Raw genomic sequence first — 55,823 nt, forward strand, 5'->3', positions numbered from 1 at the left:
GTGAAAAAACAAAACAGAGGATAATAAAAGAACGAAAATGCCAGGATAAAGAACATTCTAACCCCGAACACCTTTTCGTGAGCGTTTAATGTTTTTCAGCTCAACGCCTTTTTTCTCTTTTTCTTTTTTGGGATCTGAAACCTTTGACCCTTTCACCTTAAGCAACGAATGCAATTGCTGCGCATGAATCTCAGCACGGTTTTGCGGCTGCATGCTAAATTTTGAACGCTGTGATTCCAGCTCATTTAACTTTTGATTTCCAAGCCCAGCCATGTTGCCTGTTTCAATCATAGTGTCAAAAATGAGTTCAAGTCTTCTCATAGGAGAGGGGAAGAGTTCGAGCATGTTTCCAATTTCATCTTTTCCAGCTTCATCCATGCGAATGAGATTATTTTTGTCTTTATACTTAAGGCAAAATTCTGTCAGAAACGTTTCAAGATCTGCAGCACTCAAACTGCAAGAGGGCTTGATGCTGCCATCAAACAGTTCGGACAAACCTTCGTGGGTATAGAGGCCTTCGTTGATGAGGCTTGCCTCGAAGGGTGCATAAATTTCACCTTTGTAGCGAAACTGATCTATTTCAGAAAACTGTTTTTCACTCAGCAAATAATTGCCATCATCTTGCAAAAACTGCTGCATAAAATTCATCCATTGCGGAAGCGATGTTTTTTCAGTGTCGATGAAACCCAAGTGCCACAGGCCTTCAGCGTCATCATGAGAGAAAAGGGCATGAGTGCCATCTTCATTTTTTTCGATGGTGTCCCACAAATACTGCATCACGCTGTTGTCATTGAAGATCAAACTCATAGTTTTTTCCTTTAGTATTTTGTCATTGCGAAGAAGCGCAGCGACTGTGGCAATCTCCTCTGACAATTCAAAAATCGAGATCACCACGTCGCTTTGCTCCTCGTGATGACAAGAAAAAGTATAGCATGCTTCCAAAAAGGCACAAAACTTTTCTCTTTTCACCTTTTTCATCAAAACAAAAGGCCACAAAAGTGGCCTTGAGTGCTTTATGAAAGTGAGATCTCTTTATCCAATGGAAAGCGTTGGAGTGCCATAGTCATAAGCTCTTCGTGGATCTTGTGTTACCGCTTCAACAGTGGCTTCTGTTTTTTTCAACTCTGTGGTTTTAACCGCAATAAGTTCTTTAGCTTGCTGTGCATTCTGCAAACGAAGTTCAGCTTCAATTTCTGCATTTTTAGCTTCTGGTATAGAAGCGATAGCTAATTGCTTCTCTGTTTCAGCGTTTGTTTTGATGTCTTTTTCAATCCCGGCGAGACCTTCTTGAAATGCAAATTGGCTTTCTTGCATGCGCGTTTGAATGGCCATGCCGTAAACTTGGCCAACAACAGACACAATTGAAGCACCTGCGCCAAGCCCATTCGCAACAGTTTGATCCTTCATCGCTTCGATTTGAGACGTGAAGTACTGATCCATAGTTGTTGGATCAATGACAGTGCCTTGACTTGTAATGGGATTATTAATGTCTATAGCCATAGAAAACCTCTCTTATTAAACGTTAGCGGCAAACGGATTTCCGTAGCCATAATTTTCTCTGCCTGAACCATAAGCCTGCATGAGTTCCAAGCGTTCCGTTTTTGCACCTTCAACCACTTGCGCCAAACGAAGTTGATGCGCTTGCGCAGTTTCTCCAGCGGTAATTGCACCTTTAATTTGGGCAAGCTGCACTTCTTTCTGGGCTTCGATTGCCTTCACCGTTGTTGCCTCTTTTTCAAGGAGTACGTCTTTATTAAAGCTAGCAATCTTTACCTCTGATTTAAACTTTTCTGCGACCACTTCTGAATTCCAACGATTGGTAAGAATACTTCCAATCACGTTTCCAACAGCGATGCCTGTTTTTTCAATACCATTCCAAAAAGCACCAGATGCTTGCGCGTCGATTAATTGTTTAACAGTATCGTTGTTAAGTTTTTCAGTGCTTGCATTAATCCTCAAATTAATTCCGGGCCCACTTACATTCCCAAGGTCGCTACCTACATTTGACCAAGAATTGAGTTCAGTTGTCCCTGCATTTGGTGCACCTGCTGCTATTGTGTTTTCTGCCATATTTCCTCCTTTAGCCCAATGAACCTGCTGGGGTTCCGTGTGAGCGGGTTGGTCTGTTTACTGCCACTTTAGTGTCGTGAGCTGCTTCAAGTTTTGCGAGCTCTCTGGCACTCTTTGCATTTTTGGTTTCAAGACGTTCTGCCAGCATGGTTGCTGTCATAGCGCCTGCGCCAGCAGCGCGCTGTGCTTTGACGCGATTGATTTTATCACGAGCAGCCGCCATGCGTTTTTGCTTTGTAGCTTCATTCGTTATCTTCTTCTGGTAGCTCTTTTGGGTGGCTTCATTTTTCTTTTGATAATGAATTTGCACACCAGTTGTGAGAAGAGCTGCACCAATCATCACGATTCCAAGAAACATAAAATTCTCCTTCTTACGCTAACATTATCGGGATGGGCTGAGGCTAAAGTTGCCTTTTCCACTGATTTTTTTAAGTTTTTTTTGCCTTTTTTCTGGAAGCCAGGAAAATCTTGCTATCTGCTTGAAATCACCGTAGGAATCCGACATGCAAAACCTGCTCAAAGACGCCAAAATGGGGAATATAAAGGCTTTAGCCAGGCTCATCAGCACGCTTATAGAAGGGGGAAAAACCGATCTTTCTTTGCTTTCCCAGCTCGCGGATGCCAGGAAACAAGCCCATGTAGTGGGCATTACTGGCCCTCCCGGAGCTGGAAAATCAACCCTCACCAACCTGCTTATTTCGCGCTATCGCAAGCGTGGGTTCAAAGTGGGCGTTTTGGCCATCGACCCCAGTTCTCCTTTTACGGGCGGCGCTCTTTTGGGCGATCGCATTCGCATGCTGGGCCATGCCGAAGATAAAGACGTGTTCATCCGTTCGCTTGGCAGCCGCGGCATGACGGGCGGGCTCGCCAGACACACCGAAGAAGTGCTGTGTGCCTATGCTGCGTGCGGCTTCCATCATATTATAGTTGAAACGGTTGGCGTGGGCCAAACTGAGCTTGGCATTATGGAGCTTGCCGATACCAGCGTGGTGGTTCTTGTTCCAGAATCTGGCGACACCATTCAAACCATGAAGTCCGGCTTGCTTGAAGCCGCCGACATTTTTGTGGTGAACAAGGCCGATAGAGAAGGGGCTTCGCAGTTTTCAACAGCGCTTCGGGTGCAAAAGGAAATCAACAGCAAGGCTTCAAAGTGGGATGTCCCCATTGTGCTTACGCAAGCCATAAATGACGAAGGCATCGATGACCTCTTTAGCCTCTTGCAAGATCACGAACACTTTGTGCACACGCATCCCGAGATGACCGAAAAGAAAATGACACTGGTTCTGCAATCGTTTTTAGATTTACTCCGCGACGAAAGTTTTTCTCGTCTTCTGCGATCTTTAGAACAAGATGCATCCTTTAAACGTATTCTTGAAGACGTAAAAGCGGGAAGCCTCAATCCCTATCAAGCGCTTGAAAAAGTGATGGCGCTTACATCTTTTTCTGATGGAGTGCACCGCTAATGCAGATAGAAGCCAAAGCCCTTACTCCCATGATGAAGCAATACCTTGAGATCAAACAAGAATGTACGGATGCATTGTTGCTGTATCGACTGGGCGATTTTTACGAGCTCTTTTTTGACGACGCCGTAACCGCCGCAAAAATTTTAGACATCACCCTTACCTGCCGAAACAAAAACAGCGACGATCCCGTTCCGTTGTGCGGTGTGCCGTATCATTCCGTGGAACCCTACATTACCAAATTGTTGGAAGCCGGAAAAAAAGTGGCCATCTGCGACCAGATTGAAAATCCTGCCGAAAGCAAAGGGGTGGTGAAACGCGCTATCACGCAGATTCTCACGCCTGGTGCTATCGCCAGCAGTGAACACTTGAGTGCAAAGAAAAATAATTACATCGCCTGTGTCTACGAAAAGAAAGGGCAGTTTGCCTTTTCTCTGGCCGATCTCTCCACTGGATTTTTTTCACTCGCCGTTACAAGCCTTGCCGAAGAGCTTCTTGATGTTTTGTCTCATTACGAGCCTCAAGAATTTTTACTTTCAGATCAAGCAAGTGAGCGTTTGCTTTCATTGTTGAAACCAGTTTTTAGCAAGGCGCTCTTTAGCACTACCGCTTCCAGAAACTTTAATTCTGCAGGGGTGAAGCCATTTATTTCGGATGAACTTGAAGCAGAGCTTGAAGAAATAGCCTTCGATACAGCAGGTGCCTTGCATCGCTATTTAACTGAACTTCAGAAGGCACCCTTAAAGCACATTGAAGCTTTTCAATCACTTTCGCTGCAAGATCATATGCTTTTAGATCTTGCCACCAAACAAAACTTGGAACTCACCACAACGCTTCGAGAAGGAAAGCACGAAGGTTCGCTGTTGTGGCTTTTGGACAAAACTTCAAGCGCTATGGGTGCTAGGCTTTTGCGTTCGTGGATTGTTCAGCCACTTCTTTCGCGGAAAAAAATTGAAGAGCGACTCGACATTGTGGAAGCCTTTATGAGTTCTGGCGAATTTCTTCGAAAAGTAAAAAATGTTTTTGAACAGGTATACGATCTTGAACGTATTACTACAAAAGTTTTACTCGAAAGTGCGCATGCCCGCGATTTACTTGCCTTAGCCGATACACTTGCCCTTGTTCCAGAGCTCAAAAAACTTTTTTCAGAAGAAGGCGGCGCGCTCAAAAAACTTGCAGAAGAAATGTCTTCTTTTCCCGAGCTTGTTGAAAAAGTGAAAGAGAGTTTGCTTGATGAACCCTCACTTTCTTTGCGTGATGGATTTATTATGCGCGATGGCATCAGCCCGGAACTTGATGAACTCCGCTCTCTTGCGAGAGATGGCAAAAAAATGATTGCCGCAATAGAAGCAGAAGAACGTGCAAAAACAGGAATTCACTCACTCAAAATTAAATACAATAAAGTGTTTGGATATTTTTTAGAAGTGACTCATGCGCATACAGAAAAAATTCCTGCACACTACATTAGAAAACAAACTTTGGTGAATGCAGAGCGCTACATCACCGAAGAGTTAAAAATATTAGAAGAAAAAGTCTTGGGCGCCGAAGACAAAATGAAGGCGCTTGAATACCAACTCTTTGTACAGCTTCGCACATGGGCTGCACAATATGGTGTCCACGTCTTTTCTTTGGCTCGTCTGTTGGCAAAAGCAGATGTTTTGCTTTCGTTTGCACTTGTCTCTCTTGAAAAAGCGTACACGCGCCCGGTTTTTTCTCAAGCAACTGACTTACACTTTGAACAGTCACGACATCCAGTTGTAGAAAGCATTTGCGAGGAGCGCTTTGTTCCAAATGATGTGCATCTTTCAGAAAAAGATGGAAACTGTTTGCTGATTACAGGTCCAAACATGGCAGGAAAATCAACGCTGATGCGCCAAGTAGCACTTATGGCGTTGATGGCTCAGATTGGGTGCTTTGTTCCTGCACGACATGCGAAGCTTGGCATTGTTGACCGTATTTTTACACGCATTGGAGCTTCAGATGCCTTATGGAAAGGGCACTCTACGTTCATGGTGGAAATGTCAGAAATGGCGCACATCTTAAAAAAGGCAACGGAAAAAAGTTTGATTATTGTAGATGAAATTGGCCGCGGTACTTCAACGTTTGATGGCCTCTCGCTTGCGTGGGCCTTGGCAGAAGATCTGCACGATCGCATTAAAGCCCGAACTCTTTTTGCTACACACTATCACGAGCTGATTGAGTTGGCAGAAAGCAAAGCGCACATGAGAAATTTTCACATTGCAGTAAAAGAATCGGAAGGGGGAGTTGTTTTTCTTCGCACACTTCTTCCCGGTGGAGCTTCCCACAGCTATGGTATTGAAGTAGCTTCACTTGCCGGTATTCCATTGCACATTACGCAAAAGGCAAAAAAAGTAATGAAGCAACTTGAAGCAAGAACAGCGGCAGCCAATGATCAAAAGCATACACCACCACAGCTTTCTTTTTTCGAACCAGATTTGCGGCACAAAGATATTGTGGAAGAACTTGCCCAGCTTAATCCAAATCAACTCACTCCACTTGAAGCCTTGCAATTTCTTTCTCAGATGAAGGGGAAAATATCAGAGAAGGCTTGAACCTTTTTAAGCTTTATGTACAATGCCCAACATGCGCAAAGTCCTTGTTTTTCTTTCTCAATTTTTTCTTGTGCTTCTTTTTTGCAGCACGCTTTTTGCGGAAACGTTTTATTCTCCCGATGTGAAACTCTACGAAGAAGCAAAAGAGTGTTATCAAAAGCAGAAGCAAGCAAAATTGGCTCAACTTTCACTTTGCGCAAACCAGTTTGGAAAAGTGCAGGAAGAATATCCCAGATCTCACATTGCCGACGACGCACTTTTCAGCAAGGCAAGACTTCTCAAAGAATCGTACGTTTCCTTCAAGAAAAAAGAAGACCTTCAAGCTTCATTGGTGAGTTTTAATAAGCTTCTTGAAGAATATCCTCACTCCAATTTTGCTGATGATGCTTTGTATCAGTTGGGATTGCTGCGGCTTAAGAACCAAAAAGACAGCGAAAGAGCAAAGCGCGCCTTCAAGGCTGTGATATCACAATATCCAAATGGAGACATGAAAGAAAAAGCTGCGAGTCAACTTGTGGCTTTAGAAGCTGCATCAGAGAAGGCTTTGCAGACAACAGTTTCTACGCCTGTAATTGCTGCAAGTGCTGCAAAAAAAACTCAGACGAAAAAAAGGAACAATCCTTTTGCTGAACCAGCAACAAGCCGAACTTCAAAAAAAGCACAGTTGCTCAACATTCAATCTCAAGAAAAAGACGGAGCGCTTGAAGTACAGTTTGATTTTGACCGCGAGGTTCTTTTCACTACAGAAGAGGTTGCCTTTGGAAAAAGAACTAAATCACTTCCAAGACTTCTTCTTCATTTTCAACATACAACTTCACCAAGCAAAAAAGTTGCTGAAAGTAAAATTGCAAAAAGTTATGTGTCTGATTTTTCTTTAAAGAAGCCACTCTTTTCTGCAATTCTTTTGGCCAATTTTGAAATAGCCCGCGGAACACAATTTGACACTCGTCGCTTAGATAATAGTGTGATCGTCTCTTTTTTTAAGGGGCAGAAAAAAGAAACACTTACAAAACCTGCTTCTGTACAAACAGAAAAGCTACAGCCACAAAAAGTGGAAAACCTTGTCATTGTTGTGGATCCTGGTCATGGAGGTGATGATGGAGGAGCCTCAGGAAAGCAGGGGACACGCGAAAAGGATGTGGTGCTGTCTATTTCAAAAAAACTTGCAAAACAATTGAGCACTCAGCTTGGAGCAAAAGTTTACCTCACCCGTACTCGGGATAAAACACTCACTTTGGAAGATCGAGATCACTTTGCAAATGGAAAAAAGGCAGACCTCTTTCTCTCCATTCATGCAAATGCATCAACTGATAGAAGCGTTTCAGGAATTCAAACGTACTATTTGAATAATGCTTCCGATGAAGCTTCGCGAAGACTTGCTTCCAGAGAAAACAAATCAGCAAAAAAGAAACTTCCTACCGAAGAACATATTCTCTCTTCGATGCAGCAAAATTATTTTACAGATGAATCAAGAATTCTAGCTGAAAATATTCAAACACATTTAGTTTCAGAAATGAATCATACCTATAAAGGGGTAAATGATAAAAAGGTGAGATCGGCATTATTTTACGTTTTAGTAGGAGCAAAGTGTCCAAGCGTTTTAATTGAAACTTCTTTCATTTCAAACCCAACAGAAGAAAAAAGACTTCGAAGTGAATCGTACCAAAATAAACTTGTGCAATCCATTTCAAAAGGTGTTTCAAGTTATTTTCAAGACAAAAGAAGAAGTAAAATTAACCTCTAGCCATTTATGAATTCTTTCTTATTTTATCATCATGATGTGAATGATCCCAGTGGATCTCTGAAAAAATTTCTTCATGATGTGTCAGCCCTCTATCAAGAAAAAGTTGCATCACCAGATTATGATCCGCTTGAGCTCTGTCGTTTTGTTTCGCATTCGTTTGATCAGATTGTGTTGGCTTTCCTTTCTGCGCATCAGATTTCATCATCAGAGTGTTGTGTTCTAGCACTTGGAGGATATGGAAGAGCCGAGATGAGTGTCTCCACCGATTTGGATGTGCTCTTTTTATGCACAGAAAAGGGATTGAAAAAAATTGAAGCGCTCCTCAACGATTTTCTCTATCCTCTTTGGAATAATAGTGTGCGCATAGGTGGTGCCACCAGAACGCTTAAAGATTGTGAGCATGTGTTTATGAAGGGCGATGTCCGTTCCATTACGGCCATGCTGGAGCACCGTTTTTTATGGGGAAGCGATGAACTTTTTTCTTCTTTTAATGTACTGCTCAAAAAATCATTCAAGAAAAAAAAGATCTATCGACAATTTCTTTCCTCGAAGAAGGCAGAGCAATCAAAGCGAAAAAAAAGATATGAACAATCACTTTATTTGTTGGAGCCAAATATAAAAGAAAGCCCCGGTGCTTTGAGGTGGATTCATTTTATTCAGTGGATTATCACCGCGAGAGCATATTATTTTCCTGACAAAGCTCTTCCAGAAGGGTTTCGGCTTAAGCTGATTGAGCTAGATTTAATTCACCGTTTCTACTGGAGAGTTCGACATTCTTTGCATGCTCTTGCTCACAAAAATCAAGATCGCTTATATGCTGGTGTGCAAGAAGATGTGGCGAAATGGCTTTATTTTCAAGATACAAAACTTTTGCTGGCTTCCGAGCAACTGATGAAACAATATTACCAGTCTGCTCATTTTTCACATTTTTTATCGCAGCAAATAGTAGAATGGTTCCAACTGGAATTGGAAGAAAAAAGTTTTTTGCCATTCTTCAAAAAACGGAAAAAAGAAAAACTTTTTTCCGAGAAAAAAAACTTTTCAGCAGAAGAAATGTTAAGCTATTTTTTAGAGGCAAAGAGAAAGCATAAGACAATTTCATCATCACTGATGTATCAACTTTCAAATAATTCTCATATTATTACTGAAAAAAGTTGGACGTCCGAGACAAAAGAAATGTGGAGAACATTTTTTTCTTCATCCACGCCCATTTATCCACTGCTTTCTCAACTTTACGAATGTGGACATTTGGAAAGATGGTTTCCAGAGCTCACTCCAATTTTGCACCTTTTGCAGCATAACGGATATCACTATTACACTGTTGATGCTCATTCACTTCGAGCCGTCATGGAGTTGGAAAACTTACTTCAAAAGAAAAAAGGAAGCTCCTTTTTGTTTGCTCAATCGGAAGCAACTGATCTTGCTGTGCTTCGGCTTGCGGCTTTATTTCATGATATTGGAAAAGGAAGAGGAGGAGATCATTCCTCTCTTGGATCAGAAATAGCATCTCAACTTGCAGCTAAAATAGGATTGGATTCTGAAAGAACAAAAAATCTTTCCTGGCTTGTAAAATCGCATTTGCTCATGCCTAAGCTTGCGTTTAGAAGAGATGTTTCTGACTTGGAAATGATAAAGCGATTTGTGCAATCACTTCCAACGCCATCACTGCTTTCTTCCCTTTACCTTCTTACTATTGCAGATTTGAAAGCTGTTGGTCCAGGTGTTTGGACAGACTGGAAAGCAAAATTGTTGCGAGAATTTTATCACCTTTGCTATGAAGTGTGTTCGCATCAGGGCGAATTAAATCAAGAGTTTGAAAAAAGGAAAAAGCATTTGTTGCAAGAGGTGGAAGATCTTTCGAAGAAGAGAAGTGTGCCTCAAACATGTATCGACTCATTTTTTTCACAGTTGCCCAGCAAATATTTTTTTTCGGCTTCACCACACATTATAGCCGAACATCTTTTTTTATTTTTTTCGTTCAAAGAAAAAGGAGGACTTCAAGTAGAATGTTATGCTGATGAAAAATCAAACCTCACCTATCTTTTGCTCTTGGATAAAGATAGACACGGACTTTTTTCGGATGCTTGCGGTATTTTAAGTTATTATGGCGCAAATATTGTGGAAGCAAAAATTTTTACTTCACAAAATGGATGTGCTGTCGATTCGTTTGCGCTTACAGCAAAAGACGGTTCACGCTTCGACCTTAAAAAATATATTAACCTTATACAATCAGATTTTCTTCATGCACAACGTGATGAACACTTTCTTTCTGGGCGTTTAGAAAAAGCATTTCCACATGAAAAAAGAAAAAAGTTTTTTGATCCGCGAGAAATAAAAATTGAAATCGACAACGATGTTTCCGAAAGCGATACGGTGGTAGAAATTCATACCTACGATGAAGAAGGGTTGCTCTATAATTTATCCAGGGCTTTAGTTGATTCAAAGTCCAGCCTTCATTTGGCCTACATTGTGACTCAAGTTGAAAGAGTCATCGATGTTTTTTACATTCGAAATGACGAAGGAAAAAAAATTACAGACAAAAAACAGTTGAAAGCGTTAAGAGAAAACATCGAAAGAAGAATCTTGTGAGGACAGGATGAAATTATTTTTCTTCAGTTTACTTGTGCTTTTCACGTTCATTGGATTTTTCTTTTATCAAGATACAAAATACAGAAAGAAAAAACTCAGCGATGTTTTGGGCGAGGAGATAAAAGAAGAGCTAAACGAAGAAATGTCACAACTACAAAACAGAAAACAAAAATTTGAACAGGCTTTAGAACAAGCTAAAAAAGGAAAACATAAAAGCTAAAACGTTTTTTCAATTTTCATTTTCTGCAAAAGGCTATCTACTTCTTCGTCGTAACCTGGTTCATCAAAAAAGCTTTGGTCTTTGTCTTCTTCACTGCCAAACTTACGTGCTACCGTTTCTTCAAATTTGTCTGATCTGATATCTTTTTTGATGGCATCCACATATTTTCCTGGATTGCCTTTCATCATATACTCAACGTATTGATTCAGCTTTTTGGCAGCGGACTTCTTCTTTTTCTCTTTCAGTTTTCTCCAGAGGACCAAGTAGTGAAGCCGGCAATAGCCCTCTGTGGTTGCTGCATCCAAGCAATCTTTGAACTTACAAATCTTAATTTTGGCCATGATCTTACCTTAAGCTCTTGAGATGGTTCATCTTTTTTCTTTAGCCTTCATTTATGAAGCAAAGGGCTGGCTATTTCCCCAAAGAGTTTGGTGTTCGTAACCAATTCCTTCTGCAAAGTCAAATGTTCAAGTGTTTAAAAACGCTTGCCTTTTTGAGATGGAGTGTTATCACCGTCCGACTTAAACTGGACACCAAACCGAGGAGAAAATGCATGGAAAAAAAAGTCTTTGTGCCATTTGTTCCAGCAGAAAAGAGCCTTCCAGAGTTTACCTTTAGAGCAGTTTTGCTGGGAATTGTGCTTTCGGTTGTCATGGGAGCTGCCAATGCCTATCTTGGCCTGTATGCGGGAATGACGGTTGCTGCTTCCATCCCAGCCGCAGTTGTTTCTATGGCCATTCTTCGAGGCGTTTTTAGAAACGGAAATATTCTCGAGAACAACATTGTTCAAACCATTGCCAGTGCTGGCGAAAGCTTAGCTGCTGGAATTATTTTTACGGTTCCCGCTTTAGTTTTGGTGGGCGCATGGAAAAATTTTGAATTTTGGCCTACAACCCTCATTGCTATTTCCGGTGGATTATTTGGAGTTGGATTTATGGTTCCCCTCCGTCGTGCGCTGATCATAGAAGAGGAAGAACTCGTCTTCCCTGAAGGCGTTGCGTGCGCAGAGGTGCTCATTGCAGGGGAGAGTGGCGGCGCCAGCATTAAACCTATTCTTACGGGGCTTTCCATTGGCGCCGTGTTTAAATTTTGCATTTCAGGCATCACCTATATCAAAGGTTCTGTTGAGTGGGCTGCCAGAGCTGGCAATTCCATTTTCTTTGTGGGAAGTGATTTGTCACCTGCGTTATTTGCGGTGGGCTACATCATCAATCTCGAAATTGCAGCGCTTGTTTTTCTAGGTGGGGTGATTGGATGGGTGATTGGGATTCCTTTTTTGGGAAGTGGTGGGCTTGACGCTGCAATGGATCCTCTTGATGCGGCCTGGACGCTGTGGAGCCAGCAAATTCGTTACATCGGCGTTGGCGCCATGCTTGTGGGTGGTATTTGGTCTATCATTGGCGTGCGACACGGCATTTCAAAAAGCATCAAAAGGCTCATGGCTGCTCGTTATCCGGTGCAAGAAGATAAGCCGGTGATTGAAAGAACAGATAAAGACATTCCTTTTATGCAGTTGTTTTTCATTTTGTTGATTGCGGCAGTTGGGATGTTTTTTATGTATTACCATTTCATCGGCACTCTTGGAATCACGCTCTTTTCTTTAAGTATTATGATGATTTGCGCGTTCTTCTTTGTTGCTGTTTCAAGTTACATTGTGGGATTGGTGGGAACTTCCAATAACCCCGTTTCAGGTATGACCATTTGTACTTTGTTGGGAACAGCTGGTTTGTTTTTGCTCTTGGGTTTCGAAGGCATTCAGGCAAGTCTTGTTACGCTTGGAGTTGCAAGCGTAGTGTGTTGTGCTGCTGCTACGGCAGGTGACGTGTCTCAAGATTTGAAATCGGGTTCTCTTGTTGGGGCATCGCCCTTCAAAATGCAGTGGGCTCAGATAATAGGAGTTGTTGCCGCAGCATTTGTTTTAGCGCCCGTGCTAACCCTTCTTCACAAAGCTTATGGCATTGGAACAGGGTTGAAAGCGCCTCAAGCAACGCTGTTTGCAAGTATCGTCAATGCAATGTTTGGAAGCGGCAAAATGCCTTGGGGTATGGTTCAGATTGGAATGCTTGTTGGAGTAGCATTGATTGTTGCAAATGAATGGCTGAAAAAAACAGGTTCACGTTTTAGAACGCATGTGATGCCAGTTGCTATTGGAATTTACTTGCCGTTTACGCTTTCGGTTCCCATTTTTCTCGGTGGCCTCTTGCGTACGATCATTGAAAAGCAGTTTGGCAAAAAGCTTTCAGAAACAGACAGCATGCATGATTACGGTGTCTTGTTTAGTTCGGGACTTATAGCCGGTGAGTCTCTTATTGGAATTGTGATTGCTATTTTAATAGGAGGAAATTTTGGTTTTCCTCTTTCTCGCGAAAATGGAAACCTAAGCTCATCACTTCTTTTCGCGGCGGTGATTGTAGTGTTTTACCTTCTCAAACGAAATTATGTTAGAAAACATTAAAAAGAAAAAAAAGCATCACGAGACAAATTGGTCAGAGGTGGTAGCAAAGCCAAAAGTAAAAGCGGAACCGAGGAACGAAAAGGAGGATACTCTCTTAGTTCCTCGCTTTCGTTCTGGGCTGCTCAAAAAAGTACTGCAGCCACGGCTTTCTTCTCCTTATATCAAGGTGAAGTTAGATGAATATGGCACATTCATTTGGCGGCAAATTGAGGCAGAGAAAAGCTTTGCAGACATGATTGCTGAAATAAAAAAACAGTATGGTTCAGATTTTGTTTCACCTGAAGAAAGAACACAGCAGTTTTTAAAAGCGTTATTAAAAAGAGATCTTATTGCGTTATACACATCAAGAGAAGGTGAGTAAAAAATGGATTCACAAAAGAAAGTTTATCTCAAAACATTTGGTTGCCAAATGAACGAACACGATAGCCAAGCCATGCTCAATATGTTGAAAAGGCAAGGGTATCAAACTGTTTCCAAGGCGGAAGATGCAGATCTCATTTTGTACAATACCTGCACTATCCGAGAAAAAGCTTACCACAAGGCGATGAGTGATTTGGGAAGAGCTAAGGAACACAAAAAACTTCGTGACGATGTGCAAATTGGAATTACAGGATGCGCCGCTCAGCAAGGAAAAGAAGATATTGCTCGCAGATTTAAGCATGTCGATTTTATTTTGGGGCCAGATCAATTGCTTCAGCTTCCAAGTCTTGCGGGCAGAGAAAAAAGTCAAAAAGCTTATGTTGCAACCGAGCTGATCAACGATTCAAAAAACTACGAGTTTTTAGATGTTGTTCCAGATCATGATGTAGAAGGTTCAACCGCTTTTGTTTCCATTATGAAAGGCTGCAACTGTAAATGTAGCTACTGCATTGTTCCAGCCGTTCGTGGGCGAGAAGTTTACCGTACAGGAAAAGAAGTGGTTGATGATATCAAAAGGTTGGTGGACCGTGGAGTAAAAGAGGTAATGTTGCTTGGTCAAAACGTAGCATCTTATCGTGATCCTCTTTACGGTGATGCTGCCATTGCACCCATTGCTGGCACTGGAAACCAACCCAGAAGTTTAGCAGCACTTATTCGGCTCATTGCGGACAACACCAATATTGAACGCATTCGTTTTACCTCTCCACATCCACGTGACATTGAAGATACTCTCATCGAGGCTTACCGCGATGTTGAAAAACTATGTGGCCAAATTCATTTACCTGCGCAATCAGGAAGTAACGCAATGTTGAAGCGCATGCGAAGAGGTTACACGCGAGAGCATTATTTAAACATTGTTGAAAAAGTGAGAGCAGCTAGACCTGGCATTGCCATCAGCACAGATCTTATTGTAGGTTTTTGTGGCGAAACCGATGAAGAATTTCAAGACAGTTTGAGTTTGCTTCGCGAAGTGCAATACGATGCTTTGTTTGCTTTTTCTTATTCCGAGCGCCCGGGAACCTATGCTACAAGCTCATTGCAGGATGACGTTCCAGAAAAAGTAAAAAAAGCCAGGCTAAAAGAATTGCTTCAACTTGATCAAGTTATTTCGTTTGAAAAAAATAAGCAGCTTGTGGGAAAAGTGGTTTCAACTTTAGTGACTGGTTTCGATAAGCATGGACATGGAAAGCTTCAAGGAAGAGCTGATGACAATCGCCTCATTCATTTCCAAGGTGATCGTTCGCTCATTGGAAGTATTGTTCCGGTGATGCTTACAGAAGCAAGAGGCAATTCACTTGAGGGCGAGCTTCTTTTTAATGATCATTCTCGTGAATATCATCATATTCGCGTTAACAGTTGCAACTAGGGGGAACGATGGAATTTATTCCAAAAAAATCGCAAGAGTGTGAGTTGGTTCAAATGAAAGTGACTGGGCTCACTATAGATCCTTTCACCAATATGCCTATTATTATTTTAAAGGACATCGAAGGGAAAAAATCACTTCCCATTTGGATAGGACTCATTGAAGCTTCAGCCATTGCGACAGAGCTAGAGCAAATTGAACTGAGTCGTCCGATGACACATGATCTTTTGAAAAATATTCTCGATGCCGCAAACGTGGTGATAAAAAATGTAGCTGTTGTCGATCTCTCAGACAACACGTTTTATGCAGAGATTTCTTGTATGCACGATGCGGCCGAGTGGACATTGGATGCAAGACCAAGTGACGCTATAGCGCTTGCCTTACGCACAAATGCCCCCATCTACGTGGCTCAGCACGTCATAGAAAAATCACGTCAAATTGATATTCATTATGATGAGGCTGATTTGGAACAAAACAGAAAACAAAAATGGACCGAAATTTTAGAAAATCTTTCACCTGAAGATTTTGGAAAGTATAAAATGTAGTTTTATGAAAATAGATTTTCATCACCATAGTCCTCAGATTGAGCAAGACGTTTTTGTTGCTCCCACAGCGACCCTTATTGGCCAAGTTACGTTGGCAAGTGGTTCGAGTGTTTTGTTTGGAGCAGTGTTGCGGGGAGATTCAAACACCATCAGCATTGGCCAGCATTCAAATGTTCAAGATCTTTGTGTGTTGCACGTTGATGGAAAGCATAAGTTATCTGTTGGTGAATATGTTTCGCTTGGGCACAAAGCATTATTGCATGGATGCACCATTGGAAACAGAGTTCTGGTAGGTATGGGCGCCATCATCATGAACGGAGTAGAAATAGGTGATGACTGCATTATTGCAGCTGGTGCTCTTATTCCAGAGGGAAAAAAAATCCCATCCGGTTCACTTGTTATAGGCATGCCAGGAAAAGTAGCCAGAGAAATTACTGCAGAAGAAAAAGTATCTATTGTAGATAATGCAAAACATTATGTACAACTTTCAAAGACGTATTCCACGCTGTTGAAGGCATAAAATTCACATGTTATATCCACGTTTCAAGCATTTTATTGAACAAAAAAAAATGTTCTCACTTGGGGAAACGCTTGTAGTTGGTGCGTCCGCGGGTGTTGACTCGATGGTGCTTTTTGATTTGCTCTTGAAATTATCTCACGTTTGGAAGCTTAAGCTTGTTCTTGTTCATGTAAATTACAAACTTCGCGGGGAACATTCCGATCTCGATGAAATGCTGGTTCAGGAAAAAGCAAATGCAGCTTCTGTTCCTTTTTTTAGGTTCACTCATACTGAAAAAAGTGAAGGAAACTTTCAGGAAAAGGCCAGAACATTTCGAAGAAGCAAAATGGAAGAAGTGCTCGATCAGCAAAACGCAGCCTGTATTGCACTTGCGCATCATCAAAATGATCAGGCCGAAACCTTTCTTCTTCGTCTTTTGCGCGGAACTGGGCTTAAAGGCTTGGGAGGAATGAAAGGAAGTTCTCTTTCAAAAAGTGGAAAAAAATACATCCGGCCACTACTGCCATTTACTCGTGAGGAAATTGAAGCCTATGCAGAAGAACATAAAATTGCATATCGTCACGATGCTTCAAATGATGATGTTTCCTACAAAAGAAATTGGATTCGACATGAAGTTTTGCAGCAATTAAAACAAGCCAATCCAAAAATTGTGAATCACTTGTCTCATCTTTCCTCACAACTACGTGAAGATGAAGAGGCGCTAGAATACTATGTTGAAGCGGCTTTGCAGAAGGTGAGTATTTCGGAAGACTTTGGAAAGTGTAGCCTAAAAAGGGAGATTTACAATTCCCTCCCAAAGGCGATTCGTCTACGGTTGTCGGCAGCGGTTTTTCAAAAGCTTTTTTTAGAATCTGCCATACTCAGCGCTGATCATCGCGAAAAAATTGACCATATTGCACTGCGTAAAGAAGGTGGAAAAGCTCAATACTTTCTTCCTCTTAATGTTCTTTTTACTCGCGATCATGAAAAAATATACTTCCAAAAAGAGAACGTATCTGAGTAAACTGAGCCCGATTATGATTGATTCTTCTTTTCAGTAGGTTATGAAGCTTCAACACAACAGAGGATATTATGAAAAAAAATGATAAAAAAAATGGTAAAAACAACCGCCCCTTTTCTGGAGGGAAAAAAACCATAGCTTTTTGGCTGGTGATTTTCCTGCTGATGCTTTCTGTTTTTCACTTTATGAATGAACCGCTTGTTTCTGCTCACAAGCTTGGATTTTCAGAGTTCATGTCGGCGGTTAAAAATGGTGAAGTTGAACAAGTGACCATTCAAGAAGATGTGTACTCTGGAAAATACAAATCTGGTGCGCAATTTGAAACCGTTGGTCCAATCAACAGTGAAAAAGCCCTTGCTACGTTTGAAGAAAATAACGTTGCGGTCAATTATGTAAAAATGGCCGAAGTTTCCATTTGGCAACATCTCCTTTCCTGGCTTCCTTTAATTTTACTCTTTGGATTTTTCTTTTTCTCGATGCGGCAAATTCAAGTGGGTGGCGGAAAAGCGATGGGCTTTGGCAGAAGCAAGGCTAAGCTTTTAAACGAAAGCCAAAAACGAGTTACGTTCAATGATGTTGCAGGAGTTGAAGAAGCTAAAGAAGAACTTGAAGAAATAGTAGCCTTTTTGAAAGATCCCAAAAAATTTACGCGTCTCGGAGGAAGGATTCCAAAAGGTGTTCTGCTGATGGGCAGTCCAGGAACAGGAAAAACGCTCTTGGCCAAAGCTATTGCCGGCGAAGCGCGTGTTCCATTTTTTTCCATTTCGGGTTCAGATTTTGTAGAAATGTTTGTAGGTGTGGGTGCATCTCGAGTTCGAGATTTATTTGAGCAAGGAAAGAAAAATGCGCCGTGCATTATTTTCATCGACGAAATTGATGCCGTGGGAAGACACCGTGGCGCAGGCATTGGCGGTGGTCATGATGAACGTGAACAAACCTTGAATCAACTTCTCGTTGAAATGGACGGCTTCGAATCAAATGAAGGTGTTATCATTATGGCTGCTACAAACAGACCAGATGTGCTCGATCCTGCTTTGCTGCGCGCAGGCCGTTTTGATAGACGTATTACCGTTTCCCGCCCAGATCTAAAGGGAAGATTTGAAATCTTAAAAGTGCACACCAGAAATAAGCCACTTGATATCAACGCAGACCTCGAAGTGCTGGCACGCGGTACACCAGGTTTTTCTGGAGCTGATTTGGAAAACGTGGTGAACGAAGCTGCACTCATTGCTGCTCGCTACAACAAAAATGCTATCACCATTGAAGATTTAGAACTTGCCAAAGATAAAGTGCTTATGGGCAGCGAACGTAAAAGCATGATTGTCTCAGAAGATGAGAAGAAAAATACTGCATATCATGAAGCTGGCCATGCTCTGGTAGCCAAAATGATCCCAGGAACAGATCCTCTGCACAAAGTTACCATCATCCCGCGCGGAATGGCTCTGGGTCTTACTCAGCAGCTTCCGGTTGATGAACGATATACGCAAAACAAAACCTATTGTTATAATACCATTGCTATCCTTATGGGAGGAAGAGCAGCTGAACAATTAATTTTCTCCGAACCCACAACTGGTGCTGGAAATGACATCGAGCGTGCGACCGATCTTGCACACAAAATGGTATGCGAATGGGGAATGAGTGAAAAGTTGGGGCCACTTGCTTTTGGAAAAAAAGAAGAGCAGGTTTTTTTGGGCAAAGAAATGGGACATCAAAAAAATTACAGCGATACAACAGCACAAGTCATAGATGAGGAAGTGCATTCTATCGTTCGAGATGGATATGATAAAGCGTTTAAAATTTTAACGGACAATAAAAAACAACTTGAAGATTTGGCAATAGCTCTTCTTGAGCATGAGTCACTTGATGCAGATCAAATTGATAGAGTTGTAAAGGGTGAGAAACTCGCGGCAGATCAAAAGCCTGTTCAGCGAGAAAGTAATCCTGAAAAAAAAATGAATAAGCCAAGTAAAATTAGAAATCTTATTCCGGATCCTGGTAAAGCTTAATGCGCATAGGTACACTGAATACAGAAACCAAAAAGTATATTTTATTAGGGGTCCTTAATGTGACCCCTGATTCTTTTTCGGATGGAGGTTCTTTTCTCAAGCCTGAGAAAGCCCTTGATCACGCAAAAAAACTGCTTGAAGCAGGAGTTGATATTATCGATATCGGTGCAGAATCATCCAGACCAGGAAGTGATTCTGTTTCATGCGATGAAGAGCAAAGACGCTTGCTGCCTATAGTTGAGGGGATTCGATCTTTTTCCTCAATTCCACTTTCGATCGATACCACCAAAAGTAAAGTGGCCAAAAAAGCTCTAGAGTGTGGTGCCAATATGATCAACGACATTAGCGCCGGCCTTCATGACCAGCAAATGTTCGAAGTGGTAAGGCAGTATGAAGTTCCCATTTGTTTAATGCATATGCGAGGAACTCCAAAAACGATGCAAGAAAATCTGAACTACGAAGATGTGGTGAGAGAGGTGTTTGCTTTTTTGCAATCAAGAATGCAGCTTGCGATGGAAGCTGGAATAAAAAAAGAAAATATCATGCTTGATCCTGGAATTGGTTTTGGGAAATCAGCTGAAGATGATGTGAGACTACTACAAAATATTGAAAGTTTTTTAGAACTTTCTCAAAATATTTTGATTGGAACTTCAAAAAAGAAATTTATGGGAAAACTCTTACATCTCGCTCTTGAACAACGTGAAGAATCAACATTGGCTACACTTTCTTTTGCTTGGAAAAAGGGAGCAAAATTTTTAAGAGTGCATGATGTTGAAAAAGCAAAGCGCTACTTAGACATGTATTGTCTACTTGAAGGAGAAGGATAATGCCACTTCTTGGAGTAAATATTGATCACGCTGCAACTCTTCGTGAAGCAAGAAAAACAACGTATCCAAATGTGCTCGATCTTGCCAAACTTGCTATCACTTCAGGAGCAGATCAAATTACAATTCATCTCAGAGAAGACAGGCGGCATATTCAAGATGCAGATGTGTGGTTATTGAAGCAAGAAATTTCGGTTCCGCTTAATTTGGAAATGTCACTTGCGCCAGATATTATCGACATTGCCTGTCAGCTCAAACCTGCACGCGTCACCATTGTGCCGGAGCGACGTGAAGAACTCACGACCGAAGGTGGGCTCAACCTCACAACAAATTCCGAGCGTTTAGCGCATGCAATTGAACGTCTCCAAAAAAATAAAATTGAAATAAGTCTTTTTATTGATCCCGAACAAGAACAGATTGCCCTCGCCAAAACATTTTCAGTTCCCTGGGTAGAGCTTCACACCGGAGCCTATGCGGAACGTTCGGTGGAAGTGCCTTGCCAGGAAATGCTCTCTCAGCTAAAAGAGGCCGCACAATTTGCTTTGGCTTGTGGTTTTCAGCTTGCAGCCGGACATGGTTTGAATTACCACAATGTGCGCCACTTGGTTGAAGCTGTGCCAGAGATTCAAGAATATAATATTGGACATGCCGTTATGGCGAAGTCACTTTTTGTTGGAATTGAAGCTGCGGTAAAAAAAATGAAAGAGCTTGTACAATAGAAATGTAGCCGAGTTTTTAAGAATGCTCGGAAAAGGGAGAAGCTTATGATCTTCGGAATTGGGGTAGATCTTGTGGAAGTAAGAAGAATTGAAGCAATTATTTTTCGTTGGGAAGATCGTTTTTTAAAAAAAATATTTACTGATGCCGAAATAAAATACTGCAACAACAAAAAAAATCCGTCACAACGTTTTGCAACTCGTTTTGCAGCGAAACAAGCTTTTATCAAAGCGCTGTATCCAAAAGGAAGTGAAGGCGTCGAATACAGAGCCATCGAGATTGCACAAGAAGACAGACCAACGGTGATTTTGTCCGGCGAAGTAAAAAGAAAATCAGACGAAGCAGGTATCAATAAAGTTCACCTTATGGTTTCCCATGATGGCAACTACGCGATCGCAAATGTTGTTCTAGAGAAAAAGGGATAAACATGAAAATCGTCTCATCTGATGCTATGAAAGCCTTAGATAAAGCGGTCATTGAATTGGACCACATACCTTCACTTGAACTCATGGAGCATGCAGGTGCCGCAGTTGCAGATGCTGCATGCGAACTATTTCCAAAAGAAAAGGGTTGTATTGGAGTGTTGTTGGGCCGTGGAAACAACGCTGGAGACGGGCTTGCCGCAGGACGACTTCTTTTAGACAAAGGATATGAAGTTTGTTTTTTTCACACATTTGCACTTGATCACTTTTCTGAAGATGCAAAAGCAAATTATAATCGCTTGCAAGAAAAAGCTCCTCGCTTCGTTTCAGCTACATCAATAGAAGAATGCGAAAAGGAAAAACAAACACTTCAATCATGCCAAGGTTTTATAGATGCTCTTTTTGGTACCGGCCTTAAAACCGCGGTCAGTGGACACTTCACCCGTCTTATCGAATACATCAACGAACTTTCTTATCCTGTTATTTCCATCGATGTTCCATCGGGGCTTAGTGCAGATACTGGTGAAGCCCTAGGAAGCACCATTTATGCTGCTCGCACGGTAACGCTTGGACTTCCCAAAGTTGGACTTTTCTGTGGCGATGGCCCTGCATGCGTGGGGAAGTTAACTGTTGCCGATATTGGAATTCCAAAAGCACGTGAGGCTTCAGTTTCAGGTGAATACGAGCTTATTACGCCAGAGTCGTTTCAAGAACTTTTACGTCCACGAAAATCTGATGCACACAAAGGCAACTTTGGACATTTTCTTGTTATCGCTGGTCATAAAGGCATGCTTGGTGCCGGCTATCTTACCAGCAGAGCAGCTTTGCACATTGGTGCTGGGCTTGTAAGTTTTGCCCTTCCCAAAAAAGCATATGAAAAATTTGATGCACGATATCCAGAGCTCATCTGTCATCCGGTTCCCGATGGCGATACAGGCTGCTTTCATCCTGTTGGTCTCAAAGGTGTGCTTGATTTCATGAGCGGAAAAAATTCTATCGCCGTTGGGCCAGGTATTGGAGTGGCAGCAACAACCAAAGATTTTGTACGAGAAGCGTTGCCCATTATCGATCTTCCCCTCGTGCTTGATGCCGACGGATTAAATTGTCTGGGAAACAATCACCTCGAAATTTTGAAACAGCGAAAAGCGCCAACTATTATTACGCCTCATCCAGGTGAAATGGCGCGCCTTACAGGAAAAAGTATTCAAGATATTCAAGAGCACCGCATTGAAATTACAAAGAACTTTTCAATGACGTACAATGTGTACGTTGTCCTTAAAGGAGCTTCAACCGTTATTGCAACTCCACAAGGAAAAATTTATATCAATCCAACCGGAAATCCAGGTATGGCAACAGCTGGCACGGGCGACGTGCTTACGGGTGTTATCGCAGGTTTGCTTGCACAAGGCTACAAACCAGAGCTAGCCTGCATTGCCGGAGTTTACTTACATGGTTTAGCTGGTGATATTGCTGCCAAAGATGAGGGCGAAATTTCAATGGTGGCCTCAGATGTGATAAACCGGCTTTCAGATGCAATTCGGCAAGCTTCTCACGGAATTTCTGCATGATTTTACATTCGCTTCAAGAAACCCAAAAAATGGCGAAAGAACTTGCATCACACCTCAAAAAAGGAGATGTGCTTGCTTTGTCTGGAGAGTTAGGAGCCGGGAAAACCACGTTTATCGCGGCTTTGGCAAGAGCGCTTGGAGTTTCCGAAACAACATATGTTTCTTCTCCAACCTTTACCATCATGAATGTCTATGAAGGTAGGGTGCCTTTGTACCATTTTGATTTTTACCGTTTAGAACATGAAGATGAAGTAAAAGAATTGGGCATGGAAGAATATCTTTACGGAAATGGCATTTGTTTTATTGAGTGGGCAGAAAAATTTCCAAGTGTTTTGCCGAAAAATATTTATCGATTACACTTCAAAGTTCTTTCAGAAAGTGAAAGAGATCTCAACATTGAGACTCCTTTGGTTAACGCATGACTTTTATTGTTCAAAAATTTGGTGGAACTTCAGTAGGTGATATCAAGCGCATTCAAGCTGTTGCGGACAAAATTATTGAAGAGAGAAAACGGGGAAACGCTGTTCTTGCCGTAGTTTCCGCTATGGCTGGCGAAACAAATCGATTGCTCAAACTTGCAAGCGAAATGAGTGAAGCTCCGCAACCTTTGCATCAAGATGTTTTGGTTTCAACTGGTGAGCAAGTGACCGTTGCCCTTTTGTGCATGGCACTTGAAAACAAAGGCTACACGGCTGAACCTTTTCTTGGCCATCAGGCGGGCATTGTCACTGACGAACATCACGGCAAAGCACGCATTCGCAGAATTGACACCGATCGCATTCGGCACATTCTAAAAAAAGAGGGCATTCCAGTAGTGGCGGGATTTCAAGGAGTAACCGAAGCGGGCGCCATTACCACCATCGGTCGTGGTGGTTCAGATACTACAGCCGTGGCACTTGCAGCGGCACTCAATGCAGACCGATGCGATATTTACACCGATGTAAAAGGTGTCTACACGGCAGATCCCCGTATATGTGCAAATGCGCGCTTACTTAAAACAGTAAGTTATGAAGAAATGCTAGAACTTGCCGATGCTGGAGCAAAAGTATTGCACAGTCGTTCGGTAGAAATTGCTGCAAAACATAAAGTGAAGCTCAGAGTTCTCTCCAGTTTTGAAGATGGCGCGGGAACGGAAATTGTAACGGAGGATCAGCTGATGGAAGACATACTGGTTTCAGGTGTGACGCTTAATATAGATGAAGCAAAAATTGCCATTCGGCAAGTTCCGGACAAACCTGGCATCACCGCACAAATTTTCAAGCCTCTTTCCGATGCAGGCATAAACGTAGACATGATTGTCCAAAACGTTTCGAAAGAAGGCCTCACCGATCTTACCTTCACCGTTCCAAAACAAGACTTGAAGCAATCGATGCTCATCGCAGAAGCAGTGGCAGCCGATACTGGAGCGGGTAAGGTTGAAATGGCCAGTGACATTGCAAAAATTTCTGTAGTGGGTGTGGGGATGAGAACACATGCTGGTGTTGCGTACAAAATGTTTCGCACACTTGCTGATGAAGGAATTAGTGTTCATATGATCTCAACTTCAGAAATTAAAGTGTCTATTGTGATCGATGCAAAATGTGCCGAACTTGTAGTGCGCGCACTTCATTCAGCCTTCGAACTTGATCAGAAAAAGTAATTTTTCTCAGCATCGGTAAAAATAAGTTTTTATTCTTCTTAGCTCTTGCAAAAAGCATGTCTTTTCATTATCTTCCGCGCGTGGGGAGAAAAAACGTCAAAATTTTGATGGGATAGTACTTTTTGAGAAGGTGCTGTCCCATTTTTTAATGTCATGGCAAAAAAAATCTATAAAAATTAAAGACATAGATAGCAACCTTTCCTGTATCGGTGGCATTTAACTTGCAAACTTATTGATTGAGTGGGGCTGGAGAACATATGAGAAAAAAAACGTACTTTCATTTCCTACCGCTGTTTCTAGCAGTGTTCGCTTACATTTTTTTAGCTGCACCATTATTACATGCTCAGGAAGACCAAAGACCACCACAAGAGAATCCTCCCTTGCCTGGGAACGGCATAGGCCAAGATCCTGCAGCTGCAGGACGAATGTACACAGACCCCATTCCAGTGCTTGCAGAACCTGGTCAGCGAGATCCACACAAAGATAAACTAAGAACTGATGCAACGCACCTGCGGTTTTTTGATCATCCACTTCCTCCAGCAGGAAGTGATTTTTTCCGTACACACTCAGTACACATTGATGGTGAAGAACTCTTTGTGCAGGACCTCTTTGCTACACCAGGGCTTCCTGGCGGTCTTGCTTTAGATCATTTGAATATGCTTGCTGTTGTTGGAGATAGAGTGCTTGAACCGTTACATGGATTTTGCCAGTCAGAAACGAAATTGGGAGCTGATGTCTTTAGTATTTATTGCCAGGCAACACAAGAAAACCAAGCAAAGCGAGCAATTCAAATAGCAGATATTTATGACACGGAAGACAATAGAGTGTTTGAAAACTTGTCAGGGCAAAGTCCGCTTATTGCAAACATTATTGCCAGTTCTGATTATACGCTTTCTCCTTACAATAAATCACTCTATCCAAGAGCTATTGGTCTCCCTGCTGCTGAATGGCCGCTCTTGAAAGAAATTCAACGCATTGAGCCTGAGGCCGTTAATGATTTCCTCCCCATTCGCTATGGAGACGCCATTACCTATGGCATTGCTGACATTGGTTATGGAAGGGGCTTAGTTACAGCTGCGTATGATCCCATTGCAGTTAGGCTTAAAGCTGCTCAGAGCATAGAACATGGAAATCAAGATGCTGAAGAAGAAATACTTGATAACATAAGCGCAGGCTTTTTTTCACCGCTTGTTTTTTATCGTAGCAATGTTGATGCGCTGATTGGCAGACTTCAGCTTGCAGGATACAAAGCACTAGATCTTGTTGGAGCAGGTTTCTTTAATGAGAATGGACCAGGAAACGTTCTTAATCTTCTAACAGATTTTAGCTTTAATCCTATTAGTGTCGAGCGCATGATTTACTATCAAGCAGATAGCCTTGCTCAAATTGAAAGACAGCCGTGGAATAAAAACTTTGGTCACTTTGATGGTTTTGCTGTGGTGAATCAAGCTCCGGTTTTTGATTTAGATGAAATCTTTACCGACAAAGTTGGAAATCCAGTTGTGAATGGAAGGAATCATACTTCTGTCTTTGAATATATTGGTCTACGCTCGCAACAAGGTGACTTCGCAAAACTTACTCAAGCAATTTTTCCAAATCGTCTTGTATCGTATGTAAATTTTTGGGGCCGCTTTGGTGAACCTTGGGCACTTTCTCCCACCATTCAAGATAATAATCCAAATTCTGTTTTCACTCCTTTTGCATCAGTCATCATACCCGCTGAGGTCTATTCGGCTGCACCTGGCGTAGAAAGAGTGGATGGAGTAGATCGCCAAGTGCTCTTTGTAGCTTCTTCACGTCCAGTCCTTAATAGAGACCAAGCAAAATCTTTTTATGTATATAAGGCAGATCCTTTTCTTTTCGAGAACAGATTACATACAATAAGTGATGTAAGGGAACCGAATTTATCAGCAACAAATTGGTTCTTGCCAGAGAAATATGATATTCGAGGTATTCCGAATGGCTTTGTTCCTTATTCTCTTTCTGCTGCTGATATTGATGGAGATTTTTGCCTTGATATCGCCATGACTTTAAGGGGAGAAGGCTATGAATCGCTTACTCCACTTGAAGAATTTGAAAACTTACCTGATCAGCATGTTTATTTCAGAGCTTCCGAAGAAAACAATGCCATGTTTTCAAATAGTGTTTTGTTCTATAAGAGTGAAAGAGTTCAAGGAAAATGTAGTCTTCAAAGAGATCCACAGAGAATATTTTCGCTCAATGTTAATTCTCAAATTGCCCGTGCTGTTTTGGCACAGGTTGATGATAATGGACCATTTGATTTACTCGTACTGGATCTTATTCCCCACATAATTTTAGAAGGGAATGATGCAGGAAAAATGGCTGCTTATGGTTTTCTCTTTAAAGACATCAATCAAAATCCAATTCTGAATCGTTTTCAAGATGCCAAGCCAATTCGTTTTGGTTTTGTAACGGCCGATGCTGGTTTATTACCTGCGAATACCCAAGATGCAGGAGGACGATACCTTCAAGAAGCTGCTGCATCAGAAATTTCGCGAAAATTGATTGGTCCAAGCGAAGCAAGCATAGATGAAAACTACAATCTAGCGGCTATCAATGGTTTACCGCTCATGCTTCCACGTTTTGAGTGCCCAACGTTAGAAAATTATGATGTAGCAAGCCCTGCTGAAATATATATTTCAAGTTTTGCAAATTATGTTGCAGAAGACGCAAGAGACAGATTCAGAGCAGCACCATTTAAAATTAATGGTATTGTTATCCCACGGCGATGTCGTACCGACATTTGTAAGTTCACTCTCCAAAATGGCCAAGTAGTGGAGGCTCCTTTTTGGGCAAATGATCTCTGCTGCGATCCATGCAATCCAGCTTTTGTGCAATGTAAAGGTGATATTGCAGTGGTGAATAGCATTATAGGGCCTACCGAAGCATACTGCGCTAATCGAGGAGCATCATTAGACAGTGAGTTTTTATCGGATGAACTTTATGCTGTCGCAAAAACAAAATACAGGCCAGATTCCATTGTTGAAACTTCGCATGCTTCTGCGATAGCGGATATAAGAGACTTACAGCGTGCTCAGTTTTCTGCTCCAAATACTTCAAGCCAAAAGAACCTTGATACAAGTAATACGCTCATTCAAGAGCAGAATAATCTTCCAAGTTCAGATCAAGTTCAATTGAACATAAAGCAAAACACCTTGCCTCAAAATATCCAAGTCTCTGGAAATCTCAATCAAAACGAACTCAACGCTGCTTCGGAAGATATTCCCCTCAACAATATTACTGGAACAACGATACAAGATTCAACTTTACCAGTTCAACAAAACACAGGTGCAAATCAGCAAAATATTCAATTAAATTCCGATTCAATTTCTTCCGGTGGAAGTCAGCAAGTTATGGATGTTGCGCCAAATCCAGCACCCGCATTGAATATTCAGAAACAAAGTCCACTTTCTTCAGCAGAATCAATTCCATTAGATCAAATGAATATAAGAGTTGCTGTTCCAGAAGTGAAATGTTCAGATCTGTCATCGCAACAAATGTGTGAATTTCAAAGAGCTTTAAATGAACTTACACTTCAAAGATTAGAGGCTTTGCAAGAACTTGGTGCTGATGCGATGGCCGAAGGGCTTCGCATTCTTTCTACTCCGAAGCCTGCGGGAGCAGAAGAAAATAATGTAATTCAAATTTTCATACCTGCTTTCTTTCCACTGATTCTGCGTAATCCCATTAATGAGTTACCGCACTTTGAAGGTGGCATTGGAAACGGTGGAAATGCAGAACTTGCTCCTCATCCTGTACAGAGGTTATCGCGTGCGCAAATCCCTCCAGGACCACGTCATATGACGGTAGTTTTGAATCAAGCACTTGCTTCCTCTGATATTCCCCTTCCGCCGGGAGGAAGACCAGAAGATGTGCCGGTTGATGTGCAAGATCCGTTGTGCGGTAACTCTCGTATTGATGAAGATGAAACCTGCGACATCGGAAGCAACACCTGTGATGCCTTCGAAATTTGCGACATCAACGACTGCCAATGTAAAAACAGCTGCGGTCTTTTGCAAGTGCATGAGTGTGGTTTTAACAAACCTGCTTGCGGCGATGGTATGATCTGTAGCTTAGCGGATAGCTGTAAGTGTGTGCCTGCTGGCGGAGGTGTGGTTCCGGAAGATCCGGTTGTGAATGTTACACCACCACCTATTGGAAAATGCTATGTAGATGTTCGCGGTTTCTCAAGCGAAGATGCCAGCAAACGCTTTGCGCTTGTGAATGAAAAATACCGGGAAGTTTCCGGATGGCCAGATGACAAATTTGCTGAGCACGAATATTCCGTTGCGCAAATTACCTGCTGCGTTGCAGGTGGTGCGGCGCCAAATCTAAGTACAGCGCAGTTTTCCCTTGCCTATCCCGATAGAGCTGTCCTTCCAAATGTAAGTGGAAATTTGCTGAAGTATTCTGTAGTTCAGTTGAATGGAACAAAGTTAAGAAAATTTACTGAACGTCCAAATGGTTTTGATTTAGTGCAAGAACCCGTAACGCTCTTGCCTATTTCAGAAGAGGGAAATTTAGATGTAAACCTTTTGCCAAGCATTGCGGTAAATGGAGTAGAGTTTGCAACTCAAGGCGTTCCGCTTAGTTCCGTTGTTCCTGATCTTACGGTGAGAGAAGAGAATAATATAACTGTTATTAACGATGTCTTCCAACACCAAGTGTTTGGAGTGGCTCCGGGCGGAAGAGTTTTGGGAACGCAGTTCGATTTCTCTGCAGTTCCGCAAGTTGATGCAAACCAAAATGTAAATCAACTTGGCTATGCGTGCCACCAAATGATAAAACGTATCGAACCGTATCCAAAACGTTGGAGAACAGATGGCGCCATTCCTGAATCAAGCAATATTGAAAATCAGGAACGTAATCTTGATAAGGTGATGGAAGAAATTAGCAAGCGAAGAACTGCACGAGAGCAAGCAGGCGAAAACCTTACAGCAGAAGACTTAGCGGGCTTGCCATGGGTTGATAAGTTTGTGTTAAAACTTGATACCGATAGCACTACCAATTCTGCCAAGGCGGTGGTGCTTCCGGGCTTGCCTAGTAATGTAGGCCAAGGTGGTAGCGGATGTGCCAGATCATGCGCACTTTCCGACAGCAAGCCAGACTGGTCAGCCATTGCCTTTGCAACGATACTTTTCTGGAGCATGCTCGGGGCCCTTAGGGTGGGACGAAAAAGATATAAATAGTAGCGAAGAAGTACAAAACTAAAAAGGGCTGACTTTAAAAGGTCAGCCTTTTTTTAGTTTCAGATAACTTAGTGTGATCACAAGATCTTTTATTTTTTTCTAATTTCACCTTCCATGGGAACAAATTCAGCGGGGGCGATGCGTTGCTTCAGCACAAGTTTTCCATTTTGCTTTTCATAGAGAAGAAGTTCTTGAAACTTTTTATCACTGCCAAGCGGAAGAACAACTCTTCCACCTTCACGAAGCTGCTCGGGAAGTGCAGGTGGCACTTCATCTGGAGAGCAAGTGAGAATTATAGCATCGAAGGGCGCATGCTCTTGCCAGCCTATAAAACCATCACCACTTTTTACCGTTACATTTTTGTAATGAAGTTCAGCCACTCTCTTGCGCGCACTTTCGGCAAGAGGATTTAAAATTTCTATTGTGTACACTTCGTCTGCAATTTTACTCATCAAGCTTGCCAGATATCCAGAGCCGGTACCAACTTCCAAAACCTTATCTCCAGGTTTAAGGGCGAGGGCTTTTAAGATAAGGGCATCTTCATAGGGCCTATCCAAAGTTTGATTTTCCCCAATGGGAACTTCAAGGTCTTCGTATGCATCTTTTTTATATTCGGGAAGAACAAAATGCTCGCGAGGTACTTCGTTGAAGGCTTTAACGATCGACTCATCCGTTATTCCCCGCCAGATAACATGTTTTTTTATCATTTCCTCACGTTTTGCTTGATAGTTTTCATGATGTCCATTGCTGCAGGCCACGAAAGTTGTGCAAATGAAAAAGAGAAGGAGGGAAAGATGTTGGAGTTTTGAAGTAAGCATGCGTGGACTATAGTCCTTTTAACAGCATTCTTCAAGCTGAAGAGTATTTGACGAAAAGAAAAAAGTACTATAGCAATTTCAGTACGTTATGAAGAAGAAAATCCTCAAATACCTTTCTCTCACTTTTTTTTCTGTGCTCGTCATTGCTTGCGCCAAGGATGTCATCACCGGAAAAAACACCATCAATTACTACAAGCTTTCGCAAGAGCCAGCTTTAGGGAAAGAAGTGCTGACAGGGCAAGTGAAGGCATTTCAAAAAGATAACGTTGCAGTTGATAGTCCAAAAAATAAAGCAGAGCTTGAGACAATCAAACATATTGTAAGAAATATCAGCCGTGTTTCGCATATCCCATCTTTTCCCTATGAAGTTCATGTGGCGGACGCGCCTGTTGTAAATGCGTGGTGTGCTCCAGGTGGAAAAATTATGGTGTATGAAGGATTGTGGGACAAAGAGAAGGGATTGGTAGAAAAAGGAAATAAAGACGAACTTGCTGCAGTTCTGGCGCACGAAATTTCACATGCAACGGCAAGGCATGTTACGGAATCAATAAGCCGTAACATGACTATCTATGCAGCGGGAAGCCTGGCGCAAAGTGCTATTGGCGTTGGTTCTGCCGAGGGCGCTGATTTATTTGGAAGGATTTTTTCAGAAGGATTTAATGTTTTTGTTCCAAGTTATTCACGGAAAAATGAAAGTGAAGCAGATAAATTGGGACTCTTTTATATGGCGAAGGCAGGCTATGACCCTAGAGCTGCAGTAAGATTGTGGGAAAGAGCGGCAAAGAAAAACAAAGACCAAACCAGTATTTATGCTTCGCATCCTGCAAGTGGAGAAAGAGCTGCCGCCTTAAAAAGCTATCTCCCAGAAGCAATGAAATTGTATGAAAAGAAAATAAAAGAATTTGGAAAACCTGAGTAAATTTAATCTTCATCCACAACAGAAAATTCACCCCTATTCTTTTTAAGAAAAGAAATAAAACTTTCCATGAGCTTTGGATCCCAAAGGCCATTTTTTGTTTCATTTTCCAAAAGCTCCAAGGTTTCCTCGGTTGAAAAAGGTTTTTTGTATGGGCGTTTGGTGGTGAGAGCATCGTAGGCATCAATAATTTGAAATACTCTGGCAAGGTGGGGGATATCTTCACCTTTAAGTCCATCGGGATAACCAGATCCATTCCACTTTTCGTGGTGATGGCGTATGACGGGCAAGACATCGGCGAAAATAGCAAGCGGTTTACAAATCTCTTCGCCAATAACGGGATGACGTTTCATAACGTTCCACTCTTCGGGAGAGAGTTTTCCCGGTTTAAGCAATATTTCATCTGGAACTCCAATTTTACCGACATCGTGAAGAATGCTTGCTCTGGCGAGAGTGAGAATATCAGCTTGCTTAAGGCCAAGTTCTTGCGCAAATGACGTTACCATCCGAGCTAGCCGATCACAATGGTCGCCAGTATTTCCATCTTTTGCTTCAACCGCTCTGGCAAAACTCATCACGATAGATTCAGCATGTACCAGCTCATCGTTGAGGCGCTTCACTTTGCTGAGAGCAGTGACTCGTGCAATAAGTTCAAGTCGGTCAATCGGTTTCGAGAGAAAATCGTCACAACCAGCTTCGATGCCAGTGATTTTATCTTCTTTTTCTTGTAGCGCTGTAATAAGGACGATGGGGATGAGCCTTGTTTTTTTATCGGATTTGAGAAGCCGGCATACCTCAAATCCGTTCATCTCTGGCATCATGACATCCAATAAAATAACATCGGGTTGCAGCTCTGGAACCCGCTTCAGCGCTTCCTTTGGGCTGGTGAGGCCTTCAACTTCAAAGCCTTTTGGACTCAAGGTTTTGTTGATAACCAAAAGATTTGTGGAGTCGTCATCTACCACTAACACTTTATATTTTTTTTCATTTTCCATGTTGGATTCCGCCAGTTTTAAAGCGCTTAGCCTAATTGAAACGAAGGGTTAGGTCGAGTAATTTTCTCCAAAAACGGAGCTTGACCTTTCTCTTTGTTTCATCTAGAAGCTGCCACTCAAATGACGCGGGGTAGAGCAGCCCGGTAGCTCGTCAGGCTCATAACCTGAAGGTCGTCGGTTCAAATCCGGCCCCCGCAACAAACGCCCATCATTCTTTTTTAAGGATGATGGGTTTTTTTCTGGCAAAAATCCATTTCCATAGTATGTGAATTCGCATGAAAAAAAGAAAACCAAATACAAGTGCAACAGCAACTGAAAATTCAATTGGCCCTAGCCACAATATGGCTACAGCTCAGTATGTGCGCGGCATTGAGGGTGAAATTAAACCTTGGGGAAAACGGCGTGGGAACAGCATTTCCTCAAAGGGCACACATCGTTATGCCGGAGATGGAAGTGAAAAGGGGCAAGATCAACTCGATGTGTTTGCAGCCCATGCTCTCACCGGCCTCCTGGCGCATTATGGTACCAAAAAATCTCCTCAAGACCTCATTCAACATGCCTATGAAATTGCTGAACTGATGCTAGATTATGGAGACAGCTAATGCCTGATACCTCTCCATTTCCCCCACATACTGGTATTCTTCTGCTTAACTTAGGTACGCCGGATTCACCCACACCATCTGCTGTAGGGCGTTACCTTAAAGAATTTTTAATGGACAAGTATGTTTTGGATAATGCTTTTTTTTATCGTCTTTTTCTCGTTTATTGCCTCATTGTTCCAAAGCGAAAAAAAACTTCAGCCGAAGCATATGCGAAAATTTGGAATGAAAGAGGTTCGCCACTTCTCAGTTATTCGCAAGATTTGGCTGAAAAAGTAGCGTCACTTCTTCCAGAAATTCCAGTTTCCCTCGCAATGCGTTATGGAAGACCTTCTTTAGAAGATGGGATACAAGAACTCGTTCAAGCAGGGGTGAAGCATGTTGTTCTCTTTCCTCTCTACCCTCAGTATGCGGAATCATCTACAAGAACCTCAGTTGAAAAATGTGAATCTATCATCAAGAAGCAATTTCCACATCTCCAGCTTAGTTCGCTTCCCGCATTTTATGATTCAAAATATTATATCGATGCAGTTACAGAAGTAAGCAAACCTTCCTTTTCCGAACAGTATGATCGTGTTCTTTTCAGTTACCATGGGCTTCCAGAACGACAACTCACAAAATTGGATGCGACGAAAAAATATTGCTTAAAAGATTCAAGTTGTTGCGAAAGTATAAATGAAAAAAATAGAAACTGCTACAGAGCGCACTGTTACTCACTTACCCGGTCGCTCGTAAAAACGCTGGGAATTCCTGAGGGGAAGTATAGTGTTGCGTTTCAATCACGTTTGGGAAAAACGCCGTGGATAAAACCGTACACAGATAAAGTGATTCTTCAATTGGCAGCAGAAAAAAAGAAACGAGTTCTTGTGATGTGTCCATCGTTTGTTGCAGATTGTTTAGAAACGCTTGAAGAAATTGCAATGGCAGGAAAAGAAAACTTTGAAGCTCATGGTGGAGGAGAATTGGTTTTAGTTCCGTCGCTTAATGCAGAAGATGTTTGGGCAAAAGCTGTAGTTTCAATTGTTTCAGAAAAGATCAAAAAAAATACAGAATCATTTCAAGAAGGTGAGTGTGTAAAGTTTTCACTCCCTCAAGAAATAAGTGCTGAAGAAAAAAATGAGCTTGAAGGAAAAATTGGTATTATAGACGGCTATCACACCATAAATAATGTTGTTCATTACTCGGTTCTTGTGGATCATTTTCCACAGGAAAAAAAGGGAACCTATTTTTTGCTGCCAGAACATTATTTACAAAAACATACTGAAACAAAACATTAAGGAATATGCTTATGAAAAAAAGTTTTCTCTTTATCGTCTTTCTTTTTCTTTTTTCTTCATCATCACTGTTTGCAAAAACAAAAATTGGTGTGGGAGAGGTGAGCGCGCATGGTTTGGCAGCAGAAAAAATTCCAGTTATTAAGAGTCTCATCAGATCTGAAATCAATCGACACGAGAATGCCGAATTAGTTGAATCAAACGCCGATTGGAAAATTGAAACTGAAATTACAAAACTTGATTACTCTTATATTCTCATCATGAATGCCGTAGAAAAACGAAAAGTTTTACGCACTCGCAAAGCAAAACTTGAATACTTCGACGAAATTGATGTCGCCATCGCAAGGCTTGTTCCTGCGCTTATCGACAATAAAAAAGTGGAAGAGACTGCACAAAGAGGAGTTGTTTTCGAGAGCGAGCAAAAAGAGCCAACACGCATCAAATCAATTGCAGGTTGGGAAGTAATGCTTGGCGCAGGTTGGGGTTTTACCTCTGCACTGAGGTCGCACAGAACCATGTTTGCACTTTCCACTGGCTATGCTTGGGATATTAGAGATTTCTTGATTGGCCTGCGATTTGATACACTGATTGGTTACAATTCAAGCGAAATGGGAACAACATCAGTTACACTTGGAAGCCAGTACATTTTCAACAATAATGGAAGAACCTCATTTTATGCCGGTCCAGATCTTGGATTTGTCTATCTTCGCGATACAGCATCTGCTGACAAAAGTGGTTTTGGAATTGGCGGTTCGGTAGGGATGTTGCTGTTCAGACAAACCGATATCAATGTAGATGTTCGTTTTAGAACGCTCGTGGTTGCAGATAAATTTAATGGAAAAGTTCCGGTAATTGGAACTTTTTTAGTCGGATTGCATTTTTAGTCTGCAGCAAGAGTAATGATGACGTTTTTGCGGCATGCAGTGCAAAGTTCCTCAATTGGAAAACGTAAAGGGCCTTTAGAAATAAGAAGTTTCTCGTTGCAATGAGGACATTTTCCTTTTCCAGAAATAATCATTCCTTGTTGGCGAGAAAAGTAAAAAAAGAGAGCTGGGCCCAAGACAAGAAAAGTAGGAACAAGCACGAAATGTAGACCAGGCAAGAAAATGCTCACGATAGCTAAAATCCAGCAACTCACCCAAGAAAGAATACTTTTTTTCATTTGCTCAGCTTTAGACCAATAGGAGAGCTCAACACTACCCGTTTGAGTTGCTTTATTTTCATAACTGAGGACAATTTTTTTGTTTGAAATCATACATTACTCTTACTTTCTTGGGACACATCAAGCGCGAGGTTTGGATAAAAAGCAAACAGGATAAAATGTCAATGAACAGCTCACAATATTATGATCAGATTATTGACCTCCACGGCAAAACCGTAGATGATGCGCTTCAGGAACTTGATGCCCTCATTTGCAGGTCTCCTGCAAAACGAATAAAAATTATTCATGGGCACGGAACTGGTAGACTGAAAAAAGCTGTTCGTGATTTTGTAAGCTCGCACGAACTTGTTTCGCAAATACAGCTGGGCGAAGATCTCATGACATCAGGAAGCAGCGGAACACTTATTATTGAAGTTTATTTTTTTCCTTATACTTGAGAGAGGTGAGAAGTGAAGGCTTATCTCGAACTTTTAGATCATCTTTTAAAACATGGCGAGAAGCGTGAAGACCGTACGGGTACTGGTACGTTGAGCATTTTTGGATACCAGTCGTGCTATGATTTGCGTGAAGGCTTTCCGCTTGTGACCACAAAAAAATGCCATCTTCGTTCCATTATTCACGAGCTGCTGTGGTTTTTAAAAGGTGAGACAAACACAAGATATCTGCATGCAAATAAAGTAAGTATCTGGGACGAATGGGCAGATGCAGATGGCAACTTAGGCCCTGTTTATGGGCATCAGTGGAGACATTGGGGAGTAAGTCCTGAGGAAGTTGCTGAGGGAAAAACGGGAATTGATCAAATTTCTGCTCTTGTAAAAAGCCTCAAGGAAAATCCACATTCCAGACGCCATATTGTAAATGCTTGGAATGTTGCCGATCTTGACAAAATGGCATTGCCGCCTTGTCACGCGCTTTTTCAGTTTTACGTTCACAACGACAACAGGCTTTCGTGCCAGCTCTATCAACGAAGTGCCGATTCCTTTTTGGGTGTTCCCTTCAATATTGCAAGTTACGCTTTGCTTACCCTGATGCTGGCGCAGGTGTGTGACTTGAAGCCTGGAAATTTTGTTCACAGTTTTGGTGATCTTCATCTTTATTTAAATCATCTTGAACAGGCGAAGTTACAACTTTCAAGAGAACCAAGACCTTTGCCAAAAATGAAATTAAATCCGGAAGTAAAATCAATTTTTGATTTCACCTACGAAGATTTTATTTTGGAAGATTATAATCCTCATCCTCCTATTAAGGCACCGATTTCAATATGAAACTTTCACTTATTGTAGCCATGAGCAAAGATGGTGTTATTGGAAAAGAGGGTGCACTACCTTGGCATCTTCCCGAAGACCTTCAGCATTTCAAAAAAATAACGATGGGTTCTCCCATTATCATGGGCAGAAAAACATTTGAATCTATTGGGAAAGCTTTGCCTGGGCGGGAAAATATTGTCATTACTCGAAATGCGGGCTTTGCCAAAAAAGGTGTCCGCACATTTTCTTCTTTGGAAACTGCACTTCTGTTTCTTGAAGAGTATCTCTCAGATGATGATACAGCCTTCGTTATTGGAGGAGCCGAAATATTTAAAGAAGCACTTCCCAAGATTGAAAAAGCTTATGTTACTCTCATTGAAGAAAAAATTTCAGGCGATGTTTATTTTCCCATAACTCACTTTCAAAAAGATTTTACACTTCTTCAAAAAAGTGAAGTCCATTTTTCTCCGAAAGAAAAACTTCATTACACTTTCGAAGAATACATCCAAGCGAAGAAAAAATGAAAATTAAAAAAAATCATCCCATTGTTTCAGGCTTTATCATGGCCTTTGCTGCAAGTTTTTTGCTGTGTGGTTATGAATTCATACGAAGCGCTTCCAATACACTGTTCAAGGCAAGTTACGGTTCGCAAGGTTTGCCCACCATCATGGCCATTGTTCCTTTTGCGCTCATTCTTACGTTGTATGTTTATGGCCGCATGATTTCCTTTTTTGGTCCGCGCAAAACTCTTTTCTTCACTTCATTGCTTTCGGGCATTTCCATTTTTGCTTCCTACCTCATGATTGTGAAAGGCATTAAGATTGGAAGTGCCATCGCTTATGTTGTGAGAGAAGTGTACATCATTCTCATCATTGAGCAGTATTGGTCATTCATCAATAGCCGTTTCAACAATGAACAAGGCAAACTCTATAACGGACCCATCACCGGCATATCCTCACTGGGAGCCATCGTGGGAGGTTTGCTTGTTGGCGTGCTAGCACAAAAATTGGGAACGGCATCCATGCTGCTGTTTGCGGCTTTGTCCACACTTCCAGCGGCGCTTCTTTCTGAACTTAGCTTCAGCACTTACCCGCACGATATGAAACCTGCTGTATATGAAGAGCACAAAAGAGGGCATCTTGGACTTGGTGAATTCAAACGGAATCATATGCTCATTTTTTTGTTGGGCATTATTTTGCTTACGCAAGTGCTTTCTGCCGTTCTCAGTCTCAAGTTTCAAGGTATTTTGCAGGTGGACATTCCAGATGCTGATACGCAAACAGCATACTCTGGAAACTTTTTTGCTTTGCTTAATACGCTTGCGATGGGGTTGCAGTTTATTGGCGCGCCGTTACTTTTAAAATATTTTGCACCACGCACCGTTCACCTTTTTATTCCACTGATACACATTGCAAGTTGTGCATTTCTCTTTCGCTCTCCAAGCCTTGCTACAGCAGGGTTTGCGTATATGGCGTTCAAAGTGTTCGATTATTCCATTTTTAGAGCAGCAAAAGAACTTTTGTATATTCCACTCAATTTTGATGCTAGATATCGTGCCAAAGAAGTGATTGATGTCTTTGGATACAGAACTGGAAAAGGTGGTTCATCCTTTTTGATTATGATGTTCCAACGCTTTGGCATTTCATTTGAAAATTGGTATTCGCTTGTTGGTATTTTTGCTTCCATTCTATGGTTTGTTCTCGCATTTCCAACCATAAAGCTGTATGAAAAGTACAATAAAAAACATGAGGACTAGTGCAAGGTTGAGAGAGATTTAAAATGAAAACACAAAAGCTTTTTCCAGGATTTCTGATTGCAATGCCTCATCTTCAAGATGAAATGTTTGCGCAAAGTGTTATTTTGCTTCTTCAACATGATGAGCAGGGAAGTATGGGCCTTCTTCTCAACAAACCACTTGGTCAGTGTGTTGGAAATTTAGTATCTGAAGTTCAGGGGGCAACGAGAAAAGATGATGAAGTTTATCTTGGGGGGCCGGTGGAACCCAGCAAAGGTTTTATTCTTCATCCTGATACCTACAAAGATGAATCCACTTTTTTTACCGATGCAGGTCTTTCGGTAAGTACGAGTATTCGGGCATTAAAAGATCTAACGCTTCAAAGAAAAGTTCCCTTTCGTTTTTTTATTGGCCATGCTGCGTGGGCTCCATTACAGCTTGAACAAGAACTTGCAAATGGTTCGTGGATGACAGTGCCCATTGATGAGCAAATGATTTTTTCAACTCAATCCCAGGCTTTTTGGTATCAGCTTTTGCAAAAGATCAATCTTGATCCAAGCCGCATTGTGCAAGGAAATGCCGGTGAGTTACATTAAAGAAAAATTGCTCTCCTCTTTTCTTTTTCCGCTTTTTATTTTTTCCTTTTGCCTTTTTCTTTTTAGCTCTCATGCAATTGCTGGTTGTCACTTTCCTCAAAATACAAAGGAACTTTCAGCTGAAAGCTTGCTTCACAATGGAAATTGTTTTTTCAAACAAAATGATTTCGAATCAGCCAAAATGCTTTGGGACATTTCATTTCAAAAAGGATCAGCTGAGGCTGCCTACAAAATAGGACAAATGTATTTAAAGCATCACCTTGGTAATGAGCAAGAAAATGCATGCACCTGGTTTGACCGTGCTGCAAAGCAAGAATTTACAAAAGCAGAAGCAAATCTTGGTTTATGTTATCTTCTTGGTGCTCCCCATTTTGAAAAGGACAGCAAAAAAGCATTCCACTTTTTTCAGCGCGCATCAGAAAAAGGCGACGTAGAAGCGATGTACCATCTTGGGCTTGCCTATCATCACGGAGAAGGTGTTCAGCGTGATGAAGAAAAAGCTGCTGAAGCCTATTTAAACGCATCAAAGCTTGGAGACGCTGATGCCATGAATAATTTAGCTTCTTTATATTTCCAAGGTAAAGGTGTTGCACTTGATGAGAAGCAAGCTGAACGCTGGTGGAAAAAGGCAGCTAAAAAAGGAAATGTTTTGGCTGAACTTCAATTGGGAAATCTTTTTTCAAAAAGAAAAGGAAAAGAAAAAAAAGCATTTAAGCATTATGAAAAAGCAGCGCAAAAAGGAAATGCAGAAGCGCAGTATGAGTTGGGAATGATGTTTCAAAAGGGCGAAGTTGTTAAAAAAAGCGATGAAAAATCCTACCACTGGTTTTTGGAAGCAGCAAAATTAGATAATGCAAAAGCGCAATATGAACTTGCGCTCTATTATTTTCAGGGCATTGGAACGAGGCCAGAGAGAAGCATTGGAAATGAGTGGCTTTTAAGGTCTGGTAACTTGGGATATGATAAAGCTCAACATGATATCGGAGTTCTTCTCTATACCGGTACCGGAGTAAAACAAGATCAACGGGCTGCGCTGAACTGGTTTGCTCTTGCTGTGGGTAAAGGAAATGTAGAAGCGATGTATAAAATGGGCTTGGTATATCTTCATGGCGAAAAAGAAGTTCAAGACAAAGAAAAAGCTTCTGTGATGTTTCGCAAAGCTGCTGCAGAGGATCATTTGGAAGCAACGTTCTATGTGGGTTCTTTACTAGCACAAGAAAAAAAATATAAAGAAGCCTATCCTTGGTTGTTAAAAGCTGCGGAGCGTCATCTGGTTACAGCACAGTACAATCTTGGAGTTTTTTACAGCGAAGGCTTGGGAGTGGAAAAAGATTTTTCAAAAGCGTATGCCTGGTATGAAAAGGCTGCTTCACAAAATGATCACGAATCCTTATTTATCTTGGGTCAATATTATGAACGGGGCATTTCCATTGACAAAGACATTGTAAAAGCAAAAGCGTATTACAAAAAAGCTGCTGTATTCGGAAGTGAAAAGGCAAAGTCTGCACTTTTAACCATGGAGTAGAGGAATGATTCTTTATTTATTTTGTCTTTTGTTTGGAATTTTGCTGCTCTTTTATTCAGGGTCAAAGCTGATTGACTATGCTGTTGTGTTGGCGAAACATCTTAAGGTTACTCCCGCACTTATTGGCCTTGTTGTTATTTCCATTGGCACTTCATTTCCCGAATTGTGCGTGAGTTTGCTTGCCGGTGCACAAGGTGAAATCAACTTGGCCATTGGAAATATCCTTGGTTCAAATTTATGCAATGTTGGACTTATCTTGGGTCTCTGTGCCATGGTCTCCGCGCTTCCCGTGGGAAGACAAATTGTAAAAACGGATTACTTTTTTCTCTTAACGGCAACACTTCTTGCGGGGTTTAGTCTTTACGATGGCATTTATTCCGTCATTGATGCACTTTTTTCGTTTGCTTGGTTTCTTTGTTTTTTCTTTTTTTCACTTCGAAAGTCGAAGCGTGATTTTAAAAATTCAGAACTTGAGCATGAGGTATCAGAAGAATATAAACACTTGAAAGATCTTTCAGCTTTTACCCTTTGTCTTTATTTTTTCTTTTCACTTATTGGATTATTTGCAGGATCAGAATTGCTTATCTATGGAGGTTCACATTTAGCAAGGGCCTTTTCCATTTCAGAACGGGTAATTGGTCTCAGTGTTGTGGCCATTGGCACGTCACTTCCCGAACTTATGGCTACTGCGAGTGCTGCCTTAAAAAAGCAACATGAAATGGCAATAGCAAATATTTTGGGTTCAAATATCTTCAACATCATTTTTATCCTACCCAGTTTGGGCCTTTTTGGCTCACATTCTATAGACGCTTTTTTTATCTCCAGAGATCTTTTGGCGCTTCTTATCAGTACGGTGATTCTTTTCCCTATCCTTTTTACGGGAAAACGAATTTCACGTTTTGAGGGCTTCATTTTGCTTGGAAGCTATTTTGCCTACTTTATCTTTCTTTTCAAAAATGGCTAAAAATGACTATTTTCTTGTCAAAAAATGAAATGACGATTATTATTAGCAAGTTACGTTGCATTTTTATAGAGCTCCAGGCAGGCGCTCTAAGAAGGAGGAAGGCATGTCAAAGCAGAAGGGTACTGTAAAGTGGTTCAACAACAAAAAGGGTTTTGGGTTTATTACTCCAGACGGCGGCGGCAATGATCTTTTCGTTCATTTCGCAAGCATCGTTTCTGAAGGCTATAAGTCCCTAAACGAAGGGGACAAGGTTGAGTTTGAAATTGGCTCTGGCCCTAAGGGAGAGCATGCGGTTGAAGTAACAAAAGTTCAATAACTACAATTTAATGTGCAATAAAAAGCCACTCATTTTTGGGTGGCTTTTTTGTTTTCCACGTTCTCTTTTTTCTGGAAGAGAACCACGGTTTCTGCAGGGCGAATTAAATTCCACGTGAAAGAATCTGCTAGCCACTCGAAAGTTTTGTCTTGATAAAAACTTACATGGCTTGGATCTTGATGATACCACCACGTTGCAAACGATTCCTTTTCTTTTACCACCTGCGTCATCAGCGCAAGATATCCTTTGGGTCTGAGAAGTTTATGAAGAAGAGCAAAACTTTTTTCTGGTGAACAAAAGTGTTCGATGACTTCTGTTGCGGTCACAAAATCATATTGAGTGAGCAGAAGTTTTTCTTGAGGGGAAAAATAGGGATCATAAATATCCATTTTCATCCCATGCCGCTCTAGCAACGTATGAAGCGTTGGCCCAGGACCAGAACCAAAATCAAGCCCATGGCTTCCTTTAGGGATATGGTGAAGCAAAGGTGTGATGAGTCGGTACAGAAACGCAACATATCCTTCATGCTCAATGCTGTTGTTATGGTTTTGATAAATTTTTTTCTCTGCATCAATGGGAAGATGATGGGCAGGATCCAAAAAAATGAGTGAGCAGGTATCGCATTCAAAGTATTGCTTTGTAGGAGTGAGCGGTTTTCTTTTTTCAAAGAAAAAATGTGCAGATGAAGTACATAATGGACAGCGCATAAGTTCACACATCACAGCTCTTGCAAGAAAACAAGTGACAAGCGCTAAAGCATCTCTTAAGAAGAAAAAAAACAAGGGGGAGAAATGAAAGAACTTTTGGAGAAATTTATGGGAATGAGAATGAAGCATAAAGCGATGGCGATTGTCCCCATAGCTCTTGGAGGTGCAATTCTTGCGTTTGTGCTTGGAGCTCTTATTGCTCCAGCGCTTACAATGGTGTTTATGTTTGGTTTTTTATTCGCACTCGTAGCACTTGTGAGAAAAGCAATGGTTTGTCCTCACTGCAAACAGCCATTCAGGCTGAGTTTCCGGACGAACTACTTTTCTTTTCCAGGAGATAATTGTCCAAATTGCGGAAAAGAATTTTAGATGAGGTGAAGAAATGCCTCAAAGACAAGTTTGCTTAATTCCATAGAACGATGAATGTTTTTTTCGGTTTCTGTTTCTACTTTTTCCAGCCCGTTTTTTCCCCAAAGAGAAAGTAAATCTTCCTGATATCGAGGAATGTTCATCCAACGTTGGATGGTAGGAACATCAACTTCGAGGTGAAATTGAAACCCATACACTTTGTCGCCATACCTTATTGCTTGATGTGAGCATGTTTGAGTGGAAGCAAGAAGGGTGCAAGCACTTGGAAGTGAGAAGGTGTCACCATGCCATTCAAAAATATATTCATGGTCAATATGCTTTAAAAGGGGATCCTTTTTTCCATTTTCAGAAATTTCCATTTTATACCAACCAATTTCGTGTTGAGTATGTTTTTGTACTTTTCCACCAAGAGCTTTTGCAATGAGTTGTGAACCAAGACAAATGCCAAGCACCGGGATATCCAATGCTATAGCCTCTTTGATGAGTTCTGTCTCATAAGCAAGAAAGGGATATTGCTTCGTTTGGTTCACGTTCATGGGGCCACCCAAAAGAATAAGAGCTGAAGCACCATTCAATTTTGGTTGAGCCTCTGGATTTTTTCCAAAGTTGATACAGTCAACATTGAACCCTTTTTCCTTAAGCATCGGATAAAGTGTTCCTAAAATTTCATAGTCTACATGCTGTAAAACAAGAATTTTTTTCATCAAGCATTCCCCTTGCGTCATATGGATGAAGCTGTTAACATCAAACGGCGCGTAAATTCAAGAAACAAGTAAGGAGTGGAAGAAAATGAGTGATGTCCTCAAGATAAAAGCAGTGCGAGCTGAAGAATTTCCCAGAACTTTTACGAAAAGGGTGAAATCGTTTTCTCACTATCCTGAAATTGAGCCGTGTTACAAAGCGTTAGAAAAAAACATCAAAGAAGTGTCGCAACCGAAGGACCTCGAACAATGGTTGCTTGATTATAGCGAATTAGATGCTGCATTAAATGAAGAGCATTCTCGCCTATATATCGCCATGACCTGCAACACCGCTAACGAAGCGGCAAGCAAGGCTTACCTTACATTTATTGAAGAGATTGAACCCCAGTTGAAGCAGTGGAATGATAAACTTATCAAGGCTTTTCTTGCTGCTGATCATTTAAAAAATCTTGATCAGAGACGCACCGAAGTTTTGGTGAAAAAAATGAAAAACAAAGTAAAATTATTTCGTGAAGAAAATATCCCGCTCCAAACCGAAGACAGTAAATTGGGACAAGAGTACCAAAAAATTTCAGGTGGTATGACAGTGCAGTGGGAAGGCGAAGAAAAAACTCTAAAGCAAATGGCTTCATTGATGGAAGAAACAGACCGTGCAAAACGTGAAGCGGTTTGGACTTTAGTTGATGCTTGCAGAAAAAAACATGCTTCGCAACTGGATGAAATTTTTTCAAAGCTCGTCAAGAATCGTCACCAAAGAGCTATCAATGCTGGGTTTAAAAACTTTCGTGATTATCAGCATGCTTCATATAACCGTTTCGATTACACACCAGATGATTGTTTTACTTTTCATCATACCGTTGAACATTTGGTGGTCCCACTTTTAGAAAAATTACGGAGTGAAAGAGCCAAAAAACTTTCGCTTCCTGTATTAAGACCTTGGGATCTCGCTGTTGATGCAGATGGAGAGCAGCCTTTACGTCCGTTTACAAAAGCTACGGAACTGATCGATGCTTGCCAGAATATTTTTTCATCACTGGATGATGACCTGGCTGCGCAATTTAAAAAAATGAACGAGCTCGACTTGCTTGACCTCGAAAACAGAAAAGGGAAAGCGCCTGGTGGCTATCAATCAACCTTGGATGAAGTTCGTCTTCCGTTTATTTTTATGAATGCAAGTGGAACCAATCAAGATCTTTTCACTTTGCTTCATGAGGCAGGCCATGCCTTTCATGCCTTTGCTAGTCGCGAAGAACCGTGGGTGGCATATCGTCACGCACCTATGGAATTTTGCGAAGTGGCATCAATGTCCATGGAACTGATGGGCATGGATTATCTGCAAAATGTTTATCGTAATCCCCATGAAACAAAGCGCGCAAAGCGAGATATTCTTGAAGACATTTTAGTAAAGCTTCCATGGATTGCCGCTATTGATGCCTTTCAACATTGGATTTACCTCAATCCAGAACACACAGCAGAAGAGCGCGCACAGCAGTTTTGCCAGCTGATGAAACGCTTCAATCCTGGCATCGACTGGTCTCAATACGAAGAATCGCTTGGTCGGCAATGGCAAAAACAACTTCACCTTTTTGAAGTTCCTTTTTACTACATCGAATATGGTATCGCCCAACTTGGGGCATTGCAGCTTTGGTTGAAATATAAAGAGAACCCCGCTGAAGCGCTTGCTGCCTACAAATGCGGACTAAGTCTTGGTGGCTCCAGGCCACTTCCAGAGTTGTTTGATGCGGCCAGTATTCACTTCGATTTTAGCGAAAAAACCATTGTTCCGGCCCTGGCAAGTTTGCGCAAAGAACTCGACCTCTAAAATCTGGCAACACTTCAAGGAAGCGGCTTAAGGCGTTGAATTCGCTTGCAATTCGAGGATGCTATGCTATCCGCGAGGGCTATGAAATATTCCCCATCCCACATAGAACCCAAATGGCAGAAGGCCTGGAGAGAAAACGGTGTTTTCAAAACTCCCACAGATCTTGCCGTTTTAAAGCAAAAACCAAAGTATTATATTCTCGACATGTTTCCCTATCCTTCCGGTGCAGGCTTGCATGTGGGCCATCCTGAAGGCTACACCGCCACCGATGTGCTCGCACGCCTAAAACGAATGCAGGGTTTTCACGTGCTTCATCCTATGGGCTGGGATGCATTTGGTCTGCCCGCAGAGCGAGCTGCCATGCGCAGTAAAAGGCATCCGGCTGAAATCACCAAAGAAAATATTTCAAACTTCAAAGGCCAAATTGAACGCTTGGGTTTTAGCTACGACTGGGACAGAGAGCTGAGCACTACCGATGAAGATTACTACAAATGGACGCAGTGGATTTTTCTCAAGTTGTATGAACGCGGACTTGCCTACATGGCGGAAGTGCCCGTCAACTGGTGCCCAGCACTTGGAACGGTTCTAGCCAACGAAGAAGTGAAAGACGGCGTTTATGTGGAAACCGGCGATAAAGTAGAGCGCCGTTTAATGAAACAGTGGATGCTGAAAATTACAGCCTATGCCGAACGATTGCTGGAAGACTTAGAAGAACTAGACTGGCCTGAAGGTGTAAAAGAAATGCAACGCAATTGGATTGGAAAATCTTACGGCGCTGAAATAGAGTTTCATGTAAAAGATTTTGAGCATCGCTTTACGGTTTATACTACGCGCCCAGATACCTTATTTGGGGCAACATATTGTGTGCTTGCACCAGAACATGACTTGCTAGAGCGCATTTGTAGCAACGAACAACGCGAAGCAGTAGAAAAATACCAAGAACAGGCAAAGCACAAAACTGATCTTGCCAGAACTGATCTTGCCAAAGAAAAAACAGGTGTTTTCACTGGTGCCTATGCTGTTCATCCCGTTACGGGAAAACCACTTCCCATATGGATTGCAGACTATGTGCTCATTACGTACGGAACCGGTTCAATTATGGCGGTTCCTGCTCATGACGAACGAGACCATGAGTTTGCAAAAACTTTTTCACTTCCCATTTTGGAAGTTATTTCTGGTTCCGAAAAAAATATTCAAGATTGCGCTTATGCCGGCGATGGCAAACTGATTAACTCAGATTTTCTTAATGGTCTTGATGTCGAAGAAGCCAAGAAAAAAATGCTTGCTTGGCTTGAAGAACAGAAAAAGGGAACTTCAAAAATTCAATATCGTTTGCGCGATTGGCTTTTTTCAAGGCAACGCTATTGGGGCGAGCCCATTCCCGTTCTGCATTTTGAAAATGGCTCAACCGTACCTGTAAGCGAAAGTGATTTGCCAATAACGCTTCCACAAATTGATGAATATGCTCCAACAGAAGATGGCGAGCCGCCACTAGCAAGAGCAGATAAAGACTGGCTTTGCGTCGATCTTCCGCAAGGAAAGGCCTGGCGAGAAACAAACACCATGCCGCAGTGGGCAGGCTCTTGTTGGTATTACCTTCGCTATATTGATCCCAAAAATAAAGAAGAAGCTTGGTCTGCAGATTTAGAAAAATATTGGATGCCGGTTGATCTCTACATAGGTGGAGTGGAACACGCCGTGCTTCATTTATTGTATGCGCGATTTTGGCATAAAGTCTTGTTTGACTGTGGCTATGTCTCAACAAAAGAACCATTTCAAAAACTTTTTAATCAAGGAATGATTCTGGCTTATAGCTACCAAGATGCGCGTGGAAAATATTATCATCCAGATGAAGTAACAGAAAAAGAGGAAAAATATTTTACACAAAGTGGTGATCCCCTTGTTTCGCAAGTAGAAAAAATGTCGAAGTCAAAACAAAATGTAGTGAATCCGGATGATGTCGTGCAGCAATATGGAGCAGATGCCATGCGGCTTTACGAGCTTTTCATGGGTCCGCTTGAAAGTTCGAAGCCATGGCAAATGGATGGAGTTGAAGGCATCAATCGCTTTTTATCTCGTGTGTGGCGTTTGGTCATTGATGAGCAAACAGGCGAAAAAAATCAAAAGCTTCAAGCAACAGATCCTACAACTGAACCAACACTTTTGAAAGCCCTTCACAAAACCATCAAAAAAGTAAACGATGATACAACTCATTTGCAATTTAATACTGCCATTTCTCAAATGATGATTTTTATCAATGAAGCATCTCACGCAGCAACGCTTCCACTTGATATTGTTTCAACTTTTTTAAAGCTCTTAAATATTTACGCACCACACATTGCAGAAGAACTATGGCAACAACTTGGAATGAACGGTTTTATCTGCCAGCAAAGATGGCCAAGTTATGATGAAAAACTTACGGTTGATGATACCATTCAGTTGGTGGTGCAGATTAATGGGAAAAAGAAAGAAACCATTGAAGTGGCAAGAGATGCCAGCCAAAAAGAATTAGAAAAAATTGCACTGGAAAATGAAAAAATAAAATCGCAACTCGAAGGAAAAACGGTAAGAAAAATTATTGTGGTGCCTTCACGACTTGTAAATATTGTGGCGACTTAGTCTTAAGGTTTGGAGAACATTTATGTCTCGGCAAGAAGAAGCTCTTCAAGAGCAGGAGAAAGAAAGCCAATTTAGTTTTGTTCAGATGGAACACAGTGTGCTTGCGTTTTGGGAACAAAACACTGTCTTTGAAAAAAGTTTAGAAAAAACAAAAAAGAAACCAATTTATATTTTTTATGATGGCCCTCCTTTTGCGACAGGACTTCCTCATCATGGCCATCTTGTAGCCAGCACCATTAAAGACATCATCCCGCGTTATTTTACGATGCAAGGCAGATATGTAGAACGCCGCTTTGGCTGGGACTGCCATGGTTTGCCCATTGAACAAGAAATCGACAAGCACTACCAAATGTCTGCAAGCGATTATGTGAGCAAGCATGGTTTGAAAAGTTACAACGATGAATGCCGCGGCATTGTTCAAAAGTATACGGGTGAATGGAAGAAGACAATTACGCGTTTGGGCCGTTGGGTTGACTTCAAAAACGATTATAAAACTATGGATCTCGAGTTTATGGAATCGGTTTGGTGGGTCTTCAAACAAGCGTGGGAGAAGGGGCTTATCTATCAAGGCAGAAAAGTGGTTCCTTATTCTACAGAACTTCAAACCGGGTTATCAAATTTTGAAGCCACTTCAAATTACCACACCGTGCAAGATCCAGCTCTTACCGTTCTCTTCAAACTGAAAGATGAAGATTGCTTTATTGCTGCGTGGACAACTACTCCGTGGACACTTCCTTCTAACTTGGGACTTTGTGTTCACCGCGATATCGATTACGTAAAAGTTCAAGATGAAGAACACAAAAGAAGTTTTTATATTGCCGAATCAAGATTAGCTCCGCTGCAAAAAAAATATCAACTTACACTTTTAGAAACCATAAAAGGAAGTGAACTTGTTGGTAAAAAATACGAACCTCTTTTTCCTTATTTTAAAGAGAAAAAAAATGAAGGCGCTTTTGTTATTTTAGCAGACGACTACGTTTCAATTGAAGATGGAACTGGAGTGGTTCATCTTGCTCCTGATTTTGGAGAAGACGACAATCGTATCTTCGCAGAAGCAGGTCTAAAAGCAGTTTCCGCTTGCCCAATAGATGCAGCTGGAAAATTTACGTCCGAGGTTTCTGACTATGCTGGTGTTTTTGTGAAGGATGCTGACAAAGACATTATCAAAAAACTAAAAGATCGAAATCTTGTTTTAGATCACACGACGATTGAACATAATTATCCTTATTGCCCTCGAACTGACACTCCACTTATCTATAGAACATTGCCTCAGTGGTATTTGAATGTTGAAAAAATTAAAGACGATATCGTTGCTGCAAATTGCCAAGTGAATTGGGTGCCTGAACATATCAAAGAAGGCCGCTTTGGAAAGTGGCTTGAAAATGCAAGAGATTGGGCCATTTCGCGGAACCGATATTGGGGAACGCCACTTCCTATTTGGATAAATTCTACAACGGGAAAAGCTTATTGTGTGGGCAGCAGAGAAGAGTTGGAAAAATTAACTCAAGAAAAAATTACTGATTTACATCGTGAAAATATTGACCAGCTCAGCTTTAAACTTCAAGGAGAAGAGGGTGAATATCAACGCATTCCAGAAGTTTTAGATTGTTGGTTTGAATCTGGTTCAATGCCATACGCGCAACTTCATTATCCTTTTGAAAACGAAAAAATATTTCAAGCAGGTTTTCCTGCAGAATTTATTGCTGAAGGTTTGGATCAAACACGTGGTTGGTTTTATACCTTGATGGTGCTTTCAAGCATGCTGTATCAAAAGCCAGCTTTTAAAAATGTGATTGTAAATGGCTTGGTGCTTTCTTCCGATGGCAGAAAGATGTCAAAGCGTTTGAAAAATTACACGCCACCCGATGTGCTGATGGAAGAATATGGTGCAGATGCTTTAAGGCTTTTCTTGATCAACTCTGGAGTGGTGAAGGGTGAGGAACTCAAATTCACTGATGAAGGCGTAAAAGACATGGTACGCCGCGTTTTGCTGCCATGGTATAACGCGTTTAAGTTTTTTGACACGTATGCTTCTTTGGATAAATGGAAGCTTCAAGATCATTTTGTCGAAGGTAAAAATATTACAGATCAGTGGATTGTTTCAAAACTTCAAAGCCTTGTTCATGATGTAAGTGAAGAAATGAATGCTTATCATTTGTACAACGTTGTTCCGCGACTTTTTTCCTTCATCGAAGATCTTACCAATTGGTATATTCGCTTGAATCGAAGACGTTTTTGGGAAGAAGGTTTAGAGAAAGATAAGCAAGAAGCCTATTCGGCTTTATATCTTTCTATAAAAACACTTTCTACATTAATGGCACCTTTTGCGCCGTTTTTATCGGAACATATTTTTCGTTCTTTAAAAAAATATGCGGATGATCAACACGAATCTGTTCATCTTTGTGATTTTCCTAAAGCTGACGAAAGCAAAATAAATAAAACACTCGAAGATGCCATGGGAAGAATGCAGCAAATTATTTTGCTGGGCCGTCAGAAAAGAAATCAAGAACAAGTTAAAATTAAAACTCCGCTTCGAACTCTTAGCATTGTTCATCGAAGCGAAGTGACATTGAATGAAATAAAAAAATTGGAAGGCTACATTCGAAGTGAACTGAATATCAAAGAAGTAAACTACACAACAGATGAACAAAAATTCATTAAACTCTATGCAAAACCAAACGCACCGTTGCTTGGAAAACGTTTTGGAAAACAATTTGCTCAGATTAGAAAACTTATTACTGAGCTTGATTCAAATGCCCTGAGTGAATTTGAAGAAAAGTGTGAATTGATGCTTTCCGGCGAAACTTTTTCAGCAGATGATCTTTTGGTTTTTCGTGAAGCTCTTGAAAATACCCATGCTGTTTCGAATCGATTTATCACCATTGATCTTGATTGCACTTTGGATGAGGCTCTTATTTTGGAAGGGTTTGCACGAGAAGTTGTGAGCAGAATTCAAAAGCATCGCAAAGAATCCGGATTGGAAGTTTCCGATCGCATTTGCTTAAGTTTATCAGGATCGAAGAAAATTGAAGAAGCCGTAAAGCTGCATAAAGACTACATATCCCAAGAAACGCTAGCGGTTTCATGTGAGATTGTTCCAAATGCAAAACAGAGTGAAAGCACATTCGAAATTGGTGATGAGCTTTTAAATATTCAACTTCATAAAGCATAACAAACGAAGGAGTTATCATGGCAAACGTATGTGAAATTACCCGAAAGAAATCTCCAAAAGCAGAAGCAGGAAAAAAATCTGTACTTCAAAAGCGAAAAATTGAACTTCCAGAATTTAAAACGGCTTACAGACTCCATGTTTCTGAAGAAGGTCTTAAAGTGCTTAAAGACAAAGGTGGACTCGCAAGTTTTTTAAAAGAGCAAGACGAGAAAAAACTTTCTGCTAAACTTCAACGCGTTAAAAGAAAACACGGACTCGTAAAACAAGAAGAGAAAAAAGCCGAAGAAGCACCAGCTGCAGAAACTGTACCAGCAGCTAGCGAAGAAACTGTAGCGGAATAAGATTGAGCATGAAGACAAAGTACAACTCTTTACCCCGCACAAAATGCGGGGGAGAGAGTACGTGCTTAGTCTAAGTTTTTTGTTTTTAGTTTTCTTTTGTTTTGATCGAGAATTGCTTTGCGAAGACGAACGCTTTTTGGTGTCACTTCAACTAATTCATCGTCTTGAACAAATTCAATGGCTTGTTCCAAAGTGAGGGGTTGAATTGGGGTAAGGGTAACCGCTTCATCTTTGCTGGTTGTTCTAATATTCGTAAGTTTTTTCGTTCTGCTTGGATTTACATTCAGATCATTTTCTCGATTGTACTCTCCAATGATCATACCTTCGTAATGAGGTTGACCTGGAGTAATGAAAAGACGGCCGCGCTCTTCTAAATACCACAATCCGTAGGCAACCGCATTTCCAGAGCGATCAGCTACGAGTGAGCCAGACTTTCTGGTTTCTATGGTGCCTTTCATTTCTTCGTATCCATCGAGTGAAGAATTGAGAATTCCAGTTCCTTTTGTATCGGTCATAAATTCATTTCGAAACCCAATTAAACCACGTGAAGGAACTTTAAATTCGATACGAGTTCTTCCGCTGTTGCTTGCACCATCCATATGAACCATGATGCCTTTTCGGCGGCCTAATTTCTCGGTGACAACTCCCGCGAATTCTGAATCTACGTCTACAATAACATGTTCGATAGGCTCGTGTTTTTTTCCATCAATTTCTTTAAACAGAATGCGAGGCTTTCCAACCGCCAATTCAAAATCTTCACGACGCATCTGTTCAATAAGAATAGCAAGTTGAAGTTCTCCGCGGCCCTTTACAATATAGGCATCTCCCGTGGGGTCTTTCTCCACGCTAATGGCAACGTTGTACAATGTTTCTTTAAAAAGCCTTTCACCAATGCGAGCTGATTGCACAAACTTTCCTTCTTTTCCAGAAAGGGGAGAGGTGTTCACCATAAACGTCATGGCAACCGTTGGTTCTTCAACATGAATACGTTTGTAAGCTTTGATATTATCTTTGTGGCAAATGGTATCACCAATATGTACATCTTCAGCACCAGATAAAATAACAATCTCGCCAGGCCCTACTTCAGCCACATCTTCATATTGAACACCTTTGTACACCTGTAAATGAGATACACGAAGAGGAAGTACTTGATCATTTTCTTGTATGCACACAAGCTGGTCATTTTTCTTTGCAGAACCATTCATCACTCTTCCAATGGCGAGTCTTCCTGTGTAATCAGAATAGGCAATGTTGCAGACTATCATCTGAAACGGTTCTTGATCATCGTATTTTGGCCCTGGGATTTCATTTACAATGGTATCGAAGAGAGGCTTTAGGCTATCGGATTCATCGCTTAATTCTTTTTTTGCAATGCCATCACGGCCAACTGCATACAGAAGAGGAAATTCGATTTGCTCATCAGTTGCACCAAGGTCGATGAAGAGATCGTAAATTTGATTTACCACTTCCTGAACTTGAGCATCTTTTCGGTCGATTTTATTAACGACGACAACAATTTTGAGATGTTCACTCAGCGCTTTTTTAAGCACGAAGCGGGTTTGCGGCAGGGTACCTTCTGCAGAATCGACAAGCAAAATTGCTCCATCCACCATGAAAAGTGAGCGTTCAACTTCACCTCCAAAGTCGGCGTGACCTGGAGTATCGATGATGTTGATTTTGGTATCACCATACAAAATGGAACAATTTTTTGCGGAGATGGTGATGCCTCTTTCACGTTCCAAATCGAGGTTGTCCATAAGACGTTCTGCCACTTCTTGGTTTGAACGGAAAAGGCCACTCTGTTTGAACATCTGGTCAACAAGCGTTGTTTTTCCATGGTCAACGTGAGCGATGATGGCGATGTTACGAATTTTTTTATTTTCTTGGTTCATTTTTTTCTCCGAGCCGGCGCTTCTAGCCTAAAGCTCACATCAAGTCATTCTTTTCTGGATCTTTGTGGGAATCATTTTGAAGAGGGTAAGCAGATATAAAAAAACCGCCTAGAGTGATCCAGGCGGTTTTAATGTGCTTGCGTAAAAAACTTATGACTGAAGTTTTACTACGTCAGTTGCGTTCTCACCTTTTGGTCCTTGACCAATGCTGAACTCAACTCTTTCGCCTTCAGCGAGTGTTTTGTATCCGTCAGCAACGATGTTGCTGTGATGTACGAAAAGATCATTACCTTCGCCATCTGGAGTGATAAAACCAAAACCTTTACTGTCGTTGAACCATTTTACGGTTCCTTGCTTCTTGTTGGACATACTGTCCTCCTTAACGTGATATGCTGTAGTTCTTTGTACTGATGAATTAAGGGATGATGATTATTCCAACAAATACCCTACTTAAAACCTCGTACTGCAAATACTACAACGGTTGTTATACCGGGACTTCTTAGTCTTATAAGCACCCCAAAAGCAAGCTTTTTTTTCGTTCCCTGACGTTTTTTGCCTGAAATTACTTCCTTTTTTCCTTCCATTATGGACCGTTTGGAAGTTTTGAGCATTGAGGGGCCTATTTGAGGGATGAGCCAAAAAGAAACATAGGGCCAACGCTAAAGGAAAGATCCGAGGAAAATTTGGTGCCAGAAGTGGTTTGTACCGTGGAAAAGTAGTTTCGCACAGATGCCCGCAAGCCTAGCCAAGAGCAACGGGGGAAGTAGATTTTGATCCCGCCACCCAAAAAACCACTTGGCCGGTTGGAGCTGTTAATCCTCAAAATCCCGCCACCTAGGCTTGTGAAAATTTCACTTTCGATGACCGTTTTTTTCGAAAGAAATGCTGCTGGAATGTTGAAGGTAATGTTGCCCTGAAAAGAGTAAAGATGGTCATTTGTGATCAGGCTTCCAAATTTGCTGCTAGCGTCATACTGAATCTGAGACCAGCCAAACTCGGAACCCACCGATATTGCCGGGGTGATACGATAATCAAAATGTGCGCCAGTATGAAAAGAATGTGAAAATTTATCGCCTAAATAATCACCAACAAAAGGAGTGAGTTCGAATCTTTTTACAGGAGCATCACGCAAATGAAATTGCAGTTCTTTTGGGATATCAGTTTCACTTGCTTGTGCGTGAAACGAAAAAAATGAAAAGAAACAAATCAAAAAAAATATTTTTGCGTGCATGATGTGTCCAATGAAAAAGAGAATGGCCTTCGTATCAGAAGCGTTGATAATTTACGATTTAAAAATACAGTGCAGCTTTTACTTTTCCGGGTAATGGCTGAGAGCCAATCGATTTCCTTCTGGGTCTCGAAAGTAAAGCGAATATTCAGTTTCGTGTTCAAGCAGAATTTTTTGCTCTTGTAGTTTGGTTTTCCAAACTTTTCTTTCAGTTTTGGAGATGGCCAAAGAAAGCAAGTGCCATCCCGAAGTGTTTTCACTTTTTTTCATCTCTTCACTCTGCTCCAACATGAGGATTGCATTCTCGCCAAGTGAAAACCAAGCAGAGCGAAGTGTTCCGTTTTCTGTGCGATGGTCTTGGAGGTGTTCCAAACTGAGAAAATCCCGATAGAAGGGCAGAAGGTGTTCAAGTTGTTTTGTTTTGAGTGCAATATGATGGAGATGTAGTTTTTTTTTCATACACGTTGTCCTTTTTTGAGCACAACCTTTTCGACAAGTTGTGTCATTTTTCTTTTCGGAAGAATATATTTTTTTAAAGAAAAAAATGAAAGCTGAATTCTTTATTTTTTCATTATTTACCACTTCACTTCTTTCCTAGTTCATGAGCTTCGTTTCACTCTTCGTTTGACATGCTGCGTAAAATACATTTTATCCGACAAGCTTTTTGCGAATTCTTTCACAATTTTTTCTAGAATGGAGTGGTGCATGAATAAAATTTCCTCTTTTTCTCGTCGGTCATTTTTCTGCTCTTCCTCTCTTTTCCTCTTTTCAATTCATGCGGCGGAAACTCAAGCCAGACAAACACTTCCCTTGATTTGTCTCAGGATGATGTAGCGAAGGTTGTTTCACCAGCTCCCGAAGGTTGTGATGATTGCATTCTCATTTCTGAGATTCCAGTTTTAGATGGAACTACCTTTCCGTTTGCATGTGAACGAACGTCTGCAAGTGACAATTTTTCAGATAAGAGCCAAGAGTGCACACAGCAGCAGTTGTCGAATTTGATTGAGACGCATAGACCATCAAGAAGGAATGAAAAGAGAGACCCTGTAAATGGTCAAGCAGATCCAACTCATTATTCCAATTATCCTGTCACAAGAAGTTATCTTGATAATTCATCTACACACTGGCATGTTTTCACTGAGTATGCAGTTGATGAGTTGATTCAAGAAAATCTAGGTGGTTTAACTTATACTTTGCATAATTCCTCTACAAACACTTGGGTTCGCGCATTCCATCCTGCTGAAGATTGGAATTTGTCAAACGGGGCCGATGATCTAGAGCATATTTATTCCATTGGTCGCGGCATTGTTATTTTTAGAGGTGTATCTTACGGAAATACAGTTCAAGTTCTGCACAAAGCATGTCCAAATAGAGATCCAAACCATAGCCTATAATGGCCTGACAAAACTGGACCATCAGATTTGAAAAATAAGTTCCCCAGGATGTATATAAAACCCTGGAGGAGATATGACAAAACGAA

The 55,823-nt window shown here is 41.3% G+C and carries 51 protein-coding genes and 1 tRNA gene; 38 read left to right on the forward strand and 14 right to left on the reverse strand.

The window, feature by feature from the left end:
* Positions 1–57 precede the first annotated feature (57 nt).
* Genes COV43_03135 through COV43_03150 form a run of 4 tightly spaced genes read right to left on the reverse strand, consistent with a single transcriptional unit; the run spans position 58 to position 2,428 of the window.
* Positions 58–996, reverse strand: coding sequence for a hypothetical protein (locus COV43_03135; protein ID PIR25993.1), 939 nt, complete (start codon positions 994–996; stop codon positions 58–60).
* Positions 997–1,032: 36 nt separating this feature from the next.
* Entirely contained in the window at positions 1,033–1,500 is a 468-nt protein-coding gene (locus COV43_03140; protein ID PIR25994.1) for a hypothetical protein, read from the reverse strand.
* A gap of 15 nt (positions 1,501–1,515) precedes the next feature.
* Positions 1,516–2,070: a hypothetical protein gene (locus COV43_03145; protein ID PIR25995.1), complete on the reverse strand. Its 555-nt coding sequence runs from the start codon at positions 2,068–2,070 to the stop codon at positions 1,516–1,518.
* Between the two features lie 10 nt (positions 2,071–2,080).
* Positions 2,081–2,428 carry a hypothetical protein gene (locus COV43_03150; protein ID PIR25996.1) on the reverse strand — a complete coding sequence of 116 codons (348 nt, stop codon included), beginning with the start codon at positions 2,426–2,428 and terminating at the stop codon, positions 2,081–2,083.
* 145 nt (positions 2,429–2,573) lie between these two features.
* Between COV43_03150 and COV43_03155 the strand changes: the two genes are divergently transcribed.
* Genes COV43_03155 through COV43_03175 form a run of 5 tightly spaced genes read left to right on the forward strand, consistent with a single transcriptional unit; the run spans position 2,574 to position 10,656 of the window.
* Positions 2,574–3,533: a methylmalonyl Co-A mutase-associated GTPase MeaB gene (locus COV43_03155; GenBank protein PIR25997.1), complete on the forward strand. Its 960-nt coding sequence runs from the start codon at positions 2,574–2,576 to the stop codon at positions 3,531–3,533.
* On the forward strand, positions 3,533–6,103 hold the full coding sequence (locus COV43_03160) for a DNA mismatch repair protein MutS (protein ID PIR25998.1): 2,571 nt from the start codon (positions 3,533–3,535) through the stop codon (positions 6,101–6,103). Before COV43_03155 ends, COV43_03160 begins: the two co-directional genes overlap by 1 nt.
* 22 nt (positions 6,104–6,125) lie before the next feature.
* The gene (locus COV43_03165) at positions 6,126–7,847 is read left to right on the forward strand and encodes a hypothetical protein (protein PIR25999.1); all 1,722 of its coding nucleotides are present in this window, start codon (positions 6,126–6,128) and stop codon (positions 7,845–7,847) included.
* A 6-nt stretch (positions 7,848–7,853) separates the two neighbouring features.
* Positions 7,854–10,436, forward strand: coding sequence for a [protein-PII] uridylyltransferase (gene glnD, locus COV43_03170; GenBank protein ID PIR26000.1), 2,583 nt, complete (start codon positions 7,854–7,856; stop codon positions 10,434–10,436).
* 7 nt (positions 10,437–10,443) lie between these two features.
* On the forward strand, positions 10,444–10,656 hold the full coding sequence (locus tag COV43_03175) for a hypothetical protein (protein PIR26001.1): 213 nt from the start codon (positions 10,444–10,446) through the stop codon (positions 10,654–10,656).
* Here the strand turns inward: COV43_03175 and COV43_03180 are convergent.
* Positions 10,653–10,997, reverse strand: a complete 345-nt coding sequence (locus COV43_03180; protein ID PIR26002.1) for a hypothetical protein — start codon at positions 10,995–10,997, stop codon at positions 10,653–10,655. The two genes, COV43_03175 and COV43_03180, sit on opposite strands and share 4 nt — an antisense overlap.
* A gap of 53 nt (positions 10,998–11,050) precedes the next feature.
* On the opposite strand from COV43_03180, the gene COV43_03185 reads away from it, so the two are divergent.
* From COV43_03185 to COV43_03250, 14 genes are all read left to right on the forward strand, one after another.
* Positions 11,051–13,111, forward strand: coding sequence for an oligopeptide transporter, OPT family (locus tag COV43_03185; GenBank protein PIR26003.1), 2,061 nt, complete (start codon positions 11,051–11,053; stop codon positions 13,109–13,111).
* Entirely contained in the window at positions 13,095–13,472 is a 378-nt protein-coding gene (locus COV43_03190) for a hypothetical protein (GenBank protein ID PIR26004.1), read from the forward strand. Before COV43_03185 ends, COV43_03190 begins: the two co-directional genes overlap by 17 nt.
* 3 nt (positions 13,473–13,475) lie before the next feature.
* The gene (locus COV43_03195) at positions 13,476–14,897 is read left to right on the forward strand and encodes a tRNA (N6-isopentenyl adenosine(37)-C2)-methylthiotransferase MiaB (protein PIR26005.1); all 1,422 of its coding nucleotides are present in this window, start codon (positions 13,476–13,478) and stop codon (positions 14,895–14,897) included.
* A gap of 44 nt (positions 14,898–14,941) precedes the next feature.
* On the forward strand, positions 14,942–15,439 hold the full coding sequence (locus tag COV43_03200; protein ID PIR26045.1) for a hypothetical protein: 498 nt from the start codon (positions 14,942–14,944) through the stop codon (positions 15,437–15,439).
* Between the two features lie 4 nt (positions 15,440–15,443).
* Positions 15,444–15,959: a gamma carbonic anhydrase family protein gene (locus COV43_03205; protein ID PIR26006.1), complete on the forward strand. Its 516-nt coding sequence runs from the start codon at positions 15,444–15,446 to the stop codon at positions 15,957–15,959.
* Between the two features lie 7 nt (positions 15,960–15,966).
* Positions 15,967–16,962 carry a tRNA lysidine(34) synthetase TilS gene (gene tilS / locus COV43_03210; GenBank protein ID PIR26007.1) on the forward strand — a complete coding sequence of 332 codons (996 nt, stop codon included), beginning with the start codon at positions 15,967–15,969 and terminating at the stop codon, positions 16,960–16,962.
* Between the two features lie 68 nt (positions 16,963–17,030).
* Positions 17,031–18,965: a cell division protein FtsH gene (locus COV43_03215; GenBank protein PIR26008.1), complete on the forward strand. Its 1,935-nt coding sequence runs from the start codon at positions 17,031–17,033 to the stop codon at positions 18,963–18,965.
* Positions 18,965–19,792 carry a dihydropteroate synthase gene (gene folP, locus COV43_03220; protein ID PIR26009.1) on the forward strand — a complete coding sequence of 276 codons (828 nt, stop codon included), beginning with the start codon at positions 18,965–18,967 and terminating at the stop codon, positions 19,790–19,792. Before COV43_03215 ends, folP begins: the two co-directional genes overlap by 1 nt.
* On the forward strand, positions 19,792–20,508 hold the full coding sequence (locus tag COV43_03225; protein ID PIR26010.1) for a pyridoxine 5'-phosphate synthase: 717 nt from the start codon (positions 19,792–19,794) through the stop codon (positions 20,506–20,508). The genes folP and COV43_03225 overlap by 1 nt, the downstream gene beginning before the upstream one ends.
* A 45-nt stretch (positions 20,509–20,553) precedes the next feature.
* Positions 20,554–20,931: a holo-[acyl-carrier-protein] synthase gene (acpS, locus tag COV43_03230; protein PIR26011.1), complete on the forward strand. Its 378-nt coding sequence runs from the start codon at positions 20,554–20,556 to the stop codon at positions 20,929–20,931.
* 2 nt (positions 20,932–20,933) lie between these two features.
* The gene (locus tag COV43_03235) at positions 20,934–22,496 is read left to right on the forward strand and encodes a bifunctional ADP-dependent NAD(P)H-hydrate dehydratase/NAD(P)H-hydrate epimerase (protein PIR26012.1); all 1,563 of its coding nucleotides are present in this window, start codon (positions 20,934–20,936) and stop codon (positions 22,494–22,496) included.
* Positions 22,493–22,918, forward strand: coding sequence for a tRNA (adenosine(37)-N6)-threonylcarbamoyltransferase complex ATPase subunit type 1 TsaE (locus COV43_03240; GenBank protein PIR26013.1), 426 nt, complete (start codon positions 22,493–22,495; stop codon positions 22,916–22,918). The genes COV43_03235 and COV43_03240 overlap by 4 nt, the downstream gene beginning before the upstream one ends.
* Complete coding sequence (locus tag COV43_03245) at positions 22,915–24,135, forward strand: aspartate kinase (GenBank protein ID PIR26014.1); 1,221 nt, start codon at positions 22,915–22,917, stop codon at positions 24,133–24,135. The genes COV43_03240 and COV43_03245 overlap by 4 nt, the downstream gene beginning before the upstream one ends.
* 257 nt (positions 24,136–24,392) lie before the next feature.
* Entirely contained in the window at positions 24,393–29,345 is a 4,953-nt protein-coding gene (locus COV43_03250; protein PIR26015.1) for a hypothetical protein, read from the forward strand.
* Positions 29,346–29,434: 89 nt separating this feature from the next.
* On the opposite strand, the gene COV43_03255 is transcribed toward COV43_03250, so the two are convergent.
* The gene (locus COV43_03255) at positions 29,435–30,163 is read right to left on the reverse strand and encodes a protein-L-isoaspartate O-methyltransferase (protein PIR26016.1); all 729 of its coding nucleotides are present in this window, start codon (positions 30,161–30,163) and stop codon (positions 29,435–29,437) included.
* Positions 30,164–30,251: 88 nt separating this feature from the next.
* On the opposite strand from COV43_03255, the gene COV43_03260 reads away from it, so the two are divergent.
* Positions 30,252–31,082, forward strand: a complete 831-nt coding sequence (locus COV43_03260) for a hypothetical protein (protein PIR26017.1) — start codon at positions 30,252–30,254, stop codon at positions 31,080–31,082.
* A 2-nt stretch (positions 31,083–31,084) separates the two neighbouring features.
* Here the strand turns inward: COV43_03260 and COV43_03265 are convergent, their stop codons facing one another.
* Positions 31,085–32,074, reverse strand: coding sequence for a two-component system response regulator (locus tag COV43_03265; GenBank protein ID PIR26018.1), 990 nt, complete (start codon positions 32,072–32,074; stop codon positions 31,085–31,087).
* 124 nt (positions 32,075–32,198) lie between these two features.
* Here COV43_03265 and COV43_03270 point away from each other — a divergent pair.
* From COV43_03270 to COV43_03285, 4 genes are all read left to right on the forward strand, one after another.
* Positions 32,199–32,275: transfer RNA gene (locus tag COV43_03270), tRNA-Met, on the forward strand.
* A 74-nt stretch (positions 32,276–32,349) separates the two neighbouring features.
* Positions 32,350–32,676, forward strand: a complete 327-nt coding sequence (locus tag COV43_03275) for a hypothetical protein (protein PIR26019.1) — start codon at positions 32,350–32,352, stop codon at positions 32,674–32,676.
* A complete protein-coding gene (locus COV43_03280) occupies positions 32,676–33,950 on the forward strand; it encodes a ferrochelatase (protein ID PIR26020.1) in 1,275 nt (424 codons plus the stop codon). Before COV43_03275 ends, COV43_03280 begins: the two co-directional genes overlap by 1 nt.
* 11 nt (positions 33,951–33,961) lie before the next feature.
* Positions 33,962–34,831, forward strand: a complete 870-nt coding sequence (locus COV43_03285) for a hypothetical protein (GenBank protein PIR26021.1) — start codon at positions 33,962–33,964, stop codon at positions 34,829–34,831.
* Here COV43_03285 and COV43_03290 read toward each other — a convergent pair.
* Positions 34,828–35,202: a hypothetical protein gene (locus tag COV43_03290; GenBank protein ID PIR26022.1), complete on the reverse strand. Its 375-nt coding sequence runs from the start codon at positions 35,200–35,202 to the stop codon at positions 34,828–34,830. The genes COV43_03285 and COV43_03290 overlap by 4 nt on opposite strands.
* Positions 35,203–35,267: 65 nt before the next feature.
* Here COV43_03290 and COV43_03295 point away from each other — a divergent pair, with 65 nt between their 5' ends.
* The 8 genes from COV43_03295 (at position 35,268) to COV43_03330 (ending at position 41,492) form a co-directional block, all read left to right on the forward strand.
* Positions 35,268–35,546, forward strand: a complete 279-nt coding sequence (locus COV43_03295) for a hypothetical protein (GenBank protein ID PIR26023.1) — start codon at positions 35,268–35,270, stop codon at positions 35,544–35,546.
* Positions 35,547–35,558: 12 nt separating this feature from the next.
* A complete protein-coding gene (locus COV43_03300) occupies positions 35,559–36,374 on the forward strand; it encodes a thymidylate synthase (GenBank protein ID PIR26024.1) in 816 nt (271 codons plus the stop codon).
* Positions 36,371–36,880, forward strand: a complete 510-nt coding sequence (locus COV43_03305; GenBank protein PIR26025.1) for a hypothetical protein — start codon at positions 36,371–36,373, stop codon at positions 36,878–36,880. Before COV43_03300 ends, COV43_03305 begins: the two co-directional genes overlap by 4 nt.
* Complete coding sequence (locus COV43_03310) at positions 36,877–38,112, forward strand: hypothetical protein (protein ID PIR26026.1); 1,236 nt, start codon at positions 36,877–36,879, stop codon at positions 38,110–38,112. Before COV43_03305 ends, COV43_03310 begins: the two co-directional genes overlap by 4 nt.
* A gap of 23 nt (positions 38,113–38,135) precedes the next feature.
* A complete protein-coding gene (locus COV43_03315; GenBank protein PIR26027.1) occupies positions 38,136–38,687 on the forward strand; it encodes a hypothetical protein in 552 nt (183 codons plus the stop codon).
* Positions 38,668–40,212, forward strand: coding sequence for a hypothetical protein (locus tag COV43_03320; GenBank protein PIR26028.1), 1,545 nt, complete (start codon positions 38,668–38,670; stop codon positions 40,210–40,212). The genes COV43_03315 and COV43_03320 overlap by 20 nt, the downstream gene beginning before the upstream one ends.
* A 4-nt stretch (positions 40,213–40,216) precedes the next feature.
* Positions 40,217–41,176 (forward strand): calcium/sodium antiporter, encoded by a 960-nt coding sequence (locus tag COV43_03325; GenBank protein ID PIR26029.1) that lies wholly within the window; start codon positions 40,217–40,219, stop codon positions 41,174–41,176.
* Positions 41,177–41,279: 103 nt separating this feature from the next.
* Entirely contained in the window at positions 41,280–41,492 is a 213-nt protein-coding gene (locus tag COV43_03330) for a cold-shock protein (GenBank protein ID PIR26030.1), read from the forward strand.
* A gap of 29 nt (positions 41,493–41,521) precedes the next feature.
* Here the strand turns inward: COV43_03330 and COV43_03335 are convergent, their stop codons facing one another.
* Positions 41,522–42,328 (reverse strand): hypothetical protein, encoded by an 807-nt coding sequence (locus COV43_03335; GenBank protein ID PIR26031.1) that lies wholly within the window; start codon positions 42,326–42,328, stop codon positions 41,522–41,524.
* On the opposite strand from COV43_03335, the gene COV43_03340 reads away from it, so the two are divergent.
* Positions 42,284–42,568 carry a hypothetical protein gene (locus tag COV43_03340; protein ID PIR26032.1) on the forward strand — a complete coding sequence of 95 codons (285 nt, stop codon included), beginning with the start codon at positions 42,284–42,286 and terminating at the stop codon, positions 42,566–42,568. The genes COV43_03335 and COV43_03340 overlap by 45 nt on opposite strands.
* Here the strand turns inward: COV43_03340 and COV43_03345 are convergent.
* On the reverse strand, positions 42,565–43,293 hold the full coding sequence (locus COV43_03345; GenBank protein PIR26033.1) for a hypothetical protein: 729 nt from the start codon (positions 43,291–43,293) through the stop codon (positions 42,565–42,567). The genes COV43_03340 and COV43_03345 overlap by 4 nt on opposite strands.
* 64 nt (positions 43,294–43,357) lie before the next feature.
* Here COV43_03345 and COV43_03350 point away from each other — a divergent pair, with 64 nt between their 5' ends.
* From COV43_03350 to COV43_03365, 4 genes are all read left to right on the forward strand, one after another.
* Positions 43,358–45,091: a peptidase M3 gene (locus tag COV43_03350; protein ID PIR26034.1), complete on the forward strand. Its 1,734-nt coding sequence runs from the start codon at positions 43,358–43,360 to the stop codon at positions 45,089–45,091.
* Positions 45,092–45,172: 81 nt separating this feature from the next.
* Positions 45,173–47,710, forward strand: coding sequence for a leucine--tRNA ligase (locus COV43_03355; protein ID PIR26035.1), 2,538 nt, complete (start codon positions 45,173–45,175; stop codon positions 47,708–47,710).
* Positions 47,711–47,732: 22 nt separating this feature from the next.
* Positions 47,733–50,882: an isoleucine--tRNA ligase gene (locus COV43_03360; protein ID PIR26036.1), complete on the forward strand. Its 3,150-nt coding sequence runs from the start codon at positions 47,733–47,735 to the stop codon at positions 50,880–50,882.
* A 17-nt stretch (positions 50,883–50,899) separates the two neighbouring features.
* Positions 50,900–51,223 carry a hypothetical protein gene (locus COV43_03365; GenBank protein PIR26037.1) on the forward strand — a complete coding sequence of 108 codons (324 nt, stop codon included), beginning with the start codon at positions 50,900–50,902 and terminating at the stop codon, positions 51,221–51,223.
* A gap of 65 nt (positions 51,224–51,288) precedes the next feature.
* Here COV43_03365 and typA read toward each other — a convergent pair whose 3' ends face one another.
* From typA to COV43_03385, 4 genes are all read right to left on the reverse strand, one after another.
* Positions 51,289–53,115, reverse strand: a complete 1,827-nt coding sequence (typA, locus tag COV43_03370) for a translational GTPase TypA (GenBank protein ID PIR26038.1) — start codon at positions 53,113–53,115, stop codon at positions 51,289–51,291.
* 150 nt (positions 53,116–53,265) lie between these two features.
* Positions 53,266–53,484: a cold-shock protein gene (locus COV43_03375; GenBank protein ID PIR26039.1), complete on the reverse strand. Its 219-nt coding sequence runs from the start codon at positions 53,482–53,484 to the stop codon at positions 53,266–53,268.
* A 250-nt stretch (positions 53,485–53,734) separates the two neighbouring features.
* Positions 53,735–54,346 (reverse strand): hypothetical protein, encoded by a 612-nt coding sequence (locus tag COV43_03380; GenBank protein PIR26040.1) that lies wholly within the window; start codon positions 54,344–54,346, stop codon positions 53,735–53,737.
* Positions 54,347–54,424: 78 nt separating this feature from the next.
* Positions 54,425–54,925 carry a glyoxalase gene (locus COV43_03385; protein ID PIR26041.1) on the reverse strand — a complete coding sequence of 167 codons (501 nt, stop codon included), beginning with the start codon at positions 54,923–54,925 and terminating at the stop codon, positions 54,425–54,427.
* A 233-nt stretch (positions 54,926–55,158) separates the two neighbouring features.
* On the opposite strand from COV43_03385, the gene COV43_03390 reads away from it, so the two are divergent.
* Positions 55,159–55,737: a hypothetical protein gene (locus COV43_03390; protein PIR26042.1), complete on the forward strand. Its 579-nt coding sequence runs from the start codon at positions 55,159–55,161 to the stop codon at positions 55,735–55,737.
* The last annotated feature ends 86 nt before the right edge of the window (positions 55,738–55,823 follow it).

It is taken from the genome of Deltaproteobacteria bacterium CG11_big_fil_rev_8_21_14_0_20_42_23 (genome assembly GCA_002796345.1).
Taxonomy (GTDB): domain Bacteria; phylum UBA10199; class UBA10199; order 2-02-FULL-44-16; family 2-02-FULL-44-16; genus 1-14-0-20-42-23.

What these genes read in the sequence shown, in the direction of transcription:
- COV43_03140 (PIR25994.1), bottom strand. Translation starts at nt 1,500, where the DNA reads ATGGCTATAGACATTAATAATCCCATTACAAGTCAAGGCACTGTCATT.
- COV43_03145 (PIR25995.1), bottom strand. Translation starts at nt 2,070, where the DNA reads ATGGCAGAAAACACAATAGCAGCAGGTGCACCAAATGCAGGGACAACT.
- COV43_03150 (PIR25996.1), bottom strand. Translation starts at nt 2,428, where the DNA reads ATGTTTCTTGGAATCGTGATGATTGGTGCAGCTCTTCTCACAACTGGT.
- COV43_03155 (PIR25997.1), top strand. Translation starts at nt 2,574, where the DNA reads ATGCAAAACCTGCTCAAAGACGCCAAAATGGGGAATATAAAGGCTTTA.
- COV43_03160 (PIR25998.1), top strand. Translation starts at nt 3,533, where the DNA reads ATGCAGATAGAAGCCAAAGCCCTTACTCCCATGATGAAGCAATACCTT.
- COV43_03165 (PIR25999.1), top strand. Translation starts at nt 6,126, where the DNA reads ATGCCCAACATGCGCAAAGTCCTTGTTTTTCTTTCTCAATTTTTTCTT.
- glnD (PIR26000.1), top strand. Translation starts at nt 7,854, where the DNA reads ATGAATTCTTTCTTATTTTATCATCATGATGTGAATGATCCCAGTGGA.
- COV43_03175 (PIR26001.1), top strand. Translation starts at nt 10,444, where the DNA reads ATGAAATTATTTTTCTTCAGTTTACTTGTGCTTTTCACGTTCATTGGA.
- COV43_03180 (PIR26002.1), bottom strand. Translation starts at nt 10,997, where the DNA reads ATGGCCAAAATTAAGATTTGTAAGTTCAAAGATTGCTTGGATGCAGCA.
- COV43_03185 (PIR26003.1), top strand. Translation starts at nt 11,051, where the DNA reads ATGAAGCAAAGGGCTGGCTATTTCCCCAAAGAGTTTGGTGTTCGTAAC.
- COV43_03190 (PIR26004.1), top strand. Translation starts at nt 13,095, where the DNA reads ATGTTAGAAAACATTAAAAAGAAAAAAAAGCATCACGAGACAAATTGG.
- COV43_03195 (PIR26005.1), top strand. Translation starts at nt 13,476, where the DNA reads ATGGATTCACAAAAGAAAGTTTATCTCAAAACATTTGGTTGCCAAATG.
- COV43_03205 (PIR26006.1), top strand. Translation starts at nt 15,444, where the DNA reads ATGAAAATAGATTTTCATCACCATAGTCCTCAGATTGAGCAAGACGTT.
- tilS (PIR26007.1), top strand. Translation starts at nt 15,967, where the DNA reads ATGTTATATCCACGTTTCAAGCATTTTATTGAACAAAAAAAAATGTTC.
- COV43_03215 (PIR26008.1), top strand. Translation starts at nt 17,031, where the DNA reads ATGAAAAAAAATGATAAAAAAAATGGTAAAAACAACCGCCCCTTTTCT.
- folP (PIR26009.1), top strand. Translation starts at nt 18,965, where the DNA reads ATGCGCATAGGTACACTGAATACAGAAACCAAAAAGTATATTTTATTA.
- COV43_03225 (PIR26010.1), top strand. Translation starts at nt 19,792, where the DNA reads ATGCCACTTCTTGGAGTAAATATTGATCACGCTGCAACTCTTCGTGAA.
- acpS (PIR26011.1), top strand. Translation starts at nt 20,554, where the DNA reads ATGATCTTCGGAATTGGGGTAGATCTTGTGGAAGTAAGAAGAATTGAA.
- COV43_03235 (PIR26012.1), top strand. Translation starts at nt 20,934, where the DNA reads ATGAAAATCGTCTCATCTGATGCTATGAAAGCCTTAGATAAAGCGGTC.
- COV43_03240 (PIR26013.1), top strand. Translation starts at nt 22,493, where the DNA reads ATGATTTTACATTCGCTTCAAGAAACCCAAAAAATGGCGAAAGAACTT.
- COV43_03245 (PIR26014.1), top strand. Translation starts at nt 22,915, where the DNA reads ATGACTTTTATTGTTCAAAAATTTGGTGGAACTTCAGTAGGTGATATC.
- COV43_03250 (PIR26015.1), top strand. Translation starts at nt 24,393, where the DNA reads ATGAGAAAAAAAACGTACTTTCATTTCCTACCGCTGTTTCTAGCAGTG.
- COV43_03255 (PIR26016.1), bottom strand. Translation starts at nt 30,163, where the DNA reads ATGCTTACTTCAAAACTCCAACATCTTTCCCTCCTTCTCTTTTTCATT.
- COV43_03260 (PIR26017.1), top strand. Translation starts at nt 30,252, where the DNA reads ATGAAGAAGAAAATCCTCAAATACCTTTCTCTCACTTTTTTTTCTGTG.
- COV43_03265 (PIR26018.1), bottom strand. Translation starts at nt 32,074, where the DNA reads ATGGAAAATGAAAAAAAATATAAAGTGTTAGTGGTAGATGACGACTCC.
- COV43_03275 (PIR26019.1), top strand. Translation starts at nt 32,350, where the DNA reads ATGAAAAAAAGAAAACCAAATACAAGTGCAACAGCAACTGAAAATTCA.
- COV43_03280 (PIR26020.1), top strand. Translation starts at nt 32,676, where the DNA reads ATGCCTGATACCTCTCCATTTCCCCCACATACTGGTATTCTTCTGCTT.
- COV43_03285 (PIR26021.1), top strand. Translation starts at nt 33,962, where the DNA reads ATGAAAAAAAGTTTTCTCTTTATCGTCTTTCTTTTTCTTTTTTCTTCA.
- COV43_03290 (PIR26022.1), bottom strand. Translation starts at nt 35,202, where the DNA reads ATGATTTCAAACAAAAAAATTGTCCTCAGTTATGAAAATAAAGCAACT.
- COV43_03295 (PIR26023.1), top strand. Translation starts at nt 35,268, where the DNA reads ATGTCAATGAACAGCTCACAATATTATGATCAGATTATTGACCTCCAC.
- COV43_03305 (PIR26025.1), top strand. Translation starts at nt 36,371, where the DNA reads ATGAAACTTTCACTTATTGTAGCCATGAGCAAAGATGGTGTTATTGGA.
- COV43_03310 (PIR26026.1), top strand. Translation starts at nt 36,877, where the DNA reads ATGAAAATTAAAAAAAATCATCCCATTGTTTCAGGCTTTATCATGGCC.
- COV43_03315 (PIR26027.1), top strand. Translation starts at nt 38,136, where the DNA reads ATGAAAACACAAAAGCTTTTTCCAGGATTTCTGATTGCAATGCCTCAT.
- COV43_03320 (PIR26028.1), top strand. Translation starts at nt 38,668, where the DNA reads ATGCCGGTGAGTTACATTAAAGAAAAATTGCTCTCCTCTTTTCTTTTT.
- COV43_03325 (PIR26029.1), top strand. Translation starts at nt 40,217, where the DNA reads ATGATTCTTTATTTATTTTGTCTTTTGTTTGGAATTTTGCTGCTCTTT.
- COV43_03330 (PIR26030.1), top strand. Translation starts at nt 41,280, where the DNA reads ATGTCAAAGCAGAAGGGTACTGTAAAGTGGTTCAACAACAAAAAGGGT.
- COV43_03340 (PIR26032.1), top strand. Translation starts at nt 42,284, where the DNA reads ATGAAAGAACTTTTGGAGAAATTTATGGGAATGAGAATGAAGCATAAA.
- COV43_03335 (PIR26031.1), bottom strand. Translation starts at nt 42,328, where the DNA reads ATGCTTCATTCTCATTCCCATAAATTTCTCCAAAAGTTCTTTCATTTC.
- COV43_03345 (PIR26033.1), bottom strand. Translation starts at nt 43,293, where the DNA reads ATGACGCAAGGGGAATGCTTGATGAAAAAAATTCTTGTTTTACAGCAT.
- COV43_03350 (PIR26034.1), top strand. Translation starts at nt 43,358, where the DNA reads ATGAGTGATGTCCTCAAGATAAAAGCAGTGCGAGCTGAAGAATTTCCC.
- COV43_03355 (PIR26035.1), top strand. Translation starts at nt 45,173, where the DNA reads ATGAAATATTCCCCATCCCACATAGAACCCAAATGGCAGAAGGCCTGG.
- COV43_03360 (PIR26036.1), top strand. Translation starts at nt 47,733, where the DNA reads ATGTCTCGGCAAGAAGAAGCTCTTCAAGAGCAGGAGAAAGAAAGCCAA.
- COV43_03365 (PIR26037.1), top strand. Translation starts at nt 50,900, where the DNA reads ATGGCAAACGTATGTGAAATTACCCGAAAGAAATCTCCAAAAGCAGAA.
- typA (PIR26038.1), bottom strand. Translation starts at nt 53,115, where the DNA reads ATGAACCAAGAAAATAAAAAAATTCGTAACATCGCCATCATCGCTCAC.
- COV43_03375 (PIR26039.1), bottom strand. Translation starts at nt 53,484, where the DNA reads ATGTCCAACAAGAAGCAAGGAACCGTAAAATGGTTCAACGACAGTAAA.
- COV43_03380 (PIR26040.1), bottom strand. Translation starts at nt 54,346, where the DNA reads ATGCACGCAAAAATATTTTTTTTGATTTGTTTCTTTTCATTTTTTTCG.